Source organism: Dokdonella sp. (assembly GCF_044227025.1).
GTDB lineage: Bacteria > Pseudomonadota > Gammaproteobacteria > Xanthomonadales > Rhodanobacteraceae > Dokdonella_A.
Genome location: NZ_JBGAFX010000006.1, coordinates 225,220 through 282,390, shown reverse-complemented (window position 1 = coordinate 282,390; position 57,171 = coordinate 225,220). Strand labels below are relative to the sequence as shown.

General features: G+C 67.5%; 50 protein-coding genes and 1 riboswitch (2 of these 51 cut by a window edge). Of the genes, 19 read left to right on the top strand and 31 right to left on the bottom strand.

The window, feature by feature from the left end; all coding sequences use genetic code 11:
* The 8 genes from ACILRJ_RS15445 to ACILRJ_RS15410 all read right to left on the bottom strand — a co-directional run.
* Positions 1-869, bottom strand: the 5' portion of a protein-coding gene (locus ACILRJ_RS15445) for an AAA family ATPase (protein ID WP_395684094.1). It extends 118 nt beyond the left edge of the window; the window shows 869 of its 987 coding nt (coding positions 1-869); it begins with the start codon at positions 867-869; its stop codon lies off the left edge, out of view.
* A 143-nt stretch (positions 870-1,012) separates the two neighbouring features.
* Complete coding sequence (locus tag ACILRJ_RS15440; RefSeq protein WP_395684093.1) at positions 1,013-2,173, bottom strand: EAL domain-containing protein; 1,161 nt, start codon at positions 2,171-2,173, stop codon at positions 1,013-1,015.
* Between the two features lie 205 nt (positions 2,174-2,378).
* Complete coding sequence (locus tag ACILRJ_RS15435) at positions 2,379-4,640, bottom strand: hypothetical protein (protein WP_395684092.1); 2,262 nt, start codon at positions 4,638-4,640, stop codon at positions 2,379-2,381.
* An 80-nt stretch (positions 4,641-4,720) separates the two neighbouring features.
* Complete coding sequence (gene pilQ / locus ACILRJ_RS15430; RefSeq protein ID WP_395684091.1) at positions 4,721-6,982, bottom strand: type IV pilus secretin PilQ; 2,262 nt, start codon at positions 6,980-6,982, stop codon at positions 4,721-4,723.
* A gap of 23 nt (positions 6,983-7,005) precedes the next feature.
* Positions 7,006-7,533: a pilus assembly protein PilP gene (locus ACILRJ_RS15425; RefSeq protein ID WP_395684090.1), complete on the bottom strand. Its 528-nt coding sequence runs from the start codon at positions 7,531-7,533 to the stop codon at positions 7,006-7,008.
* A 1-nt stretch (position 7,534) separates the two neighbouring features.
* Positions 7,535-8,236: a type 4a pilus biogenesis protein PilO gene (locus tag ACILRJ_RS15420; RefSeq protein ID WP_395684089.1), complete on the bottom strand. Its 702-nt coding sequence runs from the start codon at positions 8,234-8,236 to the stop codon at positions 7,535-7,537.
* On the bottom strand, positions 8,233-8,955 hold the full coding sequence (locus ACILRJ_RS15415; RefSeq protein ID WP_395684088.1) for a PilN domain-containing protein: 723 nt from the start codon (positions 8,953-8,955) through the stop codon (positions 8,233-8,235). Before ACILRJ_RS15415 ends, ACILRJ_RS15420 begins: the two co-directional genes overlap by 4 nt.
* A complete protein-coding gene (locus tag ACILRJ_RS15410) occupies positions 8,955-10,013 on the bottom strand; it encodes a pilus assembly protein PilM (protein WP_395684087.1) in 1,059 nt (352 codons plus the stop codon). Before ACILRJ_RS15410 ends, ACILRJ_RS15415 begins: the two co-directional genes overlap by 1 nt.
* Before the next feature lie 236 nt (positions 10,014-10,249).
* On the opposite strand from ACILRJ_RS15410, the gene ACILRJ_RS15405 reads away from it, so the two are divergent.
* Positions 10,250-12,718, top strand: a complete 2,469-nt coding sequence (locus ACILRJ_RS15405) for a penicillin-binding protein 1A (RefSeq protein ID WP_395684086.1) — start codon at positions 10,250-10,252, stop codon at positions 12,716-12,718.
* Complete coding sequence (locus ACILRJ_RS15400) at positions 12,718-13,332, top strand: hypothetical protein (RefSeq protein ID WP_395684085.1); 615 nt, start codon at positions 12,718-12,720, stop codon at positions 13,330-13,332. The genes ACILRJ_RS15405 and ACILRJ_RS15400 overlap by 1 nt, the downstream gene beginning before the upstream one ends.
* Before the next feature lie 200 nt (positions 13,333-13,532).
* Here the strand turns inward: ACILRJ_RS15400 and ACILRJ_RS15395 are convergent, their stop codons facing one another.
* From ACILRJ_RS15395 to rpoZ, 8 genes are all read right to left on the bottom strand, one after another.
* Positions 13,533-14,828: a citrate synthase gene (locus ACILRJ_RS15395; RefSeq protein WP_395684084.1), complete on the bottom strand. Its 1,296-nt coding sequence runs from the start codon at positions 14,826-14,828 to the stop codon at positions 13,533-13,535.
* A gap of 308 nt (positions 14,829-15,136) precedes the next feature.
* Positions 15,137-15,379 carry a type B 50S ribosomal protein L31 gene (locus tag ACILRJ_RS15390; protein WP_395684083.1) on the bottom strand — a complete coding sequence of 81 codons (243 nt, stop codon included), beginning with the start codon at positions 15,377-15,379 and terminating at the stop codon, positions 15,137-15,139.
* A gap of 113 nt (positions 15,380-15,492) precedes the next feature.
* Entirely contained in the window at positions 15,493-16,413 is a 921-nt protein-coding gene (locus ACILRJ_RS15385) for a nucleoside hydrolase (protein ID WP_395684082.1), read from the bottom strand.
* 16 nt (positions 16,414-16,429) lie between these two features.
* Positions 16,430-18,541: an ATP-dependent DNA helicase RecG gene (gene recG / locus ACILRJ_RS15380; protein ID WP_395684081.1), complete on the bottom strand. Its 2,112-nt coding sequence runs from the start codon at positions 18,539-18,541 to the stop codon at positions 16,430-16,432.
* Between the two features lie 69 nt (positions 18,542-18,610).
* Positions 18,611-18,997 carry a RidA family protein gene (locus ACILRJ_RS15375; protein ID WP_395684080.1) on the bottom strand — a complete coding sequence of 129 codons (387 nt, stop codon included), beginning with the start codon at positions 18,995-18,997 and terminating at the stop codon, positions 18,611-18,613.
* 150 nt (positions 18,998-19,147) lie between these two features.
* Complete coding sequence (locus ACILRJ_RS15370) at positions 19,148-20,467, bottom strand: dipeptidase (protein WP_395684079.1); 1,320 nt, start codon at positions 20,465-20,467, stop codon at positions 19,148-19,150.
* Between the two features lie 66 nt (positions 20,468-20,533).
* Entirely contained in the window at positions 20,534-22,702 is a 2,169-nt protein-coding gene (locus ACILRJ_RS15365; protein WP_395684078.1) for a RelA/SpoT family protein, read from the bottom strand.
* 60 nt (positions 22,703-22,762) lie between these two features.
* Complete coding sequence (gene rpoZ / locus ACILRJ_RS15360; protein ID WP_395684077.1) at positions 22,763-23,056, bottom strand: DNA-directed RNA polymerase subunit omega; 294 nt, start codon at positions 23,054-23,056, stop codon at positions 22,763-22,765.
* A gap of 213 nt (positions 23,057-23,269) precedes the next feature.
* Here rpoZ and ACILRJ_RS15355 point away from each other — a divergent pair, with 213 nt between their 5' ends.
* Complete coding sequence (locus ACILRJ_RS15355; RefSeq protein WP_395684076.1) at positions 23,270-24,079, top strand: VacJ family lipoprotein; 810 nt, start codon at positions 23,270-23,272, stop codon at positions 24,077-24,079.
* 135 nt (positions 24,080-24,214) lie between these two features.
* On the opposite strand, the gene ACILRJ_RS15350 is transcribed toward ACILRJ_RS15355, so the two are convergent.
* The 7 genes from ACILRJ_RS15350 to ACILRJ_RS15320 form a co-directional block, all read right to left on the bottom strand.
* A complete protein-coding gene (locus ACILRJ_RS15350) occupies positions 24,215-24,517 on the bottom strand; it encodes a lipid asymmetry maintenance protein MlaB (protein WP_395684075.1) in 303 nt (100 codons plus the stop codon).
* Positions 24,517-25,161, bottom strand: a complete 645-nt coding sequence (locus ACILRJ_RS15345) for a phospholipid-binding protein MlaC (protein ID WP_395684074.1) — start codon at positions 25,159-25,161, stop codon at positions 24,517-24,519. The genes ACILRJ_RS15350 and ACILRJ_RS15345 overlap by 1 nt, the downstream gene beginning before the upstream one ends.
* A 46-nt stretch (positions 25,162-25,207) precedes the next feature.
* Positions 25,208-25,735, bottom strand: a complete 528-nt coding sequence (gene mlaD, locus ACILRJ_RS15340; RefSeq protein WP_395684073.1) for an outer membrane lipid asymmetry maintenance protein MlaD — start codon at positions 25,733-25,735, stop codon at positions 25,208-25,210.
* Positions 25,736-25,826: 91 nt separating this feature from the next.
* Positions 25,827-26,597 carry a lipid asymmetry maintenance ABC transporter permease subunit MlaE gene (gene mlaE, locus ACILRJ_RS15335; protein WP_395684072.1) on the bottom strand — a complete coding sequence of 257 codons (771 nt, stop codon included), beginning with the start codon at positions 26,595-26,597 and terminating at the stop codon, positions 25,827-25,829.
* Positions 26,594-27,445 carry an ABC transporter ATP-binding protein gene (locus ACILRJ_RS15330; RefSeq protein WP_395684071.1) on the bottom strand — a complete coding sequence of 284 codons (852 nt, stop codon included), beginning with the start codon at positions 27,443-27,445 and terminating at the stop codon, positions 26,594-26,596. Before ACILRJ_RS15330 ends, mlaE begins: the two co-directional genes overlap by 4 nt.
* Positions 27,446-27,540: 95 nt before the next feature.
* Positions 27,541-28,158 carry a guanylate kinase gene (gene gmk / locus ACILRJ_RS15325; protein ID WP_395684070.1) on the bottom strand — a complete coding sequence of 206 codons (618 nt, stop codon included), beginning with the start codon at positions 28,156-28,158 and terminating at the stop codon, positions 27,541-27,543.
* The gene (locus ACILRJ_RS15320; protein WP_395684069.1) at positions 28,155-29,018 is read right to left on the bottom strand and encodes a YicC/YloC family endoribonuclease; all 864 of its coding nucleotides are present in this window, start codon (positions 29,016-29,018) and stop codon (positions 28,155-28,157) included. The genes gmk and ACILRJ_RS15320 overlap by 4 nt, the downstream gene beginning before the upstream one ends.
* A gap of 299 nt (positions 29,019-29,317) precedes the next feature.
* Between ACILRJ_RS15320 and rph the strand changes: the two genes are divergently transcribed.
* From rph to ACILRJ_RS15280, 8 genes are all read left to right on the top strand, one after another.
* Positions 29,318-30,046, top strand: coding sequence for a ribonuclease PH (rph, locus tag ACILRJ_RS15315; protein WP_395684068.1), 729 nt, complete (start codon positions 29,318-29,320; stop codon positions 30,044-30,046).
* Positions 30,043-30,438, top strand: a complete 396-nt coding sequence (locus tag ACILRJ_RS15310; protein ID WP_395684067.1) for a VOC family protein — start codon at positions 30,043-30,045, stop codon at positions 30,436-30,438. The genes rph and ACILRJ_RS15310 overlap by 4 nt, the downstream gene beginning before the upstream one ends.
* Entirely contained in the window at positions 30,435-31,037 is a 603-nt protein-coding gene (gene rdgB / locus ACILRJ_RS15305; protein ID WP_395684066.1) for an RdgB/HAM1 family non-canonical purine NTP pyrophosphatase, read from the top strand. Before ACILRJ_RS15310 ends, rdgB begins: the two co-directional genes overlap by 4 nt.
* A 24-nt stretch (positions 31,038-31,061) precedes the next feature.
* On the top strand, positions 31,062-32,228 hold the full coding sequence (gene hemW, locus ACILRJ_RS15300) for a radical SAM family heme chaperone HemW (RefSeq protein WP_395684065.1): 1,167 nt from the start codon (positions 31,062-31,064) through the stop codon (positions 32,226-32,228).
* A complete protein-coding gene (locus ACILRJ_RS15295) occupies positions 32,225-32,413 on the top strand; it encodes a CPXCG motif-containing cysteine-rich protein (RefSeq protein WP_395684064.1) in 189 nt (62 codons plus the stop codon). The genes hemW and ACILRJ_RS15295 overlap by 4 nt, the downstream gene beginning before the upstream one ends.
* Before the next feature lie 20 nt (positions 32,414-32,433).
* A riboswitch (cobalamin riboswitch) is annotated at positions 32,434-32,726 on the top strand.
* A 141-nt stretch (positions 32,727-32,867) separates the two neighbouring features.
* Positions 32,868-34,700, top strand: coding sequence for a TonB-dependent receptor domain-containing protein (locus ACILRJ_RS15290; RefSeq protein WP_395684063.1), 1,833 nt, complete (start codon positions 32,868-32,870; stop codon positions 34,698-34,700).
* A 162-nt stretch (positions 34,701-34,862) separates the two neighbouring features.
* Positions 34,863-37,172 carry a DUF1631 family protein gene (locus tag ACILRJ_RS15285; RefSeq protein WP_395684062.1) on the top strand — a complete coding sequence of 770 codons (2,310 nt, stop codon included), beginning with the start codon at positions 34,863-34,865 and terminating at the stop codon, positions 37,170-37,172.
* Entirely contained in the window at positions 37,169-37,516 is a 348-nt protein-coding gene (locus ACILRJ_RS15280; protein ID WP_395684061.1) for a PilZ domain-containing protein, read from the top strand. The genes ACILRJ_RS15285 and ACILRJ_RS15280 overlap by 4 nt, the downstream gene beginning before the upstream one ends.
* Before the next feature lie 67 nt (positions 37,517-37,583).
* Here ACILRJ_RS15280 and ACILRJ_RS15275 read toward each other — a convergent pair whose 3' ends face one another.
* Positions 37,584-38,243 (bottom strand): TetR/AcrR family transcriptional regulator, encoded by a 660-nt coding sequence (locus ACILRJ_RS15275; protein WP_395684060.1) that lies wholly within the window; start codon positions 38,241-38,243, stop codon positions 37,584-37,586.
* A 334-nt stretch (positions 38,244-38,577) separates the two neighbouring features.
* Here ACILRJ_RS15275 and ACILRJ_RS15270 point away from each other — a divergent pair, with 334 nt between their 5' ends.
* The 3 genes from ACILRJ_RS15270 to ACILRJ_RS15260 all read left to right on the top strand — a co-directional run bounded on the left by ACILRJ_RS15270 (position 38,578) and on the right by ACILRJ_RS15260 (position 41,185).
* On the top strand, positions 38,578-38,964 hold the full coding sequence (locus ACILRJ_RS15270; protein ID WP_395684059.1) for a hypothetical protein: 387 nt from the start codon (positions 38,578-38,580) through the stop codon (positions 38,962-38,964).
* Positions 38,965-39,090: 126 nt separating this feature from the next.
* Positions 39,091-39,750 (top strand): protein-L-isoaspartate O-methyltransferase, encoded by a 660-nt coding sequence (locus tag ACILRJ_RS15265; RefSeq protein ID WP_395684058.1) that lies wholly within the window; start codon positions 39,091-39,093, stop codon positions 39,748-39,750.
* Between the two features lie 40 nt (positions 39,751-39,790).
* Complete coding sequence (locus ACILRJ_RS15260; RefSeq protein WP_395684057.1) at positions 39,791-41,185, top strand: TolC family outer membrane protein; 1,395 nt, start codon at positions 39,791-39,793, stop codon at positions 41,183-41,185.
* Positions 41,186-41,248: 63 nt separating this feature from the next.
* Here ACILRJ_RS15260 and waaA read toward each other — a convergent pair whose 3' ends face one another.
* Positions 41,249-42,538 (bottom strand): lipid IV(A) 3-deoxy-D-manno-octulosonic acid transferase, encoded by a 1,290-nt coding sequence (waaA, locus tag ACILRJ_RS15255; RefSeq protein WP_395684056.1) that lies wholly within the window; start codon positions 42,536-42,538, stop codon positions 41,249-41,251.
* A gap of 251 nt (positions 42,539-42,789) precedes the next feature.
* On the opposite strand from waaA, the gene lpxL reads away from it, so the two are divergent.
* The 3 genes from lpxL (at position 42,790) to ACILRJ_RS15240 (ending at position 47,210) form a co-directional block, all read left to right on the top strand.
* Complete coding sequence (gene lpxL / locus ACILRJ_RS15250) at positions 42,790-43,710, top strand: LpxL/LpxP family Kdo(2)-lipid IV(A) lauroyl/palmitoleoyl acyltransferase (RefSeq protein WP_395684055.1); 921 nt, start codon at positions 42,790-42,792, stop codon at positions 43,708-43,710.
* A 156-nt stretch (positions 43,711-43,866) separates the two neighbouring features.
* Positions 43,867-46,455: a DUF2339 domain-containing protein gene (locus tag ACILRJ_RS15245; protein WP_395684149.1), complete on the top strand. Its 2,589-nt coding sequence runs from the start codon at positions 43,867-43,869 to the stop codon at positions 46,453-46,455.
* Positions 46,456-46,622: 167 nt separating this feature from the next.
* Positions 46,623-47,210, top strand: coding sequence for a phospholipid scramblase-related protein (locus ACILRJ_RS15240; protein WP_395684054.1), 588 nt, complete (start codon positions 46,623-46,625; stop codon positions 47,208-47,210).
* A 33-nt stretch (positions 47,211-47,243) separates the two neighbouring features.
* On the opposite strand, the gene ACILRJ_RS15235 is transcribed toward ACILRJ_RS15240, so the two are convergent.
* From ACILRJ_RS15235 to ACILRJ_RS15225, 3 genes are all read right to left on the bottom strand, one after another.
* A complete protein-coding gene (locus tag ACILRJ_RS15235; RefSeq protein WP_395684053.1) occupies positions 47,244-48,464 on the bottom strand; it encodes an O-antigen ligase family protein in 1,221 nt (406 codons plus the stop codon).
* 92 nt (positions 48,465-48,556) lie between these two features.
* Complete coding sequence (locus tag ACILRJ_RS15230; RefSeq protein WP_395684052.1) at positions 48,557-49,678, bottom strand: glycosyltransferase; 1,122 nt, start codon at positions 49,676-49,678, stop codon at positions 48,557-48,559.
* A gap of 4 nt (positions 49,679-49,682) precedes the next feature.
* On the bottom strand, positions 49,683-49,892 hold the full coding sequence (locus tag ACILRJ_RS15225) for a zinc-finger domain-containing protein (RefSeq protein WP_395684051.1): 210 nt from the start codon (positions 49,890-49,892) through the stop codon (positions 49,683-49,685).
* A 175-nt stretch (positions 49,893-50,067) separates the two neighbouring features.
* On the opposite strand from ACILRJ_RS15225, the gene ACILRJ_RS15220 reads away from it, so the two are divergent.
* Entirely contained in the window at positions 50,068-51,339 is a 1,272-nt protein-coding gene (locus tag ACILRJ_RS15220; RefSeq protein ID WP_395684050.1) for a Yip1 family protein, read from the top strand.
* A gap of 102 nt (positions 51,340-51,441) precedes the next feature.
* Here ACILRJ_RS15220 and ACILRJ_RS15215 read toward each other — a convergent pair whose 3' ends face one another.
* The gene (locus ACILRJ_RS15215; protein ID WP_395684049.1) at positions 51,442-52,047 is read right to left on the bottom strand and encodes a YceI family protein; all 606 of its coding nucleotides are present in this window, start codon (positions 52,045-52,047) and stop codon (positions 51,442-51,444) included.
* 211 nt (positions 52,048-52,258) lie between these two features.
* Between ACILRJ_RS15215 and ACILRJ_RS15210 the strand changes: the two genes are divergently transcribed.
* Entirely contained in the window at positions 52,259-53,248 is a 990-nt protein-coding gene (locus ACILRJ_RS15210) for a mitochondrial fission ELM1 family protein (protein ID WP_395684048.1), read from the top strand.
* Between the two features lie 40 nt (positions 53,249-53,288).
* Here the strand turns inward: ACILRJ_RS15210 and ACILRJ_RS15205 are convergent, their stop codons facing one another.
* The gene (locus ACILRJ_RS15205; RefSeq protein WP_395684047.1) at positions 53,289-55,160 is read right to left on the bottom strand and encodes a hypothetical protein; all 1,872 of its coding nucleotides are present in this window, start codon (positions 55,158-55,160) and stop codon (positions 53,289-53,291) included.
* 162 nt (positions 55,161-55,322) lie between these two features.
* Positions 55,323-57,171: the 3' portion of a bifunctional [glutamate--ammonia ligase]-adenylyl-L-tyrosine phosphorylase/[glutamate--ammonia-ligase] adenylyltransferase gene (gene glnE / locus ACILRJ_RS15200; protein WP_395684046.1), read on the bottom strand. 1,028 nt of this gene lie beyond the right edge of the window; 1,849 of the gene's 2,877 nt are visible here — the last part of the coding sequence; its start codon lies beyond the right edge, outside the window — the gene reads right to left on this strand; it ends in the stop codon at positions 55,323-55,325.

Here is a 57,171-nt window from a genome sequence, read left to right as displayed (position 1 = left end):
TGCACGTCTTCGGGCGTGACGTAGTCGCGGCCGCACAGCCATGCATGCGCGCGAGCGCAGCGGTCGAGTGCGATGGTGCCGCGAGGGCTCGCGCCATAGGCGACGTAGCGGGCAAGCTCGGCACCAAAGGGCGAAGGCTCGCGCGTAGCCAGCACCAGCTGCACGATGTAGGTCTCGAGCTGCGGCGCGAGGTGCAATGCGAGGACTTCGCGACGCGCGTCGAACACTTGCTGCTGGCTGAGCTTGCGCGACGCCGCCACCGGGGTCGCCAGCGCTTCGCGCGCACGTTCGCGCGCGAAGCGCAGGATCGCCGCCTCGGAAGTGGCGTCCGGGTAGCCGACGCGCACATGCAGCAGGAAACGATCGAGTTGCGCTTCCGGCAACGGATAGGTGCCCTCCTGCTCGATCGGATTCTGCGTCGCCATCACGAGGAACAGCGCCGGCAACGCATAGGTGTCGCGCCCGACCGTGACCTGGCGCTCACCCATCGCCTCGAGCAGCGCGGATTGCACTTTGGCCGGAGCGCGATTGACTTCGTCGGCGAGGATCAGGTTATGGAAGATCGGGCCACGCTGGAACTCGAAGCTGGTCGTTTGCGGCCGATAGATCTCGGTACCGGTCAGATCCGCCGGCAGCAGGTCCGGGGTGAACTGTACGCGGTGGAAGTCCGCTTCGATGCGCGCCGCCAGTTCCTTGATCGCGGTGGTCTTGGCAAGCCCGGGCGCGCCCTCGACCAGCAAGTGGCCGTCCGCGAGCAGCGCAATCAGCAAGCGATCGATGAGGCCCTCCTGGCCGATGATGCAGGTGCGCAGCTCGTCGCGCAGCGCAGCGAAGGCGGCGGATGCCGTGGTCGGTTCTGGCATGTCCATGGGCTGTCCGGGGAAAATCCGATGATCGCACGGGTTGGTGCCAGCTCGGACAGCGCAGGGCACGTTTGGTTTCGCGATCCATCATGGAACCGTTCACGCAGCATGGCCGCGGCATGCGCCGGGGCGCCTGCAATCGCTTCCGGTCAGTGCCGGCCGAGCACGTCTTCGAGCGAAAGCGGCTTGCCGACCAGCCAGCCCTGCGCGTAGCGGCACCCGAGTCGATGCAGGACTTCGCGCTGCTCGCGTGTCTCGACGCCTTCGGCAATGAGGTCGCAATCGAGCGCATGCGCCATGCCGACGATCACGCCGACCATCGCCACGCCTCGCGGGCGGTCGAGCGCGCGGATGAAGCTCGCATCGAGCTTGATCTGGTCGAAATTCAAGGTCAGCAGCGGCCCGAGGTTCGAATAGCCGGTACCGAAATCGTCGAGCGCAACCGGCATGCCGACGGCGTGGCAGCGCGCGAGCAATTCGCCGATGCGCGCATGGTCCATCACGAGGCTTTCGGTGACTTCCAGCTTGAGCCGGTCGGGCGGCAGGTCGCGTGCACGCAGCAGGGCCAGGATCCGCTCGACCAGGGTCGGATCATCGATCTGCCGGCCCGACAGGTTCGCCGCGATGAACGGCAGCGGCTTGAACCCGCGCTTGCGCAGTTCGACCAGCATGTCGCACGCGCGTTCCAGCACGTAGTCGCCGATCGGCAGGATCAGCGAGGTCTCTTCGGCAAGCCGGATGAACTCGGCCGGCGAAACCGCACCGCGCTCGGGATGGGTCCAGCGCACGAGCGCCTCGTAGCCGGCGATGCGACCGCTGACGATCTCCTCGATCGGTTGCAGGCGCAGCTCCAGTTCCTTGCGCTCAAGCGCCGCGCGCAACTCGCTTTCGAGGCGGATCTTGCCGAGCGCAAACGCCTCGTGCGGCTCGACCGTCGCGGCGCTTCCGGCATCGCGCGTATCGCCGGTCAGGGTCGCAAGCGCGGAGCGGTAGCGCGTCAACTGGCTCATCAGCAGCGCGCGGACGACAGGATCTGCCGCGGCAAGCCGTTCGGCAAACTGGTCCTTGCCGATGAGGATCAGGCGACAGTCGGTCAATGCGCGCGCCGTCGCGGTGCGCGTGGATTCGTCGAGCACCGCCATTTCGCCGAGCAGCATGCCGGGGCCCAGCACGCCGAGCACGCGCGGCTCGCCGAGCTGGGTCGTGCTGATCTCGATGCGGCCGGATTCGATCAGGTACGCGCCGGACGGCGCGTCACCCTCGGCGAACACGAGCTCGCCGGCCTTGAACAACTCGCTGTAGGGCTGCAAGCGCGATCCCCCTGGATGCCACCGGTGCGCGGGCACGTGGACGTAGCCGGATCGTACATCGCCCGCTCGCACGTTGCAGGCTTCGCGACGTGCGTGGCGCCGAGCGTCGGATGCAGATCGCTTGCCGCATCCAGTACGTCGCAACGCCGGAAAAGAAGAAGGGCCGCATCGCTGCGGCCCTTCTACTCGGTTCATTGCCGATTCGTCACGGCCCGCACGGCGGACTGAAATCGTCCGCACCCGGGATCAGGACGGTGAGGGTCAGTGGCGCGACGCCCTGGGCGGTAAACGTGCAGGTGGTCGTCGAGTCCGGAGTACCGGTGACGTTGAATGTTGCTGAACCGTTCTGCCCGGTGACCGAGGTGCCCGGAGTCGCCGTTCCGCCGGAGCAGACGGCGGTGATCGACACGCCCGCAGCGGGCGCGCCCGTGGTCGTGAATGCCTTCACCGTTACCACCGCCGTTGGCGCGCTGTTGGTGCAGATGCGTCCAACACCGCCATTCGAAAGGAAGGCGAGCTGCACGATGATATCGACCTGGGCCGTCGCACCGCCGACGCTGAACGTGATGCTGCCTGCAGCCCCGGCTCCACTGCTCACCGGCATGCCGCTGGTCGTCACGATTGCGTCCGCGCAACCGTCCGGCCCGGTCGCATTGTCGAGCGTACCGCTGGTGCCGTTGCCGTCGATGTTGCCCGTACCGCCACCAAGCTGCATCTGGAAGCCGATATGGACACCCTGGATCGGAGAGTTCAGCGCATCGCGGAAGCACACGGTTACCGGCGTCACGGTGTTGCCCGGGATCGGCGACGGGAAAGCAACCAAGGTCGCCGGCGCCACGCCCGGATAGACCAGCTCGACTGCATCGGTGACGCGTCGCGCACCCTGCGTCACGCGGTCGATGCCATCGCCCTGCGCCCACATCGCAACGATGTGGCCGAGCGTGCTGACCGTGTAGTTCAAGGTAGCGTGGGCGACGCCCAGATTGTTGGTCGTCGCGCTCGCCGTGATGTTGCCGTGCTGGCTGCGGCCAACGATGTAATCCAGTACGTTGCCGTAATCCACGCTCGTGCCGGTGGTGTCGTTGTTGTTGAACGGAGAGCTCGTGTTCAGGCTCGTCTCGGAATTGACGCGCGCTACCGTCAATGCGCTCTCGAGGTCTTCATTCCCCTGGGGTGCGCCATGCTGGGTCTTGCCGAACACGACCAGCGCATCGCCCGGACCCGCTCCACCGCCCGCGGTACGGAAGTGCCCGCCCGGCGCGGTGAACAGCGTGCCGCCCTCCTGCGGATTGCCGTCGCCGCCTGCAATCAGGAAGCGGTTCGCATCGACACCCGCATTGAACGTGCCCACCGGCTCGTCGATCGAGCCGAAACGGATGGGCGTACCCGGCAGCACCGGATTGCCCTGGCGGTCGGTACCGAGCGCGCTGACCGTCAAGCTGTAGGTGGCATCCGGATCGGGCGGGGGAATATCCGCAGAAACCTGATCCGAAACCGTGTTCACCAGGATCGCGTTCGTGTCCGGCGAGGTGATCGTGATGCTGTAAAGCTTGCCGTCGGAGACGATCACCGAAGTGGTGAAGCTGACCGGATCCTGGATGCCATTGCTGACATTGTTGTCGGCGCGGTCGGCTGTCGCTCGAATCTGGATCGGTCCTTGGGGGGTCGAATCGCCCGCCTGGAACGAAGCGGTCGCGACGCCATGGACCGTATGCGTCGTCACACTCGTGCCGCTCGCCGAACCACTCGCCGAGGCCGCCGTCAGCAATGCGTTGCCGGCTTCGCTCAGGATCTCGTATCGAAGGTTGTCAGTGCCACTCGCCGGATCGGGCACCAGCTGGGCGCCACCATCGCGCACCGTCGCGGTGATGACCGAATTGGAGCTGCCACCGGAACTCGGCAGGTATACGCCGGGCGGGTCTGGTACCAGCGCGACAGTCGCGGGATTCGTACCGACGCCGCTGGTAACGGTAAATGCCACGCTGGCGCTCACGGTGCGCAATGTCGTCGGATCAATCGCACTCACGACGAGATTCGCGGTACCGGCGGTCAGGCGCGAATTCACGAAGAACGTGGCTTGGCCATTGGTCCCTGCGATCGTCACCTGGCCATAGAGGTCGCTGGTGGTTCCACATGTCGCACCACCGCCGCCGGCGCCGCCGCTGCCGGCCGCAAGGCAGGAAATGGCCGCGACCGTGATCGGCGAAATACTGACCGAGATGTCGTGGCCGGTGACCAGAGACCCGTCGGGGTTACGCCAAATCGCAGTAACTTCGGCCTGCGTGGGTGCGCCGCGTTGGGCTGGATCATAGCCGGCCGTATTCAATGGCAACGTCGTCGTCGACGCGGTCAGCGTGATCGTTCCGCTCTGCGGAATGAAGGTTCCACCGTCACCGCCACCGCCACCACAGCCGGCCAGCGCGAGGCCGGCGAGCATCAGCCCCAGGGTCTTGCCGAAAAATTTCATGTGCTATCTCCAGTCCAGCGAATTCGGTTGCAGTCGATGATCCGCGATTCAATGCGCGGGATTCGTTACAGCGACCGCACTTATTTCAGGTTGTCGCTGAGGATGCGCGGCGTGACGAAGATCAGGAGCTCCGCCTTGTTGTCCTGCCGGCCCCGGTTCTTGAACAGGTTGCCGAGAATCGGGATGTCGCCGAGCATCGGCACCTTTTTCTGCGTCTCCGACTTGCTTACCTCGTAGACGCCACCGAGCACGACGGTCTGGCCGTTGTCGACCAGTACCTCGGTGCTGATTTCGCGTTTGTCGATGGTCGGCACCTGACCGCCACCCGGGCTGTCGACGAAGCCGGCGACATTGTCCTTCTTGACGTTGAGGTTCAAGACGACGCGGTCGTCCGCGGTGATCGTCGGGGTGACCTTGAGCTCGAGCACGACGTCCTTGAAGTTGACGGTCGGGGTGCCGATACCGCCACCACTGCCCGCCGAAATCGTGACGTAACCAATTTCCTGTCCCTGCTTGATGTCCGCTTCCTGCTGGTTGGCCGTGATCACGCGCGGACTCGAAATGACTTCACCACGACCCTCGGTCTGCGCCGCCGAGAGCTCGAGATCAAGCAGGTAGTCCGCACCGAGAATCGCCAGCCCGAGGCTGCCGGCGGGATTGGTTACCGGCATGTTCACATTGTAGCGATTGTTCAGGACGTTGCCCTCCTGCGTGACGCGACCGCCATTGAGGCCCGGCGGGAAGATCGGATAGGGAGTGCCGCCCGGGGTCAGACGCCCGGCGAACGCCTGATCGATCATGTAGTCGGCGCCGAGTGAATTTCCGCTGGACGCGACCACGTTGCCGTTGCTGTCGCGACGCGCGCCGGTCACACCGAACTTGACGCCGAGTTCGCGGGCGAAACTGTCGGTCGCAATCACGATGCGCGACTCGATCAGCACCTGCTGCACCGGACGATCAAGCACGGCGATAAGCTGGCGAATCTCCTGGACCTTCGACGGGATGTCGCTGACCAGCAGCGTATTGGTGCGGTCGTCGAACGTCACGCTGCCGCGGGAAGACAGGAAACCGCGCTGCACCTGCGATCCCGTTGTTGCTGTGCCGCCGGCGCTGTTGGTCTGCGTGTCCTTGGTGAGCAACGCGGCGATGTCCTTTGCCTTGCCGTAGCTGACCGGGATGTAGTCGGTGATGAGCTCGTCCTTGTCTTCCATTTTCAGACGCGCATCGGCAATCGCTTCCTCGCGATCGGCGATCTCCTTCTGCGGGGCGACCCAGATGACGTTGCCACGACGGCGCTTGTCGAGACCCTTCGCCTGCAGCACGATGTCGAGCGCCTGGTCCCACGGCACGTTGATCAGGCGCAAGGTCACATTGCCCTGCACGCTGTCCGAGACGACGATGTTGAGGTCGGACACGTCCGCGATCAGCTGCAGCACCGAGCGCGTCGGGATGTCCTGGAAATTGAACGTGACCCGGCTGCCGTTGTAATCCGGCTCGGCGTTCTTGCCCTTGAGCTTCTCTTCCTTCTTCGGAGCGACCTCGACCACGTATTCGTTGCCGCTTTGGTACGCGAGTTGTTCGTACGGTTGCTTGGCGACGATCTCCATGTGCACGCCGGCACCACGCACGCGGGTATCGATCGACTGCACCGGAGTGGCGAAATCAAGCACATCGAGATGTTGTGCCTGGCTCGCAGCCAGCTTCACGTTGAGAAGATCGAGGACGATGTTGTTGCCCTCGCGACGCAGATTCGCCGACGCGCCGGGACCGCTGAAGCTCACGACGACGCGGCCCTCGCCATTCTTGCCACGGCGGAAATCGACATTGGAAAGCTCGACGTTCTGTCCTCCGCCGACCGCCTTGGTCGGATCCGCCTTGGCGGCGGAAGCGGCGACCGTCGATGAGCCGACGATACCGTTGTTGATCGAGAGGACGACGTTGTTGCCGTTCACGCGGGTGTCGTATCCCGCCATGCGGAACAAATCGGCAACGACGCGAGTGCGTCCGGCTGCCTCGATCGCCGACACCGCGGATACCGCGCCAGCGCCGACGTCGACCTTGCGCTTGCTGAAGGCATTGCGCGTGTCGGCGAAATCGAGCGCGATGCTCGGCGGATTCTCGGTCGAGAATACCTGAGGCGCGATGGCCGGACCGGTGAACTTCAGCGTGACCTCGACCTTGCCGCCTGGCAGGGCCGTGTACGCGATGTCCTCCAGCACGCTCTCCGCATGCGCGCTCGCACCGAGAACGAGGCCCACGAAGGCCAGGATTCCAAGCAGGTGAGACCGCACCGCGCGGAAGGCGAACTTGCGCTCCGAGGTTGCAGCGAATGTCGTGGTCATGAGCTTCGTCCCCAATGAATCGGTCATTGCTTGGTATCGCCGAGGGAAATCTTTGCCTGCCGTTCCATCCAGCCGCCGGCACCGTTCGGGACCAGCTCGACCAGGTCGATGTGATCCTCGGCGATGCCGATGATGCGACCGTAGTTCTGGCCGATGTAGTTGCCGACACGAATGCGATGGACTACTCCATCGGGATCCCGGAGCAATCCTTCCATGCTCTTGGATGACCCGAGTGTTCCCGACATCTTGAGCCCATCCAGCGGGAACGATTCCAGGGCTTCGCGCGGTCGGTTCTGGTCCGGATGCGGTCCGCTGCTGTTGGCCTGGTCCTGCTCTTCCAGACTCAGTCCGAACGGATCACGCAGATCCTGATCCTTGTACAGGAACGCCTCGAAGGTCTTGATGACGGGCAGTGGCGCCAACGGCGCACCCTTCTTCGCCTTTTCGCGCGCGACCCATTGCTGCGGTGACTCGCCCTGGCTGCAACCGACCAGCGCAACTACCGCAAGAATGCCCGCCATGCGCAACGGGAATGTGATCACCTTGCTCATCTCATTCCCCTCCCGCCTTGGCCTTCGCCGCCGGTCTGGCCGGCGCGGCCTTGCCGGCCTTTGCGGCTGCGGCAGCCGCAGCATTCGCCTGCTCTTCGTCGTCCAGGTAGCGATAGGTCTTTACCGTGCCTTCAAGCAGCAGCTGACCGGCAGGAGCGCTCTTGCCTGCCTCGGCTCCCGCAGGCTTCAACGACACGTCATGCATCGTGAGGATCACTACGCGCGGCAGCGATGCGACATTGCTGATGAACGTGCCGAACTGGTGATAGGTACCGAGCATCTTCAGCGCGATGGGCTTCTCGGCATAGAAGTCCTTCATGACCTCTCCGCCGGGCTGGAACAGTTGCGTCTCGATTCCGGCACTGAGCGCGGCCTGCGTGATGTTGTTCAGCAGGTCGGGCATCTCGGTACGACTCGGCAGCTGCCGCAGCATCGTCTGCAGCATCTCTTCCATGTCCGCCAGCTGCTTGCGATAGGCCTCGAGATTGACGACCTTGCCCTGCTTGTCGGCGAACTCCTTCTTCAGCGTGAGTTCCTTTGCCTGCACGTTCGTGAGTTCGTCCTGCTGGCCGCGGATGACGAACCACCAGCCGGCAAGAAGGATCACGGCAACGATGAGTGCGGCGAAGAAGAACTTTACGCCCTTCGACCAACCGCCGATGTTGTTGCGGTCCAGATTTCTCAGATCGTCGAGGAAGCTCATTTCTTCTCCCCCGTCGTGGCCGGAGCTGCTGGCATCTTGGTATCGGCAGGCGCCTTCACGCCGCCCGCCGATTCATCGCCCGCCGCCTTTGGCGATTGCGCCTTGGCGGCATCGGTCTGATCACCCTTCTGATCGTCCTTTGTCGCCTCGGCTTTCTTCGCCTCGTCAGGCTTGTGCAGCTTGACTTCCAAGGAGAACTGATAGGGCATCTTCTTGTCGGCTTCCTTGACTCCGGCCTTGTTCTCGATCTTGCTGAGGTCCGTGCGACCCATCCAGGGCGAATTGTCGATGTTGCGCATGTAGCTGGCGACGCGCGAGTTCGATTCCGCGGTGCCCTCGAGCGTCAGCGTGTCGCCCGCCTGTTTCATCGTGGAGAGGCGCGCACCATCCGGAATCGTCTTCACCATCTCGTCGAACAGATGGACCATCTGCGAGCGGTTGGACTGAAGTTGCTCGATGATTTCCTTGCGCGTCAGCAACTGGGAGCGGCGCTTGTCCAGTTCCTTGATTTCCTCGATCTTCTTGTCCAGTGCCGTGATCTCCTGCTGCAGGTAGGCGTTGTCCGCCTCCTGCGAGCTGATCAGGTGACTCATCCAGGACATCGCGGCGAGAAATGCGAGGATCGCGCCCGCGGCCGCGACCGCGAGCATCATGTAGAACTCGCGCTCACGCAGCTTGCGCCGTTCGGCTCGCCAAGGCAGGAGGTTGATGTTGGCCATCAGTCGAAGCTCCTGAGCGCGAGCCCGCAGGCAATCATCAGCGCGGGCGCATCCTGGGCGAGCGTTTGCGCCTGGACGCGACCGGAGAGCGACATGTCGGCGAGCGGGTTGGCGACGATGCACGGCACGCCGAGGTGCTCCTCGACCATGTCGGCGATTCCCGGAATCGAAGCACAGCCGCCAGCGAGCACGACCTGGTCGACGCGGCTGTATTCGCTGCCGGCGAAGAAGAACTGCAACAGGCGACTGATCTGCTGGACCATCGCTTCCTTGAAAGGCTCCAGCACTTCGGTCTCGTACGATTCGGGCAAGCCGCCCTGGCGCTTGGCCAGCCCGGCTTCCTCATAGCTGAGGCCATAGCGGCGCATCACCTCGTCGGTGAGCTGCTTGCCGCCGAAGACCTGCTCGCGCGAATAGATCGTGCGCTGATTCTTGAGGACGATCAGGGTGGTCATGGTGGCGCCGACGTCGACGACCGCGACCACCGCGTCCTTCGGCACCGACAACTGGTCCGAGATCAGCTTGAACGCGTTCTCCATCGCGAACGCTTCGACGTCCATGACCTTGGCGCCGAGGCCGCCCAGATCGAGCGCGGCGATGCGCAGGTCGACGTTCTCGGTGCGCGAGGCAGCGAGCAGGACGTTGACCATGTCCGGATTGTCCTTGATCGGACCGAGCACCTCGAAGTCGAGACTGACTTCCTCGATCGGATACGGGATGTACTGGTTCGCCTCGACCTGGATCTGGGCTTCCATGTCCTCGTCGGACAGGTCGCCCGGCATCGGGATCACCTTGGTGATCACGGCCGATCCCGCGACGGCGGCGGCGGCGAACTTCGTGCGGGTCCCCGAGCGGTTGAAGGCGCGGCGAATCGCTTCGCCCACGGCTTCGACCTCGACGATGTTCTTTTCAACCACCGCATTCGGCGGCAATGGCTCGACCGCGTAGTGCTCCACGCGATAACGACCACCGACCTGGGCCAGCTGGAGCAGCTTGACCGCGGTGGAGCTGATGTCGACGCCGATCAGCGGCGGCGCTTTAGGTGTGAACAGGCCCACACTTTTTCCCCTTCCCACGCGCCCTTACGAGCGAAAGATGCGCCGTTACATTAAATACGATGATTAACGGTTTTTCAACAGCTGTCCAGTACCTGTGTCAAAATTCAGGCAAGACAGTGGCTTATCGGTGATTTTCCCCGCTGTCCCTGCCCGGACACCTGTCCGCAGCGACAGCATACGCTCTATACTCCGACACTTACCGCACATACTTTGACTAGCATCACAAGTCTCGCCGCATGACGATCTTTCTCCGCCTCCTGCGCTATGCGCTGTATCTGGCGCTGGCCGGTGTCCTCCTCGGCGGACTCGCGATCGGCACCGCCTACTGGCTCATCGCGCCCGGTCTTCCATCGGTCGAAACCCTCAAGGACGTGCGCCTGCAGGTACCGCTGCGCATCGATTCCGCCGATGGCAAGCTGATCGCGACGTTCGGCGAGACCAAACGCACGCCGGTGCGCATCGAAAACGTCCCCGAACAACTGAAGCAGGCGTTCCTCGCCGCCGAGGACGCGGATTTCTACAACCACCGCGGAATCGACCTGGGTGGCATCCTGCGTGCGGTGTGGCTGACCGTCACCACCGGCAGCAAGCACGTAGCCGGCGGCAGCACGATCACGCAGCAGGTCGCGCGCATGTTCTTCCTGAGTTCGGAAGTCAGCTACACGCGCAAGCTGTCGGAGATCTTCCTCGCGTTCCGCATCGAGAATGCGCTGAGCAAGGACGAGATCCTCGAGCTCTACCTCAACAAGAGCTTCTTCGGTCATCGCTCCTACGGCGTGGCCGCCGCGGCGGAGTTCTACTACGGCAAGTCGCTTGCCCAGCTCAGCCTGGCCGAGTGCGCGATGCTCGCGTCGATTCCGAAATTCCCGTCGACCGGCAATCCGCTGAGCCGTCCGCAACGCGCACGCGAGCGCCGCGCGTACGTGCTCGGCCGCATGCTCGACAACCACTTCATCGGCAAGGCCGACTACGACCTCGCGATGGGCGAGTCGGACAGCGCGCAACCGCATGAGGCGCCGGTCGAAATCGATGCGCCGTATTTCGCCGAGCTGGTTCGCCTCGAAGCGATCGAACGCCTCGGCAACAACGCGCTCACCGACGGGTATCGCGTCCGCACGACGCTCGATTCCACCTTGCAGGAAGCGGCCGAGAGCGCGTTGCGCAACGGCCTGATCAACTACGACCAGCGCCATGGCTGGCGCGGTGCGGAGGGGCATGTCGAGCTGGCGGCGGACAGCGGGCCGCAGGCGTGGGCGGAAAAGCTGGACGACTACCGCACCATCGGCGGACTGACGCCCGCCCTCGTTACCGCCAGCGACAAGCAGTCTGCGACGCTGTATCTCGCCGACGGCCAGAACACGACGCTGGAGCTGGCCAGCCTCGCCTGGGCGCGACCGCATATCGACGAGGATCGCCGCGGCGCCGTGCCGAAGTCGGTCGCCGACGTGCTCAAGCGCGGCGACATCGTGCGCGTTGCGCGCGACGACGTAGGCGCCTGGAAGTTGTCGCAATTGCCGGGCGCCGAAGCCGCGCTGGTCGCGCTGGACCCGCAGGATGGCGCCGTCCGCAGCCTCGTCGGCGGCTTCAGCTTCCAGCGCAGCAAGTTCAATCGCGCGACGCAGAGCGCGCGCCAGCCGGGCTCGGGTTTCAAGCCGTTCCTGTACTCGGCCTCGTTCGAACACGGCTTCACGCCGGCCTCCGTCCTCAACGACGCGCCCGTGCAGTTTCCCGACCCGTCCAAGCCGGACGGCGTATGGACGCCGAAGAACGACGACGACACGTTCCAGGGGCCGATCCGCCTGCGCGAAGCACTGGTGAAGTCGGTGAATCTCGTCTCGGTGCGCCTGCTCGACGCGATCGGCGTGCGCTATGCGCGCGAGTACATCACCCGCTTCGGCCTCACCCCCGACCAGATCCCCGAGAACCTGTCGATGGCGCTCGGCACCGCCGCGGTCGCGCCGATCGCGATGGCACGCGGCTATGCGGTGTTCGCCAACGGCGGCTATCTCGTGGACCCGTACCTGATCAGCGCGATCGACGACCGCGACGGCAAGACCGTCTACCACGCCGATCCCGCCGTCGCCTGCAACCATTGCAGCGAGCACGCCGTCGCCGCGCCGAACACGCCCGCCGCGGACGACAAGACCGTCTCGCTCAATCCGCTCGGCGACGCGCATGCCGGCAGCGCCGGTGCCGCGACCGGCAGCACGCACGACGCACCGCGCGCGATCGACGCGCGCAACGCCTACCTCGTCACCTCGATGATGCGCGACGTGGTCAGGCGCGGCACCGGCGCCGCCGCGATGGTGCTCAAGCGCAATGACCTCGCCGGCAAGACCGGTTCGACCAACGACCATCGCGACGCCTGGTTCACCGGCTTCAACGCCAAGCTCGTCACGAGCTGCTGGGTTGGCCTCGATGATTTCGGCTCGCTCGGCCGGGGCGAGTTCGGCGCGAAGGCGGCCTTGCCGATCTGGATCGATTTCATGCGCGTCGCACTCAAGGACGTGCCGGAGCAGCCGTTCGACATGCCGCCCGGCATCGCACGCGTGCGCATCGACGCGGCCAGCGGCCTGCTCGCGGCGGCCGGCGATCCCGGCGCGATCCTCGAGGTGATGAAGACCGAGGATGCGACCCGCCTCGCTTCGCAGCCGCCCGCGACGGACGAGAGCAGCGAGCAACACGAAGCCTACGACGTGTTCTGATGCGCGGACGCGGCACCACCCAGGAGCTGCGTCGGCGCATCGCGATCGAGGCGGCGCGCCTGGTGAGCGAAGGCGGCCTGCGCGACTACCGCCACGCGAAGGAGAAGGCGGCCGCACGCCTCGGCATCTTCGACGAGAGCAGCCTGCCGAAGAACAGCGAGGTCGAGGACGCACTGCGCGAGCACCAGCGCCTGTTCCATGCCGACGACCAGCCGCGCACGCTGCGCCGCCTGCGCGAGGCCGCGCGCGAGGCACTGCGCTTCTTTGCACGCTTCGAACCGCGGCTCGTCGGCGCCGTGCTCGATGGCACCGCGGACGTACACTCCGCCGTCTGCCTGCACCTGTACACCGACCAGCCGAACGACGTGCTCGCCCAGTTGCAGGAGCGCAGGATCGCCTACGAAGAGGTGTCGCGGCGCGTGCGCGTCGATCGCGTGACGACGCGCGACTATCCCGCGCTGCGTTTCAGCGCGGGCGACGCGCCGATCGACGTGACCGTGCTGCCGTACGACCTGCTGCGCCAGGCCCCGCTCGATCGCGTCGGCGAGCGCCCGATGCAGCGCGCGAGCCTTGCCGCACTCGATTCGCTGCTGCACGACTCCGCGCGCGACTGACCACGCCCGATCCTCCACAACGACGGAGAACCCTTCGACTCCGGCCTTGCGGCCTGCTCAGGGCGAACGGGTCCTGCGTCGAGCTTGCGAGGGGTGAACGGTTTCACTGCGGCGCCACCGCATCGCGCGCGGGCCCGGGCGCGATGCAGCGAATCCGTCGATTGCCGACGGATCCATCATCTTCCCTATGCCCCGCTCCCTCAGCGCTTGCCGAGCGCGACGAAATCGCGCTGCGCGGAACCGGTGTAGATCTGGCGCGGACGACCAATTTTGGTCTCCGCGTCATTGTGCTGTTCGAGCCAATGCGCGACCCAGCCGGCGGTGCGCGCGATCGCGAACATCACGGTGAACATCTCGGTCGGGATCTTCAGCGCCTTGTAGATGATGCCGGAATAGAAATCGACGTTGGGATACAGCTTGCGCTCGACGAAGTACGAATCCTTCAACGCGGCCTGCTCGAGTTCCATCGCAACATCGAGCAACGGATCGCTGACGTTGAGGTCCTGCAACACCTTGTGGCACATCTCGCGGATGATCGTCGCGCGCGGGTCGAAGTTCTTGTAGACGCGATGGCCGAAGCCCATCAGGCGGAAGCCCGAGTTCTTGTCCTTCGCCTTCTCGACCGCCTTGCCGACGTTCTTCGCGTCGCCGATCTCGCCGAGCATCTTCAGCACCGCCTCGTTCGCGCCGCCGTGCGCCGGGCCCCACAGCGCGGCGATGCCGGCGGCGACGCACGCGTAAGGATTCGCGCCGGTCGAACCGACCAGGCGCACGGTCGAGGTCGATGCGTTCTGCTCATGGTCGGCATGCAGGATGAACAGCAGGTCGAGCGCCTTCGCCGCGACCGGATTGAGATCGAGCGGCTCGCTCGGCACCTCGAACATCATGTGCAGGAAGCGCGTGACGTAGTCGAGGTTGTTGCGCGGATAGCGGATCGGCCAGCCGATCGAATAGCGGTAAGCGGCCGCCGCGATCGTCGGCATCTTGGCGATCAGGCGGATCGCCGCGAGGCGACGCTGCTCGGGGTCGTTGAGGTCAAGCGTGTCGTGGTAGAACGCCGACAACGAGGCGATCGAGGCGCACAGCATTGCCATCGGATGCGCGTCGTAGTGGAAGCCGTGCAGGAAGTTCTTCAGCGCCTCGTGCATCATCGTGTGATGCGTGATCTCGTGCTCGAATGCGGCGTTCTGCGCCGCATTCGGCAACTCGCCGTTGATCAGCAGGTAGGCGACCTCGAGGAAGTTCGACTGCTTGGCGAGCTGGTCGATGGGATAGCCGCGGTAGAGCAGCACGCCGGCGTCGCCATCGATGAAGGTGACCGCGCTGCGCGTCGCCGCGGTCGACATGAAGCCCGGATCGAACGTGAAGTAACCGGTTTCCTTGTTGAGCTTGCCGATGTCGAAAGCCGGATCGCCGAGCGTGCCGGTGACGACCGGCAGCGCGGTACTCTTGTTCGTCACGGAATCGGTGATCTGGACGGTCTTGTTGTCTGGCACGACGCGGCTCCTTCTGGCGCTGCGGCGCGCGATGCGCCTGGTAATCCGGCGCCACGCGCTGCACGGTTGGAATGCAATGGGCGACCGCGATACTGGACCGCGATCAACACACGATTATTGCATGGCGCCCATGGCGTCGGTACGCCTGCGCACGGTCAGACACCGTCTGCGTACGCGGCGGATTGCAGGAAACACGAACGCCGGCTCGAGGCCGGCGTCGGGTTCGGGTCCGTGGAGGCGGATCCTGCAGGGGATGGATTCGGCTCGGCGTCGAGTACACGCGCGAGCCGGAACAAGGTCGGGCGACCTTACTTCGTGTAGCGGCGCTTGAACTTGTCGATGCGACCCGCGGTGTCGACGACCTTCTGCTTGCCGGTGAAGAACGGGTGCGAATGGCTGGAGATTTCCACCTTGATCAGCGGATATTCCTGGCCATCTTCCCACTTGATCGATTCCTTGCTCGACATCGTCGACTTCGTCAGGAACGAGAAGTCGCTGGAGATGTCCTGGAACACGACCGGCTTGTAGGTCGGATGAATGTCGGCTTTCATGGGCTGGCTCCGCGGTACGGCCGCGATAAAAGAGCGGTAGTTTAGCCGGCGCGGCGCCGAACGCGCAAGTCACCGGCACGAAAAAGCCCTGATTCGGCCGTCAGCGCCCCGACTCAGGCGGCCCCGAGCGCCCCGGCGACCAGCGTCTCGAAGCGCATCTGGTCGACCTCCAGCACGATCCGAGCGTTCGCCGGGCGGCCCATGCGGAGGTCCCAGTCGACCACGGTCGCGCCGCGGGTCAGGCCGCCGGAAAGCTCGATGCCGACGTGGCGGCGTTCCGCGCGCCGGACCATGTCCGGCTCCAGTGCGACCGCCATCGCCAGCGCATCGGCGGCGATCATGCCGTGGCCGCGCGCGGCGTTGAATGCGCGCGCCTTGCGCGAAATCGCCGTGTAGAAGCGCGCACGCGCGTCGCCGGCCGCGAGCAGTCCATCGAATCGGGCGAGCGGCATCGCGTGCCGCACGCACGCCTCCCAGTCGATCAGGTCGAATTCCGGCCAGCACGAGAACACGACGTGCGCGGCCTCCGGATCGAAGCCGATGTTGAACTCCACCGGCGCGAGGTGGATGTTGCCGCGCCCGCTCACCGCGCCGCCCATGACCACCAGGCGCGCGAAGCGCGACGGCAGCTGCGGGTCGAGTCGCAGCGCGAGCGCGAGGTTCGTCAGCGGCGCGAGCGCGACCAGGGTCAGCTCGCCCGCATGCTCGCGCCCCATGCGCACGATCGCCGCCGCGGCGTGTTCATTCTCGGCCGCGCGCGACGGCGCAAGGTACGCGGTGTCGCCGAAACCGTCCTCGCCATGCACGAAACCCGCGCCCGGCGCCGGCAGCACCAGCGGAGAGGGACAACCGGAGTAGACCGGAATGTCCGCGCCGATCATCTCGACCAGCTTCAGTGCATTGCGCTCGGTGTGCACGAGACCGACATTGCCGGCGGCGATGCACAGGCCTTCGATGCGCGCGTGCTCGTGCGCCATCAGGATCGCCAGCGCGTCGTCGACGCCCGGATCGGTATCGATCAACAGTCTCGTCATGCCCCTTCCCCATGCTTCAAGCGCCGGCGTAGCGTGCCGCGCCGCCGATCCAGCGCGCGATCAATCGTTCGGCGAGTGGCGCATGATCGCGCATCATCGCCTCGCCGACACGCTGCACCGACGGCAGCAGGTGCGCATCGCGCGCGAGGTCGGCGACGCGGAATTCGAGCTGGCCGGTCTGGCGCGTGCCGAGCAGTTCGCCCGGGCCGCGCAACTCGAGGTCCTTTTCGGCGATGCGGAAGCCGTCGCTGGTTTCGCGCATCGCTTCGAGGCGCGCCCGCGCCATCTGCGACAGCGGCCCCTGGTACAGCAGCACGCAGCTCGATGCCGCACTGCCGCGCCCTACCCGGCCGCGCAACTGGTGCAGCTGCGCGAGACCGAGCCGCTCGGCGTTCTCGATCACCATCAGGCTCGCGTTCGGCACGTCGACGCCGACTTCGATCACGGTCGTCGCGACCAGCACGCGGAGCGCGCCGGCCTTGAACGCGTCCATCGCCGCCTGTTTTTCCTTCGGCCTGAGGCGACCGTGCACGAGGCCGATCGCGACGCCTGGCAGGGCGGCAGTCAGCTCCGCATGCGCGACCTCGGCCGCCTGCGCTTCCAGCTGGTCGGATTCTTCGATAAGCGTGCAAACCCAGTACGCCTGGCGCCCCTCGGCACAGGCCGCACGGATGCGCTCGATCACCTCGGCGCGCCGCGCGGACGAGATCGCGACTGTCTGTACCGGCGTGCGTCCCGGCGGCAGTTCGTCGATCACCGACACATCGAGGTCCGCGTAAGCGGTCATCGCGAGCGTGCGCGGGATCGGCGTCGCGGTCAGCACGAGCTGGTGCGGAACCACGTCACCGCTGCGACCCTTGTCGCGCAACGCGAGGCGCTGGTGCACGCCGAAGCGGTGCTGCTCGTCGATGATCGCGAGACCAAGGCGACGGAACGCTACGCCCTCCTGCATCAATGCATGCGTGCCGATCACGATCGGCGCGCCGTCGGCGACCGCGGCGAGTGCAGCACTGCGCGCCTTGCCGAGCACCTTGCCGGCGAGCCACACCGGCTCGATGCCGAGCGGCTGCAGCCAGCTGCGGAAGCTGTTCCAGTGCTGCTCGGCGAGCAGTTCGGTCGGCGCGACGAGCGCAACCTGCGCTTTCGCCTCGACCGCGGCGAGCGCGGCAAGCGCGGCGACGACGGTCTTGCCCGAACCAACGTCGCCCTGCACCAGCCGCAGCATCGGCACGGGCCGCGCCAGATCGCGCTCGATCTCCGCACCGACGCGCGCCTGCGCGGCGGTCAGCGCGTACGGCAACTGCGCGCGCAACGCCGCGCGCAGCCTGCCGTCGCCGCCGAGCGCAGGCGCCGCGTGCCGCCGCACTTCGGCACGCAGGCGCTTCAGGCTGAGGTGATGGGTCAGCAGTTCCTCGAAGGCGAGGCGCTGCTGCGCCGGATGGCGCGCACCGAGCAGGGCGCCGATGTCGGCATCGGCGGGAGGCCGATGCACGGTCAACAAGGCCTCGCGCAACGAGCACAGCTGCAGCGGTTGGCGCAGCGCATCGGGCACGAGTTCGAGCGATGCATCCGAAGGCAGCCGCTCGAGCGCGCGAGCGATCACGCCGGCGAGGCGCTTCTGGCCGAGTCCTTCGGTGCTCGGATACACCGGCGTCAGGCATTCCTCGGCGAGGACCGGCGCGTCGCCGACGATGCGCCGGTATTCCGGATGCACCATCTCCGGGCCGTGCGTTCCATGCCGCACTTCGCCATGGCAGACGATGCGCGTGCCCGGCACGAACTGCTCCGCCTGCGCGCGGTTGAAATGGAAGAAGCGCAAGGTCAATGTCGCCTGCGAGGCGTCGACCAGCGCGACGCGCAACTGCGGCCGATAGCGGAAACCGCGCTCGACCGCATCGACGATCCCTTCGACCTGCGCGCTCGCGCCGACGCGCAACTCGCGGATCGGCGTGATGCGCGTTCGATCCTCGTAGCGCAACGGCAAGTGGAACCACAGGTCCTGCACGCGCGCGAGGCCGAGTCGCTCAAGCGTCTGCGCCAGCGCGGGCCCGACCCCGGCAAGCGTCGTCAGCGGTGCGAGGCCGGCATCGGCGGGGGCTGTGACTGGCGGGCGAGCGGGACGGGGCATCCGGCGATCACCGTCATCCCCGCGAACGCGGGGACCCAGCGACTTCAAATCGATGAACGTGCCCCATGTTCAGCCGGCAAGCACCATCACCGCATCGATCTCGACGCGCGCACCGCGCGGCAACGCGGACACCTCGATCGTCGAGCGCGCCGGATACGGTTGCGTGCACGATTCGGCCATGACCGCGTTGACCGCGGCGAAGTCACCGAGGTCGACGAGGTAGATGCCGACACGCGCCAGATCCGCGAGCGAACCACCGGCGGCCGCGCAGACCGCGGCGAGGTTCGCGAACACGCGTCGCGTCTGCGCCGTGATGTCGCCGCCGACCAGTTCGCCGGTGGCCGGATCGAGCGGAATCTGCCCGGACAGGTACACGGTGTTGCCGACCCTCACGGCCTGCGAATACGGCCCGATCGCCTTCGGCGCGTTGTCGGTGTGGATGATCGTGCGGGACATGGGGCACCGGCTGATGGAATTGGAACAAGCATAGCAAGGAAGAGCGCATCGCCTCGCTGGCAGGGGACGGTACTTCGCCCGTGTCGCCGGCGAGCGCGCCACGTGCAAGGCCACGGGTCAGCACGAAGCTGATCCACATGTCGACGCGTCTCAGTGCGCAGCCGATTTCGGCGGACCGTCGAGCGCTTCGAGCGTTGCCTGCAGCGGTCCCTCGGTTGCACGCAGGCGTGCCGCAACCGCCTCCGCACCCTCCATCGCGCGCAGCAGGTTCGCCCCCGCGAGCCGGGCGAGGTCCGCATCGCTCCAGCCGCGGCGCGCGAGTTCGGCGAACAGCGCCGGGTACTTGTCGACGCCGTCGAGGCCGGTCGGCGCCTCGGGAATGCCGTCGAAATCCGAACCGATGCCGACATGGTCGACGCCGGCGACATCGCGGATGTGCTGCACGTGGTCGGCGACGTCGGCGACGCCGACAACCGGCGCCGGATGCGCGGCCTTCCATTGCGCGAGCGCCGCCTGCGCGCGCTCGGGGTCGCCGATGTACAGGCCCCCGAATGGCGGGCTGTCGAGGCGCGCTTTCTCCGCCGCGAGGTCCGCGTCCCAGCGGCGGCGCGCCTCGGATACGTAGCCCGGCGCGAAGTTGACCATGACGACGCCACCGTTGGCGGCGACCAGTCGCAACACGTCATCGGATACGTCGCGCGGATGGTCGACCAGCGCGCGCGCGGACGAATGCGAAAAGATCACCGGTGCGCGCGCCACTTCAAGGGCGGCACGCATCGCCGTTTCGGACACGTGGCTGAGGTCGACCAGCATGCCGATGCGATTCATCTCGCGTACGACCGCCTTGCCGAACGGCGTCAAGCCGTGATGCACGGGCGCGTCGGTGGCCGAATCCGCCCATGCGGTGTTCGAGGAATGGGTCAATGTCATGTAGCGCGCGCCGAGGTCGTAGTACTGGCGCAGTACCGCGAGCGAATCGTTGATCTGGTGGCCGCCCTCGACGCCGATCAGCGACGCGATGCGGCCTTCGCGCTGCGCGCGTCGGATGTCGGCGACCGAATACGCCATCGCGAAATCGCGCGGCCAATGCGCCGCGACCGCCTTGACCAGGTCGATCTGTTCGAGCGTCGTCTGCACCGCCGCCGGCCCGGTGATCGTCACCGGGATCCACACCGACCAGAACTGCGCGCCGACGTGCCCGGCGCGCAGGCGCGGGATATCGGTCATCAGCGCCGGCTCGCCGGCAGGCGGCACGATATGTGATGTGTCCGTCGCCAGATCGATCTTCGACAGGTCGCCGCCGAAACGGCCCCGGAGCACCTCCGGCAGGTCGTTGTGGCCGTCGATGACCGGCGTCCTCGCGAGCACGGCTTCGACGCGGGCGACGACAGGGTCGGATGCGCCGTTCGCCGAAGCGACGCCCGGCGCGACCATCGACATGCAGGAAAGCAGAAGGATCGCGCGGCGCATCGCATGCTCCCTTTGGTGAGCAGCGATCATAAGCGCAAACGTCGCGGGCCCGCCGCGTGCGGGCGATCAGACCGGATGACGCCGGACCGCGGTGACGACCTGCAGGCGACGCACGCGCCGCATCACGTCGGCGAGGTGCTTGCGGTTCTTCACCTCGATCGTGAACAGCATCGTCGCGGTGGTGAGGTCGCGTTCCTTGTACTCGACGTTCTCGATGTTCGAGCCCGCCTCCGCGATGCCGGCGGCGACCTGGGCGAGCACGCCCGGGCGATTGGACACCTCGATGCGCAACTCGACCTTGTAGTCGCCCTGCACGCGCGCGTCCCACGCGATCCCGATGCAACGCTCCGGCGTCTTGCGCAGCTCGGGCACGTTCGGGCACTCGATGCGATGCACGACAATGCCCTTGCCGGCCGACAGATAGCCCATGATCTCGTCGCCGGGCAGCGGATGGCAGCAGTTGCCGAAGCTGAGCACGCCGCGCTCGCTGCCGTTGATGAGGATCTTCTCGGTGCTGCCGCGCCGCGCGACGTGCGGATGTTCGCCCTGCGCGGCGAGCAGCGCCTGCGCAGTGGTCTCCGCGGCCCGGTTGCCGAGCGCGATATCGCTGAGCAGTTCCTCCAGCCGCTTGTACTTCTGCTCGCCGAGATACTTCTCGAGCGCCGCGTGCGGGATCGCCTCCAGCGAGGCATCCAGCGCGCTGAACGCGCGGTCGAGCATGCGGTGGCCGAACTCGACCGCGTCCTCGTGCTGCAGGCGTTTGAGGTGGTGGCGGATCGCGGTGCGTGCGCGCCCCGAGACGACCCACTCCAGCCACTGCGGGCTCGGCGCCGCCGATGGCGCCGTCACGATCTCGACTGTCTGTCCGCTCGCCAGCGGCGTGCGCAATGGCGCCAGGCGCTTGTCGACGCGCGCGGCAACCGCGTGGTCGCCAACGTCCGTGTGCACGAAATAAGCGAAGTCGAGCGCGGTCGCATTGCGCGGCAGGGCGAGGATCTGTCCCTTCGGGCTGAACAGGTAGACCTCATCCGGGAACAGGTCGACCTTGACGTTCTCGATGAATTCCAGCGACGAGGACATGTCGGTCTGGCGGTCGACCAGGTTCGACAACCACTCGCGCGCCCTCGATTGCGCGCTGTTCGCCGGAGTCGCGTCGGTCTTGTAGGCCCAGTGGGCGGCGACGCCGCGCTCGGCGATCGCGTCCATTTCCTCGGTGCGGATCTGGATCTCGATCGGCGCGCCGAACGGTCCGAACAGGACCGTGTGCAACGACTGGTAGCCGTTCGCCTTGGGGATCGCGATGAAATCGCGGAAGCGTCCGTCCAGCGGCTTGTACAGCGCGTGCACCGCGCCGAGCGCGTGGTAGCAGTGCGGCACGCTGTCGACGACGACGCGGAAACCGTACACGTCCATCACCTGCGCGAACGACTTGTGCTCGCTGCGCATCTTCGAATAGATGCTGTACGGCGACTTGATGCGACTGACGATCCGGTGCGCGAGGTGTTCCGCCGCGAGGCGGGTGCTGACCGTGTCCTCGATGCGCGCCATCGCCTCGCGCCGATTGCCGAGCACGGCACGGATGCGTTCGGCGATGACCCGGTGGCGGTCCGGATACAGGCTGCGGAAACCGAGATCCTGCAACTCGGACTTGAAGCGGTTCATGCCGAGGCGCTGCGCGATCGGCGCGTAGATCTCCAGCGTCTCGCGCGCGATGCGCCGGCGTGAATCGACTTCCATCGCGCCGAGCGTGCGCATGTTGTGCAGGCGGTCGGCGAGCTTTATCAGGATCACGCGCAGGTCGCGCGCCATCGCCAGCAGCATCTTGCGAAAGCTCTCGGCGGCGGCTTCCTGGCGGCTGCGGAAGCGCACCTTGTCGAGCTTGGTCACGCCGTCGACGAGGGCCATCACCGGCTGGCCGAACTCGGCGGTGATCTGCGCGGAGGTCAGCGCCGTGTCTTCCAGCGTGTCGTGCAGGATCGCGGCGATGATCGTCTCGGCATCCATGCCGAGTTCGGCGAGGATGCCGGCGACCGCGACCGGATGGGTGATGTAGGGTTCGCCGCTCTTGCGCGTCTGGCCGGCATGGGCGAGCGCGCCCATCTCGTAGGCGCGGCGGACACGCGCTACCTGCTCGGGCGGCAGGTAGGACGACAATTGCTGTTCGAGCACCCGCATGTCGGCGGGCGGACCATCCGCTCCGGGCGCCTGCGCGCGCATGGACGTGGTCGTGACCATGGCGCCGGCGCGGCCGTCAGGCCGCTCCGTCGGGTTGATGCCGCGGGCAGCCCGGCTGCATCAAATATCGTCGCCGCCCTTGCTGAGGTCGTCATCGACTTCGGCAGCGGCCCATTCGAGCGCCTCGCGCTCCTTGCGCTCGCGCTCCTGGCGATCGATCTCGTCGATCATGGTCTGGTCGACCTTCCGATCGGCGATTTCGCGCAACGCCAGCACGGTCGGCTTGTCGTTGTGGCCCTCGACCGCGGCCGAAGCGCCCTTGGCGAGCTGGCGCGCGCGCTTCGTCGCCATCAGTACGAGCTCGAAGCGGTTGTCGACCACCTCAAGGCAATCTTCCACGGTGATCCGTGCCATTGCGAACACTCCGGTAAAATTGAAGCCAATTCATGGCTTTACGATCGGTCATTGTAGCGCCACAAAATGCTGCGGTGCAATCGGTGCTGAACAGCCCGCCAATCTTCGCCCGCGACGGGGTGCATGACGGGCCCGAATTCGCGTAGCCTTGCGGATGTGGAAAGGAATACCCACGTGCTGCGGACCCGTGCGCCCGCGCCATCGAGACCACTGATGTCCCTGATCCCGACCCCTGCCTCCGTGCGCGCGGTCCTGCTGAGTGCGTGCGTCGTACTCGCCGCGGGCTGCACCATCGCCAAGCCTCGCACCGACGATCCGTGGGAGCATTTCAACCGCAAGATGTACGCGTTCAACGACGCCGCCGACAAGGCGGTGATCCGGCCGACCGCGGTCGCATACCGCAAGATCACCACCGCGGACATGCGCCGCATCGTCGCGAACTTCTTCGCGAACATCCGCATGCCGATCACGATCGTCAACGACATCCTGCAGGTGGAGCCGCGCCTGGCGCTGCGCAATACCGGCCGTTTCGCGATCAACACGACGCTCGGTTTCGCCGGCCTGTTCGATCCCGCCAGCAAGTTGCACATGCCGCTGCAGGAAACCGACTTCGGCGTGACCCTGGCCAAGTGGGGGCTGCCGGAAGGCCCGTATCTGGTGCTGCCGCTGGTCGGTTCGACCTCGGCACGCGACTTCTGGCGCCTGCCCGCGGACCACTACCTCGACCCGCTCGGCTGGTATGCGGACCACCGCGACCTCGCCCTGAATGCCGAGCAGGTCCCGAGCATGGTGTACCTGGTGACCCTGCGTGCGCGCGGACTCGACGCCGAAGGCCTGCTCGATGGCGTCTACGATCCGTACGTGTTCTACCGCGACGCCTACCGCCAACGCCGCCTGTACGACATCTACGACGGCCAGCCGCCGGCCGAGGTGATCGAGCAGTTGCAGGGCACCGGCGACGTCGACGTCGACCAACTGCTCGACGAGCAGCGTGCCTTCGAGAAGAAGGACGGCGACAAGTAGGCCACTCCGCGCAACCCGGCTTTTCCGTTCGCCGAGATCGCGAAGTCCGTCGACGTTTCGACTCCGCCGCCTGCGGCCGCCGTGCTCGCTCGACGCAAACGGAGTTTGCCGGGGCGGGAGCAGGCGGACGCTCCGCTACGACAGGCCGAGCAGGCCCTCGGCAGCGCACAGGCGCGCAAGTGCAGACAGCTCGGCTGGCGCCGCGACGAGGCGCAGGCGTCGTCCGCTCGCCTGCATGCGCGCCGCCCACTCCAGCAGCACGGCGAGAGTCGCACTGTCGACGCTCTCCAACGCTCCGACATCGGCGACGATCTCGGCGGAACCGTCCGTTGCCAGTTCGCGCCAGCGGTCGGCCGCCGCGGCGGCCTCATGGAACCCGAGGCAGCCGCTGACACGCGCACGGGTCGCGTCGATGCGTTCGATGCGCAAGGCGCCCATCAGCCCTTCTGGTCCTTCTCCATCGACTGCAAAACCTTCTCGCCCTGGGTTTCCAGGCGAGTGGTCAATGCGTCGAGGCTGGATTTCTCGATCTCGGCGCCGACCTGGTTGCGGTAGTTCGTGATGTACGAAATGCCCTCGATGATCACGTCGTAGGCTTTCCAGTCGCCTTCCTTGGTCTTGCGGAACGCGTAGTCCACCGCCAGCGTCTTGCCGTCGTCGAGCACGACCTCGGTGCGCACGATGGAGCGCTTGTCGCTGAGCTCGCCCTTGCTCGGCAGCACGCGCACGCGACCCTTGGTGTAGTTCAGCAGGCCCTCGGCGTAGCGATGCGCGATCGAGTTGTAGAACGCCTTGGCGAAGCGCGCGCGTTGTTCCGGGGTCGAACTGCGCGCGAACTTGCCGAGCACGAGGATCGACGCGTAGTCGATGTCGAAGCGCGGCAGCAGGATGCCGTCGATGACCTTGATCAGCTTCTCGTGGTCGCTTTTCAGTTCGTCCTGATGGCCTTCGATCGCCTTGCCGAGGTCGTCGGCGATGCCCTGCACCACCGTGTCGGGCGTCGCGCCATCGGCATGCGCCGGGCGAATGGAAGCCACACCGAGAATGCAGGCGAAGGCGAGGCCGAGGATACGCACGAGCATGGGCAACTCCTGGAATTTCAATGCACGATTCATCGAAAGGGCTTAATCAGTGCGCGGGTTCGGTCGCGGGCGCCGGCTTTTCTTCCGGCGCCGCCGATCCGTTCGCGGGCTTGGACGGGGACCCGTTGACGAGGAATTTCCCGATCAGGTCTTCCAGTTGCATCGAAGACTGGGTCAGCACGAACTCGCCACCGTCCTTGAACATGTCCGGCGAACCGCCGGGCTGCAGGCCAACGTACTGGTCACCGAGTAAACCGCTGGTGAATATCGCGGCGGAGGAATCATCCGGAATCTCGGCATAGTGCTTGTCGATCGAGATGCTCACGATCGCGTCGAGCTTGGCCGGATCGAGCGCGATCGATTCGACCGAGCCGATGCGCACACCCGCCATCTTCACCGGCGCGCGCAGCTTGAGCTGGCCGATGTTGGTGAAGCGCGCCTTCAGCAGATAGCTGTCGCCCTGGTGGAAATTCGCCACCGACGTGGTCTGCGTTGCGAGATAGGCCAGCGCGGCGAACCCGAGCAGGATGAACAGGCCGGTGCCGATCTGGTAGGAACGTCGTTGCTGGGTCATCTGTAGCGTCCTGTTGGTACCTGTAGGAGCGGCTTCAGCCGCGATCCTTTGCAACCAGTGCGAAAGCCGAAGCATCTCGCTGAACCCGCCCCTACATCAGGAATGCGGTCATCACGAAATCGAGTGCGAGCACGACGATCGAGGAAAACACCACCGTGCGCGTGGTCGCGTAGGCGACGCCTTCGCTGGTCGGCGGCGTGGTGTAGCCCTGGAACACCGCGATCAGCGACACCACGGCACCGAACGCGACGCTCTTCCAGACGCCATTGACCACGTCCTTCCAGACGTCGACGCTGGAAGTCATGTTCGACCAGAACGTTCCGTTGTCGAGGCCGAGCCAGCTGACACCGACCAGGTGCGCGCCGAAGATGCCCATGGCGTTGAACACGCAGGCGAGTAGCGGCATCGCGACGATGCCGGCGAGGAAGCGCGGAGCGGCGACATAGGCCAGCGGGTCGACCGCCATCATCTCCATCGCCGCGATCTGGTCGGTCGCGCGCATCAGCCCGATCTCGGCGGTGATCGAGGTGCCGGCGCGCCCGGCGAACAACAGCGCGGTCACGACCGGGCCGAGTTCGCGGTAGAGCGAGAGCGACACCACCGTGCCGAGCGCCGCGGTGCCGCCAAAGATCGACAGCACGTAGTACAGCTGCAGCCCGAGCACCATGCCGACGAACAGGCCGCAGGTCATGATGATGACGAGGCTCATTGCGCCGGTGAACCAGACCTGGCGCACCGTCTCGCGAAAGTGGCGCAGGCTCTTCGGGACCGCAGCGAGAACCTGCAGCAGGAACAGACCGCAGGCACCGACCTGCGCGATGGAATCGGCAATCATCGACGATGGCTTGCGTACTGCATTCATGCGGCACCTGCCGGCTGCACGGCGGGGAAGCCGAGATCGGTTGCGTAATCGCGCGCCGGATACTGGAACGGCACCGGCCCGTCCGCTTCGCCACCGAAGAACTGTTTCGTCCACGCCGAGTCGGCGTGTTCGAGCTCGGCCGGCGTGCCACTGGCGACGCGCTTGCCGCCGGCGATGAGATGCACGAGATCGGCCGCTCGCGCGACCGCGGCGAATTCGTGCGCGACGAGGATGCTGGTGATGCCGAGCGTGTCGTTGAGCGTGCGGATCAATTTCAGCACCTGGTTCAGCGCGATCGGGTCGAGGCCGACGAATGGCTCGTCGTAGAGGATCAGCATAGGGTCGCGCACGATCGCCCGCGCCAGCGCGACGCGGCGCGACATGCCGCCGGAGAGCTCGCTCGGCATCAACTCGGCCGCGCCGCGCAGGCCGACCGCCTGCAACTTGGTCAGCACGATGTTGCGCACGATCGGCTCGGGCAGCTTCAGGTGCTGGCGCAGCGGGAATGCGACGTTCTCGAATACGCTGAAGTCGGTCAGCAAGGCCGAGTTCTGGAACAGGTAGCCGATCTTCTCGCGCAGGTCGAACAACGCGTTGCGCGACAGCGCCGGCACGTCGTGGCCGGCAACGCGTATCGTGCCGGCGTCCGGCATCAACTGGCCCGTGATGTGGCGCAGCAAGGTCGTCTTGCCAGTGCCGCTCGGCCCCATGATCGCGGTGACCTTGCCGCGCGGGATGTCGAGATCGAGGCCGTCGAAGATGGTCTTGCCGCCGAGCACCGTGCGCACGCCGCGCACCTGCACCAGCGCGCTGTCGGCTTGCGGAGTCTTGGCGGGGTCGTCGGTCACGGGCTGGCTCGTTTCGGGAATGGCCGCGCGGTCCGCAGCGGCGCGCTACCTTAGCCGATGCCCCCGCACGCGACCAGTTGCGCCGCGCGCCGCGTTCAATCCGCCTTCAGCAGATCCGCGAGCAGCGCCGCGTGGCGGTTCGCCTGTGCTTCGCGGCGCAAGCGCTGGCAGGCGACGATCGCGCGCAGGTCGCCGAGCGCATCGGCGAACTGGTCGTTGACGACGATGTAGTCGAAGTCGCCGGCATGCGAAATCTCGACGCGCGAATCCGCCAGCCGCCGCGCGATCGCGGCTGCATCGTCCGATGCGCGGGAGCGCAGCCGGCGCTCGAGTTCGGCGCGCGACGGCGGCAGGATGAACACGCTCACGCTGCCGGGACAGGCCGCGCGCACCTGGCGCGCGCCCTGCCAGTCGATCTCGAGCAGGACGTCGCGCCCTTGCGCGAGCAACGGTTCGACCGCCGTGCGCGCGGTGCCCTTGTAGTCGCCATGCACGTTCGCGTACTCGTAGAACATGCCCGCCGCGGCCATCCGCTCGAACACCTCACGCGAGACGAAGTGGTAGTGCTTGCCGTCGACCTCGCCCGGACGCGGCAATCTCGATGTGTACGATACCGAAAGGCTGATCGTCGACTCGCGTTCGAGCAACGCGTTGACGAGGCTTGTCTTGCCAGCGCCGGACGGTGCCGCGACGATGTACAGGACCCCGCTCATTCGAGGTTCTGCACCTGTTCGCGCATCTGCTCGATCAGAACCTTGAGTTCGACCGCCGCATTGGTCGTGCGCGGATCGGCCGCCTTCGAGCCGAGCGTGTTCGCCTCGCGGTTGAATTCCTGCATCAGGAAATCGAGCCGGCGCCCGACCGCTTCCTTCAGGCCGAACACGCGGCGCGCCTCGCCGATGTGCGCGCTGAGGCGATCGAGTTCCTCGTCGACGTCCAGGCGCTGCAACTGCAGCACGACTTCCTGCTCGATCCGTCCCGGCTCGAGCGGCTGCTTGAGTTCGGCCAGGCGCGTGTCGAAGCGCGCGCGCATCGCGGCGCGCACTTCCGGCATGTGGCCGCGCACTTCGGCGACGATGCGTTCGATGCCGTCGAGGCGTTCACGCAGGAAACCGCCGAGGCGTTCGCCTTCGCGCGCTCGCGCCGCGACCATCTCGTCGAGGGTGGTGTCGAGCAGGGCGAGCGCGGACTGGCGCAGCGACTCCTGGTCGGTGCCCTGGTCGCGCAGCACGCCCGGCCAGCCGAGGAGGGAGGCGAAGTCGACGTGCAGTTGCGGAAATTTCGCCGCCAGCATCTGCGCGGTGTCGGCGAGGCGCGCGACCAGGTCCTCGTCGACCGCGATCTCGGCTGCGGACGCCGCAAGCGGCTTCCAGCGCAGGCCGAGGTCGACCTTGCCGCGCGCGAGCTTCGCCGCGACGCGCTCGCGCATCGCGGTCTCCAGTACGCGCAATTCGTCCGGCAGGCGCAGGCCGAGTTCGAGGTAGCGGTGGTTGACCGAGCGCAGCTCGATCGCCAGCGAACCATGGCCGGTGTCGGCTTCGGCACTGGCAAAGGCAGTCATGCTGCGCAGCATGGCGGTGCTCCACGGAACGGGCCGCGGAGTATGCCATGCGCGGGCTGAGGACCGAGCGCCGAGGGCTGGGACCGAGGCACGCGCCAACCGGCGCGCCGCGAACCTGGCGTCGCGTTTGTGTCAGCCGCGCCGTCCGAAGATCCGTTCGCCCTGAGCGCATGCCTGAAAGGCCGGAGTCGAAGGGCGTCCTTGCGCGTTTCGACTCCGCGGCCTGCGGCCGCTGTGCTCGACGCGAACGTTGGTTCGGCCCACAGCCCTGCTGGGCTAAACTGCACGACCGTCCACGGAGTCGACCTCGCATGTCCTCGTCACGCCCTTCCGGCCGCGCGCCCGACCAGTTGCGCATGGTCAGCATCGAACGCCGTTATACGCGCCACGCCGAAGGCTCGGTGCTGGTCGCATTCGGCGACACCCGCGTGCTGTGCACGGCGAGCGTCGAGGAAAAAGCACCGCCGTTCCTGCGCGGCAAGGGCGAAGGCTGGGTCACCGCCGAATACGGCATGCTGCCGCGCGCGACCGGCTCGCGCACGCAGCGCGAAGCCGCGCGCGGCGGCCAGGGCGGACGCACGATGGAGATCCAGCGCCTGATCGGCCGCTCCTTGCGCGCCTGCGTCGACCGCCACGCGCTCGGCGAGCGCACCATCACGCTCGATTGCGACGTGCTGCAGGCCGACGGCGGCACGCGCACCGCCGCGATCACCGGCGCCTACGTCGCGCTCGCCGACGCGATCGGCTGGCTCAAGTCGCGCAGCCTCATCAAGCGCGACCCGCTGTTCGGCGCGGTCGCGGCGGTCTCGGTCGGCATCGTCAACGGCACGCCGGTACTCGACCTCGACTACGCGGAAGACTCGGCCTGCGACACCGACATGAACGTCGTCATGAACGACGGCGGCGGGTTCATCGAGCTGCAAGGCACCGCCGAAGGCCACGCGTTCCGGCGCGAGGAACTCGACGCACTGCTCGTGCTGGCGTCGAAGGGCGTCGCCGAACTGTGCGCGCTGCAGCGCGAAGCGCTGGCACGCGGATGAAACCCCGCATCGCCCAGATCGCGCTGCTCGTGCGCGACTACGACGAAGCGATCGCCTGGTTCGCGCGCGCACTAGGCTTCGTGCTGCTCGAAGACAGCGACCTCGGTGGCGGCAAGCGTTGGGTGCGCATCGCACCAACCGCCGACGCCGCGTTCTGCCTGTTGCTTGCGAAGGCTGCGAACCCGCGCCAGCTCGAAGCGGTCGGCAATCAGCACGGCGGCCGGGTCGGCTTCTTCCTGCACACCGACGACTTCGCGCGCGACCACGCGCGACTCGCTGCCGCCGGCGCCCGTTTCGACGACGAACCGCGCCATGAGGCCTACGGCACCGTGACCGTGTTCGAAGACCTGTGCGGCAACCGCTGGGACCTGATCGGGCCGCGCAGCGCATGAAGCGCGTTCCGGCGAAGCTCGTGCTCGCCAGCGGCAACCGCGGCAAGCTGGCCGAGATGGACGCGATCCTCGCCGACCTCGGCATCGAACTGGTCGCGCAGGGCGAACTCGGCATCGACGACATCGACGAAACCGGCCTGACCTTCGTCGAAAACGCGCTGCTCAAGGCGCGCCATGCCGCACGCGCATCAGGCCTGCCCGCACTCGGCGACGACTCCGGCCTGTGCGTCGACGCACTCGGCGGCGCGCCCGGCCTGTACTCCGCGCGCTACGCCGGCACGCACGGCGACGCTGCCGCGAACATCGCGAAGCTGCTCGACGCACTGCGCGAAGTTCCCGATGAAGACCGCAGCGCGCATTTCCACTGCACCATCGTCCTGCTGCGCTCGCCCGACGACCCCTCACCCGTGATCGCCGAGGGCCGCTGGCACGGCCGTATCCTGCGCGCGCCGCGCGGCACCAACGGCTTCGGCTACGACCCGGCGTTCTTCGACGACACACTCGGCGCCGGCGCGGCGGAACTCGACGCCGCCACCAAGAACCGCGTCAGCCACCGCGGCGTCGCGCTCGCGCGCCTGCGCGAACTGCTGCAGCGCTGAGCGCCCCGGGCCTACAATGCACGCATGTCGTTGATCGCTCCGCCACTGTCGCTGTACATCCACATCCCGTGGTGCGTGAAGAAGTGTCCGTACTGCGACTTCAATTCGCACGCGCAGAACGGCGCGTTGCCGGTCGAGGAGTACGTCGCGGCGCTGCTGGCCGATCTCGATCGCGATCTGGCTGCATTCGCGCAGGCACGGCAGCGTCCGCTGCACAGCATCTTCTTCGGTGGCGGCACCCCGAGCCTGTTCGCGCCGGACGCGATCGCGCGCATCCTTGAAGGCGTCGGCGCGCGTCTCGATCTTCCGCGCGAGGCGGAGGTCACGCTGGAAACCAATCCCGGCACGGTCGAGCACGGCCGTTTCGACGGCTACCTTGGCGCCGGCGTGAACCGGATCAGCTTCGGCGTGCAGAGTTTCGACGACGACAAGCTGCGCCGGCTCGGGCGCATCCATTCGGCGACGGAAGTCGACCGCGCGGTGAAGTCGGCGCAGGATGCGGGATACGCGAACATCAATCTCGACCTGATGTACGCGTTGCCCGAGCAATCCCTCGCTGGCGCACTCGATGACGTCGAACGCGCGCTCGCTCTGCAGCCGACGCATGTCTCGCACTACCAGCTCACGCTCGAACCGAACACGTTGTTCGCGCTGCGCCCGCCGCCGTTGCCGGACGAGGACAGTGCATGGGACATGCAGGAGGCGTGTCAGGCGCGGCTGGCCGCGGCCGGTTACGCACAGTACGAAGTGTCCGCCTATGCGCAGGAGGGCCGCCGCTGCGTCCACAACCTCAACTACTGGGCGTTCGGCGATTACCTCGGCATCGGGGCGGGCGCCCACGGCAAGCTCAGCTGTGACGGACGCATCGTGCGCACGAGCAAGGTCAAGCTGCCGCGCAGCTATCTCGAGCGCGCCGCGCGGCGCGAGGCGTTCGGCAGCGTCGCCGATGTCGCACCGGACGACTTGCCGTTCGAGTTCATGATGAATGCGCTGCGCCTCAATGACGGCGTCGAGGCCGCGTCGTTCACCGAACGCACCGGACTCGCTGCGGACGCCATCGCGACGAGGCTGCAGCGGGCGCGTGTGCGCGCCTGGCTGCTCGATGATCCGGCGCGACTGGCGCCGAGCGAACTCGGTCGGCGCTATCTCAACGACGTGGTCGCCTCGTTCCTGCCGGAGACGTCATCATGATCGAACCCGTCGTCATCCACTGCCCCTACTGCGGGGAAGCATTCGAGACGCAGGTCGACACCTCGGCCGGGTCGCAGCGGTATGTCGAGGACTGCGCGGTCTGCTGCCGGCCGATCGAGGTCTCGGTGCAGGTAGGCGAGGACGGCGAACTGCTCGGTTTCGACACCGCGACCGATCGCGATTGAACCCTGCCTTGCGCGCGACTACACTGCGCGCCGCCTCAGGTGCCCTGCGCGCGCTGCGCAAAGGGTGAAACGGGAAGCCGGTGAGAGTGGCGTGTTCTTGCGATCGATCCGTGATCGCAAAGCCAGGAAGCGGTCCTCAATGACCGCAGTCCTCTGCTCGATTCCGGCGCTGCCCCCGCAACGGTAAGCGAGTCATGCCCCTATCTCATGCCACTGTCGCGTCGCGACGGGAAGGCGATCGGGGCTGATGTGCCGGGAAATTCCGGCGCATCACCCGCGAGCCCGGAGACCGGCCAGGGGTTTCGTGATCCGCGCGTCCGGCCTTGCGCCGCTGCGCAGCGGACACGTTTGGCTCCAGGCGTTGCGGCGGGCAACGGACGGGCATGGACGTCTGGATGTCCGTGCGTCCGCCCCTCGCAGCCCTGGTCACGCGGGTGTGCGAAGGAGTATTGCGATGTTGCGTCTTTCCGTTCTGCCGGTCGCGGTCGCGACCGCATTGTGCGTTTGCGCCCATGCCGACGAAGTCGACCTGCAACCGACCGTGCAGGTGACCGCCTCGCGCGTCGCCGAAACCGTCGACCAGACCCTTGCCGATGTCAGCATCATCACGCGCGCCGACATCGACGCCAGCGGTGCGCGCGACGCCTACGACCTGCTGCGCCTCGAGGCCGGCGTCGACCTGTACCGCACCGGCGGTGCCGGCCAGCAGACCTCGCTGTTCCTGCGCGGCACCAACTCGAACCAGGTGCTGGTGCTGATCGACGGCGTGCGCGCGGCGGCGGCGACCACCGGCGCGTTCGCGTTCGAGCAATTGCCGCTCGACACGGTCGAGCGCATCGAGATCGTGCGCGGACCGCGCGCAAGCTACTGGGGCTCGGACGCGCTCGGCGGCGTGATCCAGATCTTCACGCGCAAGCTCGAAGGGCCGCGCGTCGCACTGTCGTACGGCAGCTACCGCGACGCCGACGGCAGCGCCGGCATTGGCCACTGGGATGGCGCGAACGGCTACAGCGTGCAGGTCGGCTCGCGCCACGTTGGTGGTTTCTCCGCGACCAACCCGGGCATCTGCAACGGACCCGAAGATCCGTATTGCAGCTACAACGCCGACGACGATGCGTATCGCAACCGCAACCTCGTGCTGCGCGGCGCACGCGAACTCGGAAGCCAGTTGCTGTCGGCATCGTTGTATCGCAGCCAGGGCCAGTCGCAGTTCGACCAGGGCTACACCGACATCATCGAGCAGACCGAAGGCGTCAACCTCGAAGGTCCGCTCGCGGCGAACTGGAGCCATCGACTCAGTCTCGGCCACACCCGTGAAGACCTCGACACGCCGACGTTCGGTACCACCTACCTGACCCGCCGCACCAGTCTCCTGTGGCAGAACGAGTTCCGCCTCGACGCGAACCAGCGGCTGACCGCCGGTTTCGACTTCGTGCACGACAAGGGCGAGACGCTCGACGCATTCGCCGGCGCCGCGCGCTACCGCGACAGCCGCCACGACAGCGCGCTGTTCGTCGGCTGGCGCGCGACGTTCGGCGCATTCGACAGTGAAGTGTCCGCGCGCCACGACAACAACAGCGCGTTCGGCGGCGCGAACACCGGCTCGATCGCGTTCGGCTGGCGTGCGAACGAATTCCTGCGCATCTATGCCAGCGTGGGCCAGGGCTTCCGCAGCCCGACCATGAACGAGCTGTACGACCCCGGCTATGGCGGCTACTACGCCGGCAATCCGGGGCTCGATCCGGAGCGTTCACGCAGCAGCGAACTCGGCGTCGAGTTCACGCCGGCGGCAAACCAGCGCCTGAAGGCGAACCTGTACTCGAATCGGGTCAACGACCTGATCAGCTTCACCGGCGTCCAGAACCAGGCGATCAACATCGCGCGCGCAAAAATCGATGGCACCGAACTTGTCTACGAAATCGACGCGGGCAAGTGGTCGGCACGCGCGACCTGGACCTGGCAGGATGCGCGCAATGGCGACACCGACCAGCCACTGCTGCGCCGCGCGAAGAACAAAGTCTCGGCACTCGCCGAACGCCACTTCGGCGAGCGCTTCAGCGCCGGCGCCGAACTCGCGTATTACAGTCGGCGCGAAGACATCGCGGGCGTCGGCCTGCCCGCTTACGCGCTGCTGAACCTGCGCGCGCGGCATGCGCTCGACGACGCATGGAGCGTTGGCGGTCGCATCGAGAACCTCACCGACCGCGACTACGAACTCGTGCACGGCTACAACACCGCCGGCCGCTCCGCCTGGCTCGAGGTGACCTGGCAGCCGCACACCCACTGAAATCGCCGCCCCTGTTCCCGCGCAGGGGCGACGTGCCAGAATGCGGCGATCCGGCGCGGAACGCGGCGCCGGACCGGGGGCACCCGTCATCGGCGCACGGCTGGACCGTGCCGAGACGGGCTGCGACGGAACGCGCTGGAGTGACTAAGGGGCATTCGGCGGATGGCGACGGGGCAGGCAGGCAACGGCAACCGGGCCAGCGGGCAGGAACGCCTGCTGACGATCGGCCAGCGCGCCGACCTTCCACCGCGCGTGCGCACCCTGCTCGACGGCCTTTACCGGCATGCGGCCGGCTGGTTCCAGCCGACCATCACGCGGGCGATGACCGAGCTCGAGAACAGCCTGTTCCAGTCTGCCGAGCGCGCCGGCAACAGCGGCGAGCAGCAGCGCAAGTTCGAGGCGCTGCGCGCGATCAAGGACGGTCGCGCCCATGTGCTGCCGCGCTTCCAGCGTCGCATCGAATCCGATCTTGCACAGGTGCGCCGTGACGCAGCGGCTGCGCCTGCGCCCAAGCCACGCGGCGCGCCCGGCTCGTCGCTGGAACTGGTCGACGCGGATGTGCTGGAGGAAAACCTCGGACTGCAGGAAATCGCCGGCAAGGCCGACGTGCGCAACAGCCAGGCGCTGCATGCGTACACGCATCGCTTCGCGATCATCGCCGCCAGCGCGGTGCCGGCAAGCGAGACGGTGCCGCTGGGACCGACGCGCCTGACCGACGCATTCCGCTATGCGCTCGCCGACATCCCGCTCGACGTCGAGCATCGCCTGATCGCCTATCGCCAGTTCGACCGCGCCGTGATGCTCGCGCTGGCACCGTTCTACGAACGCGTCAACAGCTGGCTCGCCGGACAGCGCGTATTGCCGCATCTGCAGGCCCCGGCCTACCGTCGACCCGACGGCGCGCATGCGGAGGCACCCGCGCCGGAGGCGGAGCCTGCCGCCACGGAAGACGCTGCCGACGCGCCCGCGACGCCATCCGCGCCCGCCGCCGCTCCGGGCCGCGCGCCGTACCGCCATCAGGAATTTTCCGGCCCGGAACTGTTCAACACCCTGCGCGACCTGCTCGGCGCGAAGCGCCGCGCCGAGGGCGAGCCGCTGCTGCCGCCCGACCCGAACACGCAAGCAGCCAGTCGCGACGACCTGCAAAGCGTGCTCGGCGCGCTGCAGCATGCGCCGCTGTCGCCGACGCAGGCGGCGCGCTACGACAGCGAGCACTTCAAGAACACCTTGCAGGTGAAACTGCGCCGCGCCAGCCCAGCCGGCAGCACGCTCAGCCTGGGCGAAGAAGATCGCGACACGGTCGACCTGATCGGCATGCTGTTCGACTACGTCACGCGCAACGTGCGCGACGGCAGCGGCGCGCGCAGCCTGCTGACCCGCCTGCATGTGCCGGTGCTGCGGGTGGCGCTCGGCGACAAGACCTTCTTCACGCGCCGCGACCATCCCGCGCGCGAGTTGCTCAACACGATCGCGGAGACCGGCACGCGCTGGTTCGACGACGGCGAGGAAAGCGACCCCGACCTGGCGCGCAAGATGCAGATGGTGGTCGACCACGTCACCTCGGATTTCGACGGCGACCAGTCGGTGTTCGAGAAGCTGCTCGGCGACCTCACCACGCACATGCAGTTGCTGGCGCGGCGCGCGGAAGTGGTCGAGCGCCGCCATATCGATGCGGCGCGCGGCCGCGACCGGCTCGAGGTCGCGCGCGAGAACGCGCGCGCCGCGATCGTCCGCGTCCTGCAATCGACAAGACCGGCGCCGCGCGTTCGCACCCTGCTCGAACAGGCCTGGACCGATGCGCTGGCGCTGAGCGCGATGCGCGAGGGTCAGGAGGGCAGCGAGTTCAAGCGGCGCCTGCATGTCGCCGAAAGCCTCGCGCAACGCGGCCAGACCCCGCTCGGCACCAGCGCCGAGGACGAGGCGGTGCAGCAGGAACTTGAAAGCGGCCTGCGCCAGGTCGGCCTGCACGACGAGGACGTACGCGGCCTGGTCGACAACCTGCATGCGCAGACGCCGACCGGACCGGCCGCCGACCGTTTGCGCAAGATCGACGAAGCGCTCAAGGACAAGCCGCGTCTGGGCGGCGACTCCGCATCGACTGCCCACGCGTCGGCGGAGGCGTCGGTCCCGCTCACCCCGCAGGAAGCCGATTGCCTCGCGCAGCTCAAGCGCACGCCGTTCGGCACCTGGTTCGAGTTCGTCAAGAACCAGCAGGGTGAAACGGTCCGGCGCAAGCTCGCCTGGTACTCGCCGCTGACCGGTCACTGCCTGTTCGTGAACCAGCGCGGCGCTCGCACCGACGACTTCACGCTCGAACTGCTCGCACGCGAGATGGCGCGCGGCCAGGCGCGCATCGCCGATCTGGAACAGCCGTCGCTGATGGATCGCGCATGGAAGGCAATCATCGACCTGCTGCGACCGCACGGCGACGCCGCCAAGGCACCACCCGCCACCGCTGGAGCACACGCATGAACGAGAAGCGTCGTCTGCCGCGCAAGCGCCCCGAGGCGGCGCTGCATGTGACCGACACGATGACCGGTGAAGTGGTCGGCCACATCGGCAACCTGTCGCAGGAAGGCATGCTGCTGCTCGCGCAACGCCCGATCGTCGACGATGCGCTCTACCAGTTCTCGTTCCATCTGCCCGACGTGCACGGCCGCCTGCAGCCGATCGAGGTCGGCGTGCACGAGCAGTGGAGTGCCGCCGGCACGATGCGCGGGCAGAACTGGGTCGGGTTCCGTTTCATCGACCTCAATCCGGACGACGAGGGCGTACTGCACGACTGGCTGCAGCACGCCGCCGACTTCACCTGGTAGCACGGGACGTGCGCGACACGCTGGGCGGTTGCGAAACCGTCGAACGCGAGTCCCGCCGCGCCATCTCTCAGAGCGCGACGAGCCGATCCGGGCTGACCGCGTAGGCGCGCAGGAAGAACTCGACCGTGGCGCGGATGTGCAGGTCGATGTCGCGTTCGGTGAACGGTTGCGAACATCCGCACAGCATGCGTGCGTGCAACTCGCCCTTGAGAAGCGCGAAGAACTGCGAAGACGCGCGCGGGATGTCGCCGACGGCGAGCTGGCCCGCCGCCACTTCCTGGCGCAGGAACTCCTGGAAGCCGCTTTGCACGCGCTGCGGCCCCGCTTCCCAGAACATCTGCACGAGCTTCTCGGGCATGTCCCCGCCCGAGGTCAGCAGGCGATGCAGAGCGACCGATTCCGGTGCGGTCACCAGCGCGAAGAACGCGCGCGCGATCGCCTCGAGCTGCTGGCGCACCGGCGCCGCTGCATCGACGTAGAAAAGCATTGCCGGCATCTGCTCCTCGCAGCGCGCGCGGATCGCGGCGAAGAACAGCGTCTCCTTGTCGGTGAAATGGCTGTAGACCGTGAGTTTCGACACTCCCGCCTCGGCCGCGATTGCGTCCATGCTGGTGCCTTCGAAGCCGCTCTGTGGAAACAGGCGCTTGGCGGCGTCGAGAATCGCGGCGCGCTTCTCGAGATCCTTCGGGCGGCCGGGGCCGCACGTCTTGGCGATGGCTACGTTCATATCGTCGATACCAGCTGGACTATCGGGTACAGTTTCGATACTATACCGGATAGTTTATGAATGGCGGGTCCGGTCGCGTCGGGGAACACAGTCCCTCATGACACCGGATCACCCAACGATTATGCCCCGCCGCCCCTGTCGGCGCGCGGGTTTTCACCTCGCGACACGATTTGTTCTCTGGTTTTTCAGGCTCTCGCCGCACCGTCCGGGACTCTCCCTCCCCCGCGTCCGGGCGGTGCGGTCGGGGGCTTTTCCACGCGGGTCGTCGACCCCGTGACCCGGGGCGATCGGCGCGGAAGCCGCCATGGCATGTGTCTTGCTGAGGAGCGACACCATGCAACCTTTCGCACCATCCACGCATCCCAACGCTGCCGATTGCGAAGGTGCGGATGAATCGGCGCCGGTGGGCGACGCCAGTCTCGCGCTGCGCGTGGCACAGCGGATGTTCGCGCCGCTGCTTGAAACGGGCGTGCGCCACACCACGTTCCGTTTCGCGCAATTGCGCAGTGGCGCCCGTCGTGCGCTGTCCGCGTTGTCCGCGGACGACCGCGTCCGGCTGGCGCGATGGCTGGCGCTGTTGTGCGCGCACGGCGGGGACGGTGCGCACGAATTCGTCGATTCGCGTCTGCTGCGCGTCGATGCGTTGCTCGCCGCGGCGGTGCTCGCGCGGCTCGCAACGTGGTCGAATGGACAGGCTGCGCGAGGCGTGGTGGCAGCCTGACGTGGCGCTGGTGACTTCCGGCACTTCGGCACAAAGCATGTGATCGCCAACGATGGATTTGCCGCCGACGCGGCGAGTGCCTATGCTCTTGACCCTTTTTCGTTGCCACGGCAGGAAGCGCCGACGATGCTGACCCAGACAGAGCAGGCTAGACAGAACATGGTCGAGAACCAGGTACGCACCTGGGAAGTTCTCGATTCGCGCGTCCTCGACGTGCTGCGCAACGTGCACCGCGAGGACTTCGTGCCGGCACGCCATCGCAATCTCGCGTTCGCCGATATCGAACTGCCGATCGGCCACGACGAGGTCATGCTCAAACCGGTGATCGAAGGCCGCCTGTTGCAGGCCCTCGCGCCGCAGCCGGGCGAGAAGGTGCTCGAAATCGGCACTGGCAGCGGGTTCCTGACCGCCTGCCTCGCGCGCCTTGCCGGCACCGTGACCAGCATCGAACGACACGCCGATCTTGCCGAGGCGGCGCGCGCGCGGCTTGCCGCGACGCAGGTGCGCAACGCGAAGGTCGAGACCACCGATGCGTTCGGCGATTTCCAGCCCGGCGAGGCGTTCGACGCGATCCTGGTCGGCGGCGCGACGTTCGCGCTGCCCGAGCGTTTCCGCAGTTGGGTCCGCCCAGGCGGTCGCCTGCTCGCGATCGTCGGCGAATCGCCGGCGCAGCAGGTGACGCTGTATCAGCGCGCCGCCGATTCGCGCTGGAGCTCGGCGAGCCTGTTCGAAACCGATCTGCCTTACCTGCATGGCGCCGAACCGCCCCGCCGCTTCACGCTTTGATCCACGATGGAACAATACCCTTTACCCCGAGGATGAATCGATGACCCGCTTTCGTTCCCTGCCGTTGGCCGTGGCGCTCGCCTGCGCCGGCACCGCGGCGCATGCAGACGACCTGATGCAGGTCTACCAGGAGGCGCGCGTTTCCGATCCGACGCTCGCGGGTGCCGAGGCGACCAAGCTCGCCACCGACGAGAACGTCGACCAGGCGCGTTCGCAGTTGCTGCCGCAGATCGGCGTCGACCTCACCTTCACGCGTTCGCGCGGCGGCGAGAACGGCATCTTGCAGATTCCGAACCCGGCCAACCCGGGCGATCCCGGCGACCTCGTCACGGTCGATGGCATCAGCCAGACAAGCTACACCCGCTCGACCAGCGCATCGCTGCGCCAGAGCATCCTCGACATCAGCAAGTGGACCGCGCTGAAGGCGAGCCGCTACGGCGCGGAGGCCGGCGCCGCGACCTACGACGCCGCCCAGCAGCAGCTGCTGATCAATGTCGCGCGCGCCTACTTCAACGTGCTCAGCGCGATCGACACGCTGAAGTTCTCGGATGCGAACGAGAAGGCGCTCGCGCGCCAGCTCGAACAGGCACAGCAACGCTTCGAAGTCGGCCTCGCCGCGATCACCGACGTCAACGACGCCAAGGCGCAGCACGACCAGGCAGTCGCCAGCGTGATCGCGAACCAGAACGCGGTCGACACCGCGCGCGAATCCGTGCGTCAGCTGACCAACAAGGAACCTGGCGACTTCAAGCGCCTGCGCGAAGACCTGCCACTCGACCACCCGACTCCGGACGATCCGGCCGCGTGGGTCGACGTCGCGCTGAAGAACAACCCGTCGCTGAAGTCGTCTGCCTTGCAGGTCGACGCCGCCAACGCGAACATCAACAGCGCACGCGCCGGCCACCTGCCAACCATCACCGGCAGCCTCAGCTACGGCCGCGCGCCGACCTGGTCGGACAGCCACTACGGCGGGCTGGGCGGCGATCATGCGTTCGCCGGCGATCCACGCTGGGGCAGCACGATCCAGTTGCAGTTGAGCGTTCCGATCTTCTCCGGCGGCTACACCCAGTCGCGCGTGCGCCAGGCGATCCACAACCGAGACTACAGCGAAGACCAGCACGAGTTCACCCGTCGCCAGGTCGAAGCCGCGACACGCAACGACTACCGTTCGGTGATCGCCGGCGCGAGCGAAGTCGAGGCGACCAAGGCCGCGGTGGTCTCCGCGCAGAGCTCGGTCGAGGCGACCCAGGCCGGCTACGAAGTCGGCACGCGCACGATCGTCGACGTGCTGATCAGCCAGCAGACGCTGCTGCAGGCACAAAGCGCGTACTCGACCGCACGCCACAACTTCGTCGTCAACGGTCTGCTGCTGAAGCAGGCCGCCGGCGTGATCGAAGTGAAGGACCTCGAGGCGATCAACGCGCTGCTCGAGTGATCGCTGGGCGGTACGCGCGCCGCGCGTGCCGCCGGAACACTCCGGTCCTTTGCGGCCGGAGTGCTACGATTTCGCCATCGCCTTGTCGGAAAGCACCCGCTCCACGATCTCCATCGTGCGATCGACCGCGCCGCGCTCGCGTTCCATTACCGCGCGCGCGGCTTCGCCCATGCTGCGACGCTCGACGTCACGCGACAACAGGCGCACCACCGCCGGACCGAGCTGGTCCGCGTCCTCGATGCGCTGCACCGCGCCGGCGGCGATCAGGTCCTCGGTGACTTCGGCGAAATTGAACGTCTGCGGACCGACCACCACCGGTCGCGCGAGCGCGGCCGGTTCCAGCAGGTTGTGCCCGCCGACCGGCACCAGGCTGCCGCCGACGAACGCGACATCGGCCGCCGCGTAGAATTCGATCAGCTCGCCCATCGAATCGACCACGAAGCACTGGCAGGACGGATCCGCGCCGCCGTCCTCGCTGCGCGTCGCGGTGCGGAAGCCGAACGCGCGGCATGCGGTCGCGAGCGGCTTGAAGCGTTCGGGATGGCGTGGCGCGACCAGCAGCAGTGCATCCGGAAAGCGCCGCAATACTTCCGCGTGCGCCTTCAGCACCGGCAGCTCCTCGCCTTCGTGCGTGCTTGCCGCGATCCACACCGGGCGCGCACCGCCTGCGGCAACACGGAACGCCACGCCGCGCTCGCGCACGCCGGCGGGCACGCTGAGATCGAACTTGAGGTTGCCGACGATCGCGAGCTGCGGCTCGTCGGCACCCAGCCGGCGCAAGCGCTCGTAGTCGGACATGGACTGCGCCGCGACGAAGCTCGCGCAGCGGATCGCGCGGCGCGCCAGCGGCTGGATCGGCCAGTAGCCGCGCAGCGATTTCTCCGACAGGCGCGCATTCGCGATCACGATCGAGATGCCGCGCTCGGCGCAGGTCATGAACAGGTTAGGCCAGATCTCGGTTTCCATGATGACCGCGAGGCGCGGCCGCACGCGATCGAGGAAGCGCTTCACCGCTGTGGTCAGGTCGTATGGCAGGTAAACGTGGAACACGCGGTCGCCGAACAGTCGCAGCACGCGGTCGGAACCGGTCGGCGTGACCGTGGTGATGACGAATTGCGAATCGCTGTAGCGACGCATGAGCGCCTCGATCAGCGGGATCGCCGCATTGACCTCGCCGAGCGACACCGCGTGAATCCAGATGCTGTCGCGAATGCCGGGATCGGCAAAGAAACCGAAACGTTCGCGCCAGCGCGCGAAGTAGCCGTGGTACTTGATGCCGCGCGCAGCCAGCCGATACACCACGAATGGCGTCAGCAGGTACAACGTCAGGGTGTAGATCAGGCGCTGGAACACGGGCGCTGCGAGGGCAAAGGTGCGGCAGTATAGCTTTGAGAACCCGCGTCGCGGCTCGAAACCAACTGCGCCTGACCGTTCGCTTCCCCGATCGGTACGTGTTGAGCGCAGCGAGCGGCGCGAGCGAAGTCGAAACGCTGCCGCGGGCGAGGCCCCTTCGACTCCGGCCCTGCGGGCCTGCACTCGGGGCGCACGGAATTGCCAGCGTGGATCAGGTTCGCTGATGATCGACCCTCAAGCATAATCCGCGCATGCCGCAACCCGCGCCGCCGTTCCGACCCGCCTTGTTGTCCCCGCTGCACTGGCCTGCATGGCTCGGGCTCGGTGCGATCCGCCTCGTCGCGCTGTTGCCGCACCGCTGGCTGCTGCGCATCGGGCGCGGGCTCGGCTGGATCGCGGCGCGCGTGTTCGGCGAGCGTCGGCGCGTCGCCGCGCGCAACCTCGAACTGTGCTTTCCCGAACTTGAGGCGGGCACGCGTGCGGCGCTGCTGGAAGACAACCTGCGCGACGCCGGCGTCATGCTGGTCGAGTTCGCGCTGGCGTGGATGGGTTCGCGTCGCGTGGTCGAGCGCATCCCGGTCGCGTTCGAGGGACTCGATCATCTCGAACGCGCGCGCGCTGCCGGCTGCGGCGTGCTGCTGGTCGGCGCGCATTTCTCCCATCTCGAACTCTGCGCACGGCTGGTCTCGCAGCGCATCGCGATCGCCGGCATGTACCGCGAGCATGCCGACGCCGCGTTCGAGTGGGCGATCAAGCGCGCACGCCTGCGCTACGCCGACGCGATGTTCGCCAAGCACGAGCTGCGCCAGACCGTGCGTTACCTCAAGGGCGGCGGCACAGTGTGGTACGCGCCGGACCAGGACATGCGCGGCAAGGACGCGGTGTTCGCGCCGTTCTTCGGCGTGCCGGCTTCGACGATCACCGCGACCCATCACCTCGCACGCCTGTCCGGCGCAGCGGTGATCCCGTTTTTCCATCGCCGCACGCGCGACGGCGGTTACGCGATCCGCCTCGAAGCGCCGCTCGCGGACTTCCCGAGCGGGGATGTGGTCGCCGACACCACGCGCGTCAACGCGGCTATCGAACGCATGGTGCGCGAAGCGCCGAGCCAGTACCTTTGGCTGCACAAGCGTTTCAAGACGCGCCCGTCCGGCGATCCACCTTTGTACTGATCCGCTTGCAGCCACTGGGGAGAGAACGGCATGGCGTTCCTGATCGTCGTCGCGATGTGCATCGCCGGCCTGTTCATCGGCGGCAGCTTCGGCGACGGCGGCGACGTCGCGCTCGGCTTCTTCGCCGGCCTCGCGGTCGGCATCGCGTTTGCGCGCATGCACGGCTTGTCGACGCGCGTGCAGGCACTGCGGAATGAACTCGACGAACTCAAGCGCGCGGGCGCGCCGACGAAGCACGCACCGGCGCCTGCGCAAACCGCAGCGGTCCGCGCGGAGCCGGTTGCGGAGGCCGCGCCGATGGCGCCGACGGTCGAGCCGTCGATCGCACCGCCACCCGACCCGCCCGTGATCGAGCTGGACATGCCGGGCGCCGGCACGGCGCCACCTCCGGTCGCGCCCCGGCGCGTGTCCATTCCCTCGCCGCGTCCGCCGCGCGGGCCGGACCTGTTCGAGCGTGCCGCGAACGGGGTCCGGCGCTGGTTCAGCGAAGGCAACGTGCCGGTCAAGGTCGGCATGCTCGTGTTGTTCGCCGGCGTCGCCGCGCTGCTGAAGTATGCGGCCGACCAGGGCTGGTTCACGCTGCCGATCGAGTTTCGTCTGCTCGGCATCGCGCTCGCTGCGCTGGCGGGCCTCGCCTTCGGCTGGCGCGAGCGCCTGCGCCGGCCGAGCTTCGGCCTCGCCCTGCAGGGCGGCGCGATCGGCGTGATGCTGATGACGGTGTTCGCCGCCTTCCGCCTTTACCACCTGCTGCCACCGGCGCTCGCGTTCGGCCTGATGCTCGTGCTCGTCGCCGGGACCGGCGCGCTCGCGGTGCTGCAGGATGCGCTGGCGCTGGCGATCCTCGGCATCCTCGCCGGCTTCGCCGCGCCGATCCTGATCTCGACCGGCAGCGGCGACCACGTCGTGCTGTTCTCGTACTACGCCCTGCTCAACCTCGCGATCTTCGCGATCGCCTGGGTGCGCTCGTGGCGCGCGCTGAACCTGCTCGGCTTCTTCTTCACGTTCGCGATCGGCACCGCCTGGGGCGTGCTGCGCTACCAGCACGCGCTGTTCGGCAGCACCGAACCATTCCTCGTGCTGTTCTTCGCGATCTATCTCGCGATCCCGATCCTGTATGCGCGCCGGCGCGAGCCGCAGCAACGCGACCTCGTCGACGGCACACTGGTGTTCGGCAATCCGCTGCTCGCGTTCGCGTTGCAGTCGGCCCTGCTCGAAGGCGAGCGCATGCCGCTCGCGTACTCGGCCCTGGCGCTGGCCGCGCTGTACGCGGTGCTCGCCGCGTGGCAGTTGCCGCGTCGCCGCGTGCTCGGCGAGTCGTTCGCGGTGCTTGGCGCCGGCTTCGCGACACTGGCGCTGCCGCTCGCACTGAGCGCGCGCTCGACTGCGTGCATGTTCGCGCTCGAAGGCGCCGCACTGGTCTGGCTCGGCCTGCGCGAACAGCGCCGCCTGCCGCGCATCGCGGGGCTCACGTTGCAGGCACTCGCCGCGTTCGCGTTCGCGTGGGCGCTCGCCGACGGCGCGGCGAACAACGAAACCGTCGCAATCGCGAACGGCACCTGCATCAGCGCGCTGCTGGTCGCGCTCGCCGCCTTCGCCAGCGCATGGCTCTACCACCGGCGCGACGACACGCGCCGCGTGTCGTACGTGCCGCTGTACCTCTGGGGCCTCCTCTGGTGGCTCGGCGCCGGCCTGCGAGAGGTCGACCGCTTCGTCCCGGTGTCGCAGCGGCCGGCGGCATGGCTCGCGCTCGTCGCGCTGACCGCGGCGCTCGCGGCCGCCGCCACGCGCCACACCCGCGCGTTCGCGACCGCACTCACGGCCGCACTCGCGCTCGCCGTCGGTGTACCGATCGCCCTGCTGTTCGATGATGCCGACCTGCGACCGTTCATCGGCTGGGGCCTCGCCGCATTCGCTTCCTACGCGCTTGCCGGTGCGTACGCCTTGCGGCAGCTCGGCGCGCGACGCGATCCGACGCCGGCGCTCGCGCAGATCGGCTGGCTGTGGACCTGGACCTGCGCCGGCGCGGTCGCGCTCGGCCAGTTCGCCGGCGACCTCAGGCTCGGCACCGGCTGGCAAATCGCATTCAGCGCGTCGCCCCTGCTCGCCGCGTGGGCGCTCGCGCTGCTGCGCCCGGGGTGGATCGCTGCACCGCTCGCGGCCCGTTTCGCCGAATGGCGCGGCACGCTGCTGCTGGTGCAGGCGGTCGTCGCGGCCTGTCTGTTGCTGGGCCTGCTCTGGCACGACGGCGACAGCGTGCCGCTGCCGTACCTGCCGCTGCTCAACCCGGTCGAACTGGTGCAGCTGGGCCTGCTTGCACTCGGCGCGCGCTGGCTCGCCGATACGGACGCGCCGCGCGACCTCGCATCGCGGCGCGCGCTGCTGCTCGCCGGCGCTGGTTTCCTGTTCGTCACCGCGGCGACCTTGCGCGCGACGCACCAGCTGGGCGGCATCGCGTGGGATGAACACCTGTGGTCATCCAACCTCGCGCAGACCTCGTTGACGGTAGTGTGGAGCGTGCTTGGCGTGCTCGGCTGGGTGCTCGGCTCGCGGCGTGGCCATCGCACGTTGTGGCTCGCCGGCGCGTTGCTGATGGGCGTGGTGCTGGCGAAGCTGCTGATGGTCGACCGCAGCCACCTCGGCAACCTGTTCGGCATCGCCTCGTTCATCGCCTACGGCCTGCTCTGCACGGTTATCGGCTACTTTGCGCCGGCACCGCCGCGCGACGAGGCGCGCGAACCCCATTAGCAGTGGTGCCACCGGCCGGTTCAGGCGTAGCATTCGCCCCGGCAGCCCGCGAGCGGGCGTCGCCGCCGGGAACTCCGATCGATCGACTGCATGCCGCATCGCCGCGGCGTGCGGGCGTGCGACGGATGCACGCGGCAACCACATTCTTTCCACGATGGAACGCCACCATGCATGAAGCGCTGCGCGAGAACACCTACCTCGTAAAGGAACACGTCGGCCTGTTCAAGGCCGCCAACAACTTCGACATCTTCAATCCGGGCAACGGCAGGAAGGTGCTCGAGTGCCGCGAGCCGAACCTCGGCTTCTTCACCAAGCTGCTGCGCTTCACCGACTACAAGCGCATGACCCCGTTCGACGTGCGCATCACCACGCCGGAAGGCCGCAAGGTGTTGACGGTCAAGCGCGGCATCTCGCTGTTCCTGTCCAAGGTCGACGTGCTCGACGAGAATGACCGCGTGGTCGGCGTGTTCAAGCAGAAGCTGTTCTCCATCGGCGGCAAGTTCGACGTGTTCGACGCGAACGAGAAGCTGCTGTGCACCCTGGTCGGCAAGTGGACCAGCTGGGAATTCCGCTTCATGAGCGGCGAGCGCGAGCTTGCGAAGGTGTCGAAGAAGTGGTCCGGCCTCGGCAAGGAAATGTTCACCTCGGCCGACAACTACATGCTGTCGATCAGCCCGAGCGTGAAACCGGACGACACCGTGCGCATTCCGATCATGGCCGCGGTGATGTGCATCGACATGGTGCTCAAGGAGTGACGCGCCGGCGGCACGCGCGGCGCGCGTACCGCCCTACGCCGCCTCGCGCGCACCGAGCGCGGCGCAATACAGCGCGAGCAGCCACCAGAACAACAACCCCCACCACGCCGAATAGAACGCGAGGTGGGTGTTGAGCGGGAAGCACATCGCGGCAAGCGCGAGTGCCGGCGCGAACGCGCGCGCGCGCGCGGCCGCATCCGCGCGCCACCACGCGCGCAGCGCGAACCACGCGCCGGCGATCCAGCACAGCAGACCGGCCACGCCGGTCTCGCTGAGCACTTCAAGCACGATCTGGTGCGCATGCGAGGCGCCGGTGTCGCTGGCGCGATCGACGAAGCGATCGTCCGGGGCGGCGTAGTCCGGATACGCGTAGCGGAAGCCGCGCACGCCGACGCCCGTGAGCGGATGCGCCGCACTCATCGCGAGCGCGGTGCGCCAGATGCGCAGGCGTCCCGCCGAGGCTTCGTCGATCGCCGCCTCGGTGCCCTGCAGCGCGCGCAGGCTGCGCTCGATGCGTGCACCGAAGCGCGCCGAATCATGCCAGGCGAACGCGGCGAGCGCGCCGATGCACAGCGCCAACGCGACGCATGCGCCGAGGAAGCGGCGTGGATTGCGGGTTTCGTGCCACGCCAGCAACACGCCGACGAGCGCATACGACAACCACGCCGCGCGCGAGCCGGCGAGCAGGATCGGCGCGGCGAGCAACAGGAACGCGACGACCAGGCCACGCCAGCCGAAGCGCGCGCGTGCCGCAAGCAGCACGAATGGCGACAATGTCGCGAGTACCGGCCCAAGCTTGAGGTTGCCGGCACCGAAGATGCCGGACACGCGCTCCTTCTCAGCTGCGCCACCGAGGCTGTAGCCGGTCGCCATCTGCACCCATGCATCGAGCCCCCAGAGGCCGGCCAGGATGGCGGCGGCCGCGACCAGCGCCGGCCAGCGCGATGCGTCACGCAATGCCCATGTCACAAACAGCGCGAACGGCAGGAAGCGCAGCGTAGTTGCGACGGTGCTCCAGGTCTTGCCAGGCTCCACCGCGCCGAACGCCGAAAGCAGGGTCGGCAACCAGTAGCAGGCGAACAACACCAGCACGAGTCGCACGCCAATGTCGTCGAGACGCAGGCGACCGCGCGCCAGCAGCACGAGGCCCGCAAGCGCCGCAATTGCCACCGGCAGCTCGGCGCTGCGCCCCAGCGGCAGCAGCACCAACGCCGAGAGCACGATCAGGATCGCGACGAGGGTCGTCGCTGGCATTGGGCGGGAGTTCACGGCGCGCGACCCGATTCGATTCGATGGAGCTTAGCGAGTGGTTGCGCCTGCCGCCAAGCGGACAACGCTGCTCGCGGTCATTGCGGCGCCCGGGCACCCGTCATCAGGCTTTCGTAGACGGCCAGCGTGGAATCCTGCATGTCGACGAGTCGATAGCGCTGCAAGGGCGCGATCGGCGGCGCCGCGCGCAGCAGCTCGGCCGCCCGTTCGGTCAGACGTTCGCGATCGCGCGCAGGCACGCGCCCGGCCGGGTACAGGTCACCGAGCAGTTCGCCGACGCCGCCGTGGTCGTAGCCGAGAACCGGCCGACACAGTGCAAGCGCCTCAATCACCGTGCGACCGAACGCCTCCGGTTTGTTCGACAGTTGCAACACGAGCGAGGACGCCGCGAATACGTCGCGCGCATCGTCGCGCTGCGCGCTGATCGCGATCCAGTCGGCCACGCCGAGCTCGACCGCGAGGCGCTCCAGTTCGGCGACATACGCCTCTCGGCCCTCCTGACGCGCACCGAGCATCAGCAGGCGGGTCGGAATACCGCGCGCCTTGAGGTCGGCCACCAGCACGATCGCGTCGGCATGACCCTTGAGGCGCGTACCGCGCCCGGGCAGGGTCAGGAGCGGCGCGCCGACGAGTTGCGGGAACTCGGCGAAGAACCATTCGCGCCACGATCCGTCGGCCTGGTAGCCGAACGGATAGTCGGCCTGGTCGATGCCGCGCGGGATCACCAGCAGGCGGTTCGGATCGGTGCTCGGGTAGTTGCGCAGCAGGTAGTCGCGCACCGTGTTGGACACGCAGACGACACGCTCGCCGCGCACCATCACCGAGCTGTAGATGCCCGGACTGTTCAATCCGTGTGCAGTTGTGACGAAATGTGTCTTAAGCCCGCGTACCGCGAGCCAGCCAACCCAGGCCGGCATGCGCGAGCGCGCATGCACGATGTCGGCGCGTTCGCGCCGGATCAGGGCACGCAGTTTCGCTGCCTGCGCAAGCGCCCGGAACGACTTCGCGCCGATCGGCATCGCGAAATGTTCGCTCCCTTCGCGCAGGAGTTGTTCGACCATGCGTCCGCCGGCGGACACGACGATCGAGCGGTGCCCGGCCGCGACCAGCGCACGCGCCACCTCGAGCGCCGAACGCTCGGCGCCACCGGCTTCCAGCGCCGGCAGCAGCTGCACGACGGTGAGGCGAGCTTCGCTCATTCGCTCAGGCCGCGAGGTCGTATTCGGCACCGCAGTACGGGCATTTGGCGTGCCCGCCCTGCTCGGCAATCGGCAGGTAGACCTTCGGATGCGAGTTCCACAGCGACATGCCCGACATCGGGCAGCTCAGCGGCAAGTCGGTCGAAGAGACCCGGTAGCGGTTCTCGGCATTGGCGGGAATCGTCCTTTCCGCCGCAGGATTGGGGCGCAACATGCTCTACTCCATGGACAGAGCTTTGCAGTTTACCAGCACAAGGCATGCCAACCAGTATGTGAAATGCTTCACGGCAGTTCAGTGAACAGCACGCAGGCACGCGCACGGGCCGAGTGGCCTAGAATGCCGCGGCTTCGTTCGATACCCCCATCGATCAGCAAACGGGAGGGAATACGTGGATATCAACAAGTTGATTGCACGCGCCAAGGCGATTCTGCTGACACCGAAGACCGAATGGCCGGTCATAGCAGGCGAAGCGGCGACCGTGCCGGACCTGTACAAGAACTGGATCGTGATCCTGGCGGTGATCCCGCCAATCGCCGGCTTCATCAAGGGCAGCATCATCGGCACGACGTTTTTCGGCGTGACCTACCGCGCTGGCATCGGCACCGGCATCACCGGCGCGATCGTCGCCTACGCGCTCGCACTTGCGATGGCGTACGTGATGGCGCTGATCATCGACGCGCTCGCGCCGAGCTTCGGCGGCGAGAAGAATCCGGTGCAGGCACTGAAGACGGTTGCCTATGCGTGGACCGCGAGCTGGGTCGCCGGCATCTTCCAGATCGTTCCCGGCATCGGCTGGCTGATTGCGCTCGCTGGCGGCATCTACAGCATCTACCTGCTCTACCTCGGGCTGCCACACACGATGAAGGCGCCGGCCGACAAGGCCGCCGGCTATACCGCGGTTAGCGTCATCATCGCGATCGTGCTGAGCTGGATCTGCGCGCTGGTCGTCGGCGGCATCATCGGCGCGGGCGCGATCATGAACATGGGTGCCGCGGGTTCCAATCTACACATCGGCAGCAGCGACGGCAGCATCACCATCGACAAGGACAGCGCTCTCGGCCAGCTTGCCGCCGCCGGCCAGAAGATGGAAGCCGCGGGCAAGCAGCTCGAAGCCGCGCAGAAGTCCGGCGACGCCGATGCACAGGGCAAGGCGATGGGTGCGGTCATCGGCGCCGCGATGGGCGGCGGCGACCAGGTCGAGGCGCTCGCGCCGGACGTGCTGAAGCCGTTCGTGCCGGCGACGCTCGCCGGCCTGCCGCGCACCGACTTCTCGGCCGAGAAGAATGGCGCGATGGGCATGCAGGTGTCGACCGCGAACGCGACCTACTCGGACAGTACTTCGGGGCGCTCGCTGCGCCTCGAAGTCACCGACATGGGCTCGGCCAAGGGCATCATGGCGATGGCCGGCTGGGCTGCGCTGCAGCAGGAGCGCGAAACCGACCACGGCTTTGAGAAAACCTACAAGCAGGACGGTCGCCTGATCCATGAGGAATGGGACAGCCAGGACAAGCACGGCGAGTACAGCATCGTGCTCGGTGATCGCTTCACCGTGAAGCTGTCCGGTCAGGCCGGCAGCATCGACGAACTCAAGGGCGCCGTCGGTACCCTCAACCTCGCCGGCCTCGAAGCGCTCAAGGCGCAGGGCGTCAAGCAGGGCTGATTCCGCACTCGCAGGGCGGTACGCGCGAAGCGCGTGCCGCCAAATACAACTTGGGCGCGGGTGGCGGGACTCGCGCTGCGCGCTCGTCCCGCCCGCCCCTCATCAGCCCTTCGGCTTCTTCAGGCTCTCGGCATACGCCTTCGCGTCGATCGCTTCGGTCGTGATGCGCAGGTGGATGTCGTCGCTGACCATCGGCACGTAGGTCTTGATGCCGAACTCCGAACGCTTGATCGTCGCGGTAGCGTCGAAACCGACCGCTGGCGCCTTGCGCATCGGATGTTCGCCGACCTGGTTGACCACCGCATCGAGCACGACCGGCTTGGTGACGCCGTGCAGGCTGAGGTCGCCGGTGACGATCAGCTGGCCTTCACCGGGACCCTTCTCGACCTTCGTGCTCTTGAACACGGCGTCCGGATACTTCGCCGAATCGAAGAATTCCGCGCTCTGCAGATGCTCGTCGAGCTTCTCGACATTGCTGTTGACGCTGGCGAGCGGGATCGTGACCTTGACGCTCGCCTTGGTCGGATTCGCGGCATCGAACTCGAGCGAGCCGTCGATCTTACGGAACTGTGCGGTCGGGTTCGAATAGCCGAAGTGGTTCCAGCTGAAGACGACCTGGGTATGGCCGGGATCGAGCGTGTAGCTGCCGGCAAAAGCGGCCGGTGCGGCGAGGGCCAGCGCGCTGGCAAGAGCGATGCGACGGAACATGGACAAACTCCTTTGCGATGAGGGCGTGGATGAAACGCTGCCAATGCGGAATAGGCAGTGAACGCTGCACCTTGGCCCGGATGTGTTGACACCTGAAAGAATGTGGCAGGGCACGGCACATCGCAAGAGCCGCGCGGCGGAAGCAGTGTTTCCCGCGGGGAACGATGGCCGCCGGTCGCGCCCGCCGAGTCGCTTGCATTAGGCTGCACCGATGGATCCGGTCACATGTTGGGCAATCACCGACGGAGCCGCGGGGAACGAGCGCCAGGCGCTCGCGCTCGCGCGCGCGCTCGCGCTCGAGCCGCGAGTGGTGCGCATCCGCGTGCGCCAGCCGTGGGATGCGCTCGCGCCGCGTCTGCTTGCCGGCGCATCGCACGCGATCCGCGATGAACATGGCGCCGCGCTGGCGCCACCATGGCCCGACCTCGCGATCGGTTGCGGCCGGCGCGCCGCGCTCGCCACACGCCTGCTGCGCGACTGCAGCGCGGGGCATGCGCGCACCGTGCAGATCCTCGACCCGCGCATCGACAGCCGTGCGTTCGACCTCGTGATCGCGCCGGCGCACGACGGCATTTCTGGCGACAACGTGATCCGCAGCATCGGCGCGTTGAACCCGGTCGACCACGCCTGGCTCGCCGACGGCCGCGCGCGCTTCGCCCGGTTCGCGGCGTTGCCGGGGCCGCGCACGAGCGTGCTGGTCGGCGCCTCCAATCGCGCGCAGCGGCTCGACGCTGCATATTTCTCCGCCCTGCTCGATCGCCTAGAAGCCTGGCACACCAGCGACGGCGGCAGCTTCCTCGTCAGCGTGTCGCGACGCACGCCGCGCGCGGTCACCGAATCCCTGCGCCGCGCGTTCGCGAACCTGCCCGGCATGTTCTGGTCCAGCGATGCCGACGGCGAAAACCCCTACGCTGGCCTGCTCGCATGGGCCGACCGCCTGGTAGTCACGCCCGACTCGGTGAACATGCTGAGCGAAGCGTGTGCGACCGGCAAGCCGGTCTACACCTATGCACCGCGCGCGATCGGCGGCAAGCTCGCCGCATTCCACGCCGAGCTGGCGGCCAGCGGTCACCTGCGCGCGCTCGGCGATGAAACGCCGCGCCCGCAACCGCCACCGCTCGCCGAGACGGCAGCCATCGCCGAACTCGTGCGCGCGCGCTGGCACGCCACACGGCGTCCTTTGGGCACGACGTCCCCGTAGGGCGGGTCGCGTCGCGCAGCGGCGACTCGCGCGTACCGCCCTACAACGGCGGCCGGATGCGCAACACCGGTCGCGGATGCGGGCCGTCGTGCGCATCGTGGTCGAACGGCGAATAGCCGAGATCCTCGCGTTCCTGCGCGAAACGGCGCGCGAGCGCGAGCAGTTCGCGATACGCCGCGAGCGCGGCATCGCGCTGGCGACCGGAACGGAAGGCGTAACTCGGCGGATCGGCGTGCATCGGCTGCAGCGCGGCATCGCCGTCGGCAGTTCCCGCTTCGGCACGCAGCAACCCGTCGAACGCTTCGCCGAGTACGCGCATCGCAACGCGATAGCGGACCCAGCGATGGTTGCGCCAGCCGGTCACCACCCCCGGCGGCGGATCGCGCTGCGCATAGTGCGCGAGCAGCAGGTCGGCGGCGGCCTCGCCGCGCACGGCGAGGCGCTCGATCAGCGCCGGCGCCATGCGCAGGTTGAGCCCGCCCTCTCCTTCCTTCAGGCGCACCGCGACGATGCGGTCGCGGTAACCAGGGATCGCGAGCTGGGTGCTGTCGCTCCAGTCCTGCATGGTGGTCAGGATCGCGCCGATGAAACTGCGCAGCCCCTTGCGCTCCACATCCACCACCGTGCTTGTCGCACCGCTGCCGTTGTGGTCGGGCATCCAGACGAAGTCGACCGGATCCCGCGGCTCGGGCGGCACGAATTCGGCATCGACCAGATTGATGCCGAAAGTCGGTCGCGACGGCACCAGCGCGTCGAAGTAGTGGATCGGGAAGTTGCTGCAGATGCCGCCGTCGGAGAACCACACGCGTTCGGCGACGTGCCGCCACTGCCCGGGCGCACGCGGAACCGGGTCGAGCCTTTCGCGCCACAGCGGCACCGCCGAAAGCAGCAGAGGGAATGCGAGGCTCATGCGCACCGCCACCAGCACCGGCAGGTCTTCCATCTCCGGCATGCGATAGCGTCCGCGCAATGCGCCGTCCTCGATGCGGCCGGGCGAGTCCGCCAGCAGTGCGTCGACAACGTCCTGCGGAAACAGCGCGCGCATTTCGTCGACGTCGAAGCAGAACGTCGCGTTGTCGAGCGGCAAGCTGTACGGACGCCCCTGGCTCAACGCAGTCGTCATCAGGCGCAGGTCGATGTCGCGCTCGCGCGCATGCACGCGCGCGGACGCGGCGACGTAGTCCGCCGGCGGTGCATGGCCGCGCCAGAGATCGCCGAAGCGCAGCGGGCGCCGTGGATCGAGTCCGGCCAGCGACTGCAACGTCGCATGCAGCCACGGCGTCAGCGCATCGTCGCCACCGAGCCCGGAACACAGACCGTAACCGTTCGCCGGCAGGACGCGCAGCGCGTGGCAGGCGATGCGCACGGCCAACACGAGAACAAAGGTGACAAACGCTGCAAACAGCGCAGCCGCAGCGCCCACCCATGCGAGCGCACTGCCGGCGAAATCGGAATGACCCAGCAGCGACAGCGCCAGCAGCGCGACCAGCAACGCGAACAACGCCGTGAGCGGGAACCAGCGCAGGGACGCCAACAGCCAGCGCGCAGCCGCAAGTCCTCGTGCGCGCTGTTCCGGCATCAGGCCGGCAACCAACAGGTGGTACAGGCGTCGCGTCGACGACTGCGGCTGGAACAGGCGGAACAGGCGCGTCGCGCCGCGCGCGCTGCCGTCGACGGTTTGCGCCAGCTGGTCGGACAGGCCGCGCAGGCGCTCGAAACCACCTGTGGCGCGCCCGTATTCGGCAGCGGCCGCAGCAGCAGCGGCGATCGCACCGGCCGATGCGCCGCCAACGCTGCGCAGACGGTAGTGCGCGGCAAGTCGCGCGATCGCGCGCGGATAGACGACGCCACTGGTAATGCCGCCCTTCATGACGACATCGCATTCGGGCCGATTCATCGCCACGTCGTGCATGTTCCGCTCCGTCGCCGTTGCCCTGCGCCACCATACCAGCGCGCCGGCGCGGGGCACGCTTTTTTACAATGCCGCATCGCGCGAGGTCCTCCAGTCACCTGCCCGTGGAGCGCAGCTTGCGCTGCCCTTGCCTTCTCGTGCGCCTGCGCCGGGCAAGCTCGGCTACGAGGACATGGCATCCGCGAAATCGAAGCCGCACCGTCGCGCGGCGGCGCGCACGGCCTGCGTCGCGCGCTCGATGTCGGCATCGCGCGCGACCACGCGCGGGCGCGCATCGAGCGTGCAGCGGATCGCGCGCGCCAGCAGGTCGGCATGCGCGGTGGCGAGCGCGCTGGCGGTCTCCGCGTCGATCACGCCGCAGGCACGCAGCGCGTCGATCAAGGCGGCGCTGCCGCCATCGGCGAGCAGTGCCGGATGCCGCGCGGCGTGCTGCAACACCAGACCCTGCAACAGGAACTCGATGTCGACCAGCCCGCCGGCGCCCTGCTTGAGGTCGAACTCGACCGCAGTGGATCGATCCCGCTCGGCGCGCCAGCGCGCACGCATGTCGGTCACCTCGACCCGCAGGGCGTCGGCGTCACGCGGCTGCGCAAGCAGGTTCGCGCGGATCGTCGCGAAGCGCCGCGCCAACGCGCCATCGCCGGCGGTCGCCCGCGCGCGCACCAGCGCCTGCAGCTCCCAGGTCCAGGCGCGTTCGCGCTGGTAGGCCTCATAGCCGTCGAGACTCTGTACCAGCATGCCCTTGCTGCCGTCAGGACGCAGGCGCACGTCCACTTCGTACAGTCGCCCGGCGCGCGTCTGCGTGCCGAGCAGGTGCACGATGCGCTGCGCGAGGCGCGCGTAGTAGCGCATGCCATCGAGCGGCTTGGCGCCGTCGGACTCGCGCTGCGCGCGTGCGCCGTCATAGAGGAACACAAGGTCGAGGTCGGAACCGAAGCCGAGCTCGCAGCCGCCGAAACTGCCGTAGGCAACCACCACCAGGCCGCTGCCGCCACCCTCGTCCGCCGCAATGCGCCCATGTGCGGCGACCATGTCGCGCTCGGCAATGCGCAGCACCGACTCGACGACCGCACCGGCGACGTCGGCCAATGTCCGCGCCGACGCGACCGCGCCGACGCGATCGGCAAGAAACGCGAGCCCGACACGGAACAGTACCGACTGGCGTTGCTCCTGGATCAGCTCGATCTCCGCCTCCGGATCGGCCTCGCCGAGCAGGGCGAGGCGGCGCGCGAGTTCGTCGCTGATCGCCACGGCAGTCGGCGAGCTGGTGTCGATGCGATCGTCGAACAGGTCATCGAGCAGCAAGGGGTGCGCGATCACGCGCTCGGCCAGGAATGCGCTCGCGGAGAACACCGCGCCCAGCCGCTTCAGCGCAGCTGGCTGCTCGTCGAGCAGGGCTAGGTAGACCGAACGCCGCAGGATCGCCTGCACCAGGCGCAACAGGCGCACGAGGCAGCGCGCGGGCTCGGCTTGCGCGGCGGCTGCGGCGAACAGCGCCGGCATGACCGCATCGAGGCGCTCGCGCGCGCGTGCCGACATCGTGCGCAAGGCTGCGCCTCCGACCAGGGCTTCCAGCTCCGCCACGACTTGCGTCGGCGGATCGAACCCCGCCGCCGAAACCGCCGCCGACGTCACGCCCTCGTCAACCGCGGCGCGCCAGAACTCGGGCCAGCGCGCCTGCGTCTGCTGCACGGTGCTGCGCGCATCGACCGCCATCAACGCCGCGAACTCCTCGGCGACGGCCATGCGGTGGCGTTGCAGTTCGATCTCCAGCGAAGCCCAGTCGGGGTGACCCAGGCCGAGCGCGAAGCGTTCGCGCACGCCGGCATCCGCCGGAATGGCGTGGGCCTGCTGGTCGGCGAACATCTGCACGCGGTTCTCGAGCCGGCGCAGGAAGCGATAGGCCTCGCGCAGCCTGTGCGCGCGAGCGGTCGGGATGAAACCGAGTTGCTCGCAGGCGGCCAGCGCCGGCAGCAGGCCGCGTGCGCGCAGCGTCGGTTCGCGCCCGCCA

Coding starts and splice junctions, on each gene's coding strand:
- ACILRJ_RS15435 (WP_395684092.1), bottom strand. CDS start 4,640: ATGAAATTTTTCGGCAAGACCCTGGGGCTGATGCTCGCCGGCCTCGCG.
- pilQ (WP_395684091.1), bottom strand. CDS start 6,982: ATGACCACGACATTCGCTGCAACCTCGGAGCGCAAGTTCGCCTTCCGC.
- ACILRJ_RS15425 (WP_395684090.1), bottom strand. CDS start 7,533: ATGAGCAAGGTGATCACATTCCCGTTGCGCATGGCGGGCATTCTTGCG.
- ACILRJ_RS15420 (WP_395684089.1), bottom strand. CDS start 8,236: ATGAGCTTCCTCGACGATCTGAGAAATCTGGACCGCAACAACATCGGC.
- ACILRJ_RS15415 (WP_395684088.1), bottom strand. CDS start 8,955: ATGGCCAACATCAACCTCCTGCCTTGGCGAGCCGAACGGCGCAAGCTG.
- ACILRJ_RS15405 (WP_395684086.1), top strand. CDS start 10,250: ATGACGATCTTTCTCCGCCTCCTGCGCTATGCGCTGTATCTGGCGCTG.
- ACILRJ_RS15400 (WP_395684085.1), top strand. CDS start 12,718: ATGCGCGGACGCGGCACCACCCAGGAGCTGCGTCGGCGCATCGCGATC.
- ACILRJ_RS15390 (WP_395684083.1), bottom strand. CDS start 15,379: ATGAAAGCCGACATTCATCCGACCTACAAGCCGGTCGTGTTCCAGGAC.
- ACILRJ_RS15385 (WP_395684082.1), bottom strand. CDS start 16,413: ATGACGAGACTGTTGATCGATACCGATCCGGGCGTCGACGACGCGCTG.
- recG (WP_395684081.1), bottom strand. CDS start 18,541: ATGCCCCGTCCCGCTCGCCCGCCAGTCACAGCCCCCGCCGATGCCGGC.
- ACILRJ_RS15375 (WP_395684080.1), bottom strand. CDS start 18,997: ATGTCCCGCACGATCATCCACACCGACAACGCGCCGAAGGCGATCGGG.
- ACILRJ_RS15370 (WP_395684079.1), bottom strand. CDS start 20,467: ATGCGCCGCGCGATCCTTCTGCTTTCCTGCATGTCGATGGTCGCGCCG.
- ACILRJ_RS15365 (WP_395684078.1), bottom strand. CDS start 22,702: ATGGTCACGACCACGTCCATGCGCGCGCAGGCGCCCGGAGCGGATGGT.
- rpoZ (WP_395684077.1), bottom strand. CDS start 23,056: ATGGCACGGATCACCGTGGAAGATTGCCTTGAGGTGGTCGACAACCGC.
- ACILRJ_RS15355 (WP_395684076.1), top strand. CDS start 23,270: ATGTCCCTGATCCCGACCCCTGCCTCCGTGCGCGCGGTCCTGCTGAGT.
- ACILRJ_RS15350 (WP_395684075.1), bottom strand. CDS start 24,517: ATGGGCGCCTTGCGCATCGAACGCATCGACGCGACCCGTGCGCGTGTC.
- ACILRJ_RS15345 (WP_395684074.1), bottom strand. CDS start 25,161: ATGCTCGTGCGTATCCTCGGCCTCGCCTTCGCCTGCATTCTCGGTGTG.
- mlaD (WP_395684073.1), bottom strand. CDS start 25,735: ATGACCCAGCAACGACGTTCCTACCAGATCGGCACCGGCCTGTTCATC.
- mlaE (WP_395684072.1), bottom strand. CDS start 26,597: ATGAATGCAGTACGCAAGCCATCGTCGATGATTGCCGATTCCATCGCG.
- gmk (WP_395684070.1), bottom strand. CDS start 28,158: ATGAGCGGGGTCCTGTACATCGTCGCGGCACCGTCCGGCGCTGGCAAG.
- ACILRJ_RS15320 (WP_395684069.1), bottom strand. CDS start 29,018: ATGCTGCGCAGCATGACTGCCTTTGCCAGTGCCGAAGCCGACACCGGC.
- rph (WP_395684068.1), top strand. CDS start 29,318: ATGTCCTCGTCACGCCCTTCCGGCCGCGCGCCCGACCAGTTGCGCATG.
- ACILRJ_RS15310 (WP_395684067.1), top strand. CDS start 30,043: ATGAAACCCCGCATCGCCCAGATCGCGCTGCTCGTGCGCGACTACGAC.
- rdgB (WP_395684066.1), top strand. CDS start 30,435: ATGAAGCGCGTTCCGGCGAAGCTCGTGCTCGCCAGCGGCAACCGCGGC.
- hemW (WP_395684065.1), top strand. CDS start 31,062: ATGTCGTTGATCGCTCCGCCACTGTCGCTGTACATCCACATCCCGTGG.
- ACILRJ_RS15295 (WP_395684064.1), top strand. CDS start 32,225: ATGATCGAACCCGTCGTCATCCACTGCCCCTACTGCGGGGAAGCATTC.
- ACILRJ_RS15290 (WP_395684063.1), top strand. CDS start 32,868: ATGTTGCGTCTTTCCGTTCTGCCGGTCGCGGTCGCGACCGCATTGTGC.
- ACILRJ_RS15285 (WP_395684062.1), top strand. CDS start 34,863: ATGGCGACGGGGCAGGCAGGCAACGGCAACCGGGCCAGCGGGCAGGAA.
- ACILRJ_RS15280 (WP_395684061.1), top strand. CDS start 37,169: ATGAACGAGAAGCGTCGTCTGCCGCGCAAGCGCCCCGAGGCGGCGCTG.
- ACILRJ_RS15275 (WP_395684060.1), bottom strand. CDS start 38,243: ATGAACGTAGCCATCGCCAAGACGTGCGGCCCCGGCCGCCCGAAGGAT.
- ACILRJ_RS15270 (WP_395684059.1), top strand. CDS start 38,578: ATGCAACCTTTCGCACCATCCACGCATCCCAACGCTGCCGATTGCGAA.
- ACILRJ_RS15265 (WP_395684058.1), top strand. CDS start 39,091: ATGCTGACCCAGACAGAGCAGGCTAGACAGAACATGGTCGAGAACCAG.
- ACILRJ_RS15260 (WP_395684057.1), top strand. CDS start 39,791: ATGACCCGCTTTCGTTCCCTGCCGTTGGCCGTGGCGCTCGCCTGCGCC.
- lpxL (WP_395684055.1), top strand. CDS start 42,790: ATGCCGCAACCCGCGCCGCCGTTCCGACCCGCCTTGTTGTCCCCGCTG.
- ACILRJ_RS15245 (WP_395684149.1), top strand. CDS start 43,867: ATGCACGGCTTGTCGACGCGCGTGCAGGCACTGCGGAATGAACTCGAC.
- ACILRJ_RS15240 (WP_395684054.1), top strand. CDS start 46,623: ATGCATGAAGCGCTGCGCGAGAACACCTACCTCGTAAAGGAACACGTC.
- ACILRJ_RS15235 (WP_395684053.1), bottom strand. CDS start 48,464: ATGCCAGCGACGACCCTCGTCGCGATCCTGATCGTGCTCTCGGCGTTG.
- ACILRJ_RS15230 (WP_395684052.1), bottom strand. CDS start 49,678: ATGAGCGAAGCTCGCCTCACCGTCGTGCAGCTGCTGCCGGCGCTGGAA.
- ACILRJ_RS15225 (WP_395684051.1), bottom strand. CDS start 49,892: ATGTTGCGCCCCAATCCTGCGGCGGAAAGGACGATTCCCGCCAATGCC.
- ACILRJ_RS15215 (WP_395684049.1), bottom strand. CDS start 52,047: ATGTTCCGTCGCATCGCTCTTGCCAGCGCGCTGGCCCTCGCCGCACCG.
- ACILRJ_RS15210 (WP_395684048.1), top strand. CDS start 52,259: ATGGATCCGGTCACATGTTGGGCAATCACCGACGGAGCCGCGGGGAAC.
- ACILRJ_RS15205 (WP_395684047.1), bottom strand. CDS start 55,160: ATGCACGACGTGGCGATGAATCGGCCCGAATGCGATGTCGTCATGAAG.